The sequence below is a fragment of the Streptomyces sp. NPDC033131 genome (assembly GCF_055578365.1).
Genome location: NZ_JBVIPA010000050.1, coordinates 1 through 51,351, shown reverse-complemented (window position 1 = coordinate 51,351; position 51,351 = coordinate 1). Strand labels below are relative to the sequence as shown.

Annotated in this window: 49 protein-coding genes, 3 tRNA genes and 2 pseudogenes; 28 read left to right on the top strand and 26 right to left on the bottom strand. The window is 68.9% G+C overall.

Features of this window, described 5'->3' with window-relative positions; genetic code table 11:
* Window positions 1–88: 88 nt before the first annotated feature.
* The 7 genes from ACZ5XS_RS39580 to ACZ5XS_RS39550 all read right to left on the bottom strand — a co-directional run bounded on the left by ACZ5XS_RS39580 (window position 89) and on the right by ACZ5XS_RS39550 (window position 9,423).
* Window positions 89–1,588: an MFS transporter gene (locus ACZ5XS_RS39580; RefSeq protein ID WP_468659778.1), complete on the bottom strand. Its 1,500-nt coding sequence runs from the start codon at window positions 1,586–1,588 to the stop codon at window positions 89–91.
* Window positions 1,589–1,753: 165 nt separating this feature from the next.
* Entirely contained in the window at window positions 1,754–3,937 is a 2,184-nt protein-coding gene (locus ACZ5XS_RS39575) for a glycosyltransferase family 39 protein (protein WP_468659776.1), read from the bottom strand.
* Window positions 3,934–5,502, bottom strand: coding sequence for a bifunctional glycosyltransferase family 2/GtrA family protein (locus ACZ5XS_RS39570; protein WP_468659774.1), 1,569 nt, complete (start codon window positions 5,500–5,502; stop codon window positions 3,934–3,936). Before ACZ5XS_RS39570 ends, ACZ5XS_RS39575 begins: the two co-directional genes overlap by 4 nt.
* Before the next feature lie 14 nt (window positions 5,503–5,516).
* The gene (locus tag ACZ5XS_RS39565) at window positions 5,517–7,136 is read right to left on the bottom strand and encodes a sensor histidine kinase (protein ID WP_468659772.1); all 1,620 of its coding nucleotides are present in this window, start codon (window positions 7,134–7,136) and stop codon (window positions 5,517–5,519) included.
* Window positions 7,133–7,873, bottom strand: a complete 741-nt coding sequence (locus tag ACZ5XS_RS39560; protein WP_468659770.1) for a response regulator transcription factor — start codon at window positions 7,871–7,873, stop codon at window positions 7,133–7,135. The genes ACZ5XS_RS39565 and ACZ5XS_RS39560 overlap by 4 nt, the downstream gene beginning before the upstream one ends.
* Before the next feature lie 177 nt (window positions 7,874–8,050).
* Window positions 8,051–8,926, bottom strand: coding sequence for a DUF2797 domain-containing protein (locus tag ACZ5XS_RS39555; RefSeq protein WP_468659768.1), 876 nt, complete (start codon window positions 8,924–8,926; stop codon window positions 8,051–8,053).
* Between the two features lie 47 nt (window positions 8,927–8,973).
* Window positions 8,974–9,423 carry an HGxxPAAW family protein gene (locus ACZ5XS_RS39550; protein WP_468659766.1) on the bottom strand — a complete coding sequence of 150 codons (450 nt, stop codon included), beginning with the start codon at window positions 9,421–9,423 and terminating at the stop codon, window positions 8,974–8,976.
* Between the two features lie 106 nt (window positions 9,424–9,529).
* Here ACZ5XS_RS39550 and ACZ5XS_RS39545 point away from each other — a divergent pair, with 106 nt between their 5' ends.
* From ACZ5XS_RS39545 to ACZ5XS_RS39530, 4 genes are all read left to right on the top strand, one after another.
* Window positions 9,530–10,075, top strand: coding sequence for a MarR family winged helix-turn-helix transcriptional regulator (locus ACZ5XS_RS39545; protein ID WP_468659764.1), 546 nt, complete (start codon window positions 9,530–9,532; stop codon window positions 10,073–10,075).
* A 42-nt stretch (window positions 10,076–10,117) separates the two neighbouring features.
* A complete protein-coding gene (locus ACZ5XS_RS39540; protein ID WP_468659762.1) occupies window positions 10,118–10,282 on the top strand; it encodes a hypothetical protein in 165 nt (54 codons plus the stop codon).
* A gap of 180 nt (window positions 10,283–10,462) precedes the next feature.
* Window positions 10,463–10,981: a GtrA family protein gene (locus ACZ5XS_RS39535; RefSeq protein WP_468659760.1), complete on the top strand. Its 519-nt coding sequence runs from the start codon at window positions 10,463–10,465 to the stop codon at window positions 10,979–10,981.
* Window positions 10,982–11,059: 78 nt separating this feature from the next.
* Window positions 11,060–11,746: a hypothetical protein gene (locus ACZ5XS_RS39530; RefSeq protein ID WP_468659758.1), complete on the top strand. Its 687-nt coding sequence runs from the start codon at window positions 11,060–11,062 to the stop codon at window positions 11,744–11,746.
* 48 nt (window positions 11,747–11,794) lie between these two features.
* Here ACZ5XS_RS39530 and ACZ5XS_RS39525 read toward each other — a convergent pair whose 3' ends face one another.
* Both ACZ5XS_RS39525 and ACZ5XS_RS39520 read right to left on the bottom strand, forming a co-directional pair.
* On the bottom strand, window positions 11,795–12,163 hold the full coding sequence (locus ACZ5XS_RS39525) for an SCO4225 family membrane protein (protein WP_468659756.1): 369 nt from the start codon (window positions 12,161–12,163) through the stop codon (window positions 11,795–11,797).
* 71 nt (window positions 12,164–12,234) lie between these two features.
* On the bottom strand, window positions 12,235–12,495 hold the full coding sequence (locus tag ACZ5XS_RS39520; RefSeq protein WP_468659754.1) for a GntR family transcriptional regulator: 261 nt from the start codon (window positions 12,493–12,495) through the stop codon (window positions 12,235–12,237).
* Between the two features lie 156 nt (window positions 12,496–12,651).
* Between ACZ5XS_RS39520 and ACZ5XS_RS39515 the strand changes: the two genes are divergently transcribed.
* From ACZ5XS_RS39515 to ACZ5XS_RS39500, 4 genes are all read left to right on the top strand, one after another.
* Window positions 12,652–12,885: a hypothetical protein gene (locus tag ACZ5XS_RS39515; protein ID WP_468659752.1), complete on the top strand. Its 234-nt coding sequence runs from the start codon at window positions 12,652–12,654 to the stop codon at window positions 12,883–12,885.
* On the top strand, window positions 12,885–13,199 hold the full coding sequence (locus ACZ5XS_RS39510) for a hypothetical protein (RefSeq protein ID WP_468659750.1): 315 nt from the start codon (window positions 12,885–12,887) through the stop codon (window positions 13,197–13,199). The genes ACZ5XS_RS39515 and ACZ5XS_RS39510 overlap by 1 nt, the downstream gene beginning before the upstream one ends.
* A gap of 108 nt (window positions 13,200–13,307) precedes the next feature.
* Window positions 13,308–13,643, top strand: a complete 336-nt coding sequence (locus ACZ5XS_RS39505) for an ArsR/SmtB family transcription factor (RefSeq protein ID WP_468659748.1) — start codon at window positions 13,308–13,310, stop codon at window positions 13,641–13,643.
* A gap of 1 nt (window position 13,644) precedes the next feature.
* Window positions 13,645–14,361, top strand: coding sequence for a cation efflux transmembrane domain-containing protein (locus ACZ5XS_RS39500; RefSeq protein WP_468659746.1), 717 nt, complete (start codon window positions 13,645–13,647; stop codon window positions 14,359–14,361).
* A gap of 38 nt (window positions 14,362–14,399) precedes the next feature.
* On the opposite strand, the gene ACZ5XS_RS39495 is transcribed toward ACZ5XS_RS39500, so the two are convergent.
* From ACZ5XS_RS39495 to ACZ5XS_RS39480, 4 genes are all read right to left on the bottom strand, one after another.
* Window positions 14,400–14,702, bottom strand: a complete 303-nt coding sequence (locus tag ACZ5XS_RS39495; protein WP_468659744.1) for a hypothetical protein — start codon at window positions 14,700–14,702, stop codon at window positions 14,400–14,402.
* A gap of 363 nt (window positions 14,703–15,065) precedes the next feature.
* Window positions 15,066–15,809, bottom strand: a complete 744-nt coding sequence (locus ACZ5XS_RS39490) for a VOC family protein (protein ID WP_468659742.1) — start codon at window positions 15,807–15,809, stop codon at window positions 15,066–15,068.
* A gap of 146 nt (window positions 15,810–15,955) precedes the next feature.
* Window positions 15,956–16,645: a hypothetical protein gene (locus ACZ5XS_RS39485; RefSeq protein ID WP_468659740.1), complete on the bottom strand. Its 690-nt coding sequence runs from the start codon at window positions 16,643–16,645 to the stop codon at window positions 15,956–15,958.
* Window positions 16,646–17,047: 402 nt separating this feature from the next.
* Window positions 17,048–18,319: a calcium-binding protein gene (locus ACZ5XS_RS39480; RefSeq protein ID WP_468659738.1), complete on the bottom strand. Its 1,272-nt coding sequence runs from the start codon at window positions 18,317–18,319 to the stop codon at window positions 17,048–17,050.
* Window positions 18,320–18,936: 617 nt separating this feature from the next.
* Here ACZ5XS_RS39480 and ACZ5XS_RS39475 point away from each other — a divergent pair.
* The 3 genes and pseudogenes from ACZ5XS_RS39475 to ACZ5XS_RS39465 form a co-directional block, all read left to right on the top strand.
* Window positions 18,937–19,602 (top strand): annotated as a pseudogene (locus ACZ5XS_RS39475) (DUF3631 domain-containing protein); the annotation flags it as partial.
* A 179-nt stretch (window positions 19,603–19,781) separates the two neighbouring features.
* Window positions 19,782–19,979 (top strand): helix-turn-helix domain-containing protein, encoded by a 198-nt coding sequence (locus ACZ5XS_RS39470; protein WP_468659736.1) that lies wholly within the window; start codon window positions 19,782–19,784, stop codon window positions 19,977–19,979.
* Window positions 19,979–21,259, top strand: a complete 1,281-nt coding sequence (locus tag ACZ5XS_RS39465) for a tyrosine-type recombinase/integrase (RefSeq protein ID WP_468659734.1) — start codon at window positions 19,979–19,981, stop codon at window positions 21,257–21,259. The genes ACZ5XS_RS39470 and ACZ5XS_RS39465 overlap by 1 nt, the downstream gene beginning before the upstream one ends.
* Before the next feature lie 80 nt (window positions 21,260–21,339).
* Here ACZ5XS_RS39465 and ACZ5XS_RS39460 read toward each other — a convergent pair.
* Both ACZ5XS_RS39460 and ACZ5XS_RS39455 read right to left on the bottom strand, forming a co-directional pair.
* A tRNA-Arg gene (locus ACZ5XS_RS39460) sits at window positions 21,340–21,412 on the bottom strand.
* 197 nt (window positions 21,413–21,609) lie between these two features.
* A tRNA-Ser gene (locus ACZ5XS_RS39455) sits at window positions 21,610–21,700 on the bottom strand.
* A gap of 168 nt (window positions 21,701–21,868) precedes the next feature.
* Here ACZ5XS_RS39455 and ACZ5XS_RS39450 point away from each other — a divergent pair.
* Together ACZ5XS_RS39450 and ACZ5XS_RS39445 are read left to right on the top strand one after the other, a co-directional pair.
* On the top strand, window positions 21,869–22,351 hold the full coding sequence (locus tag ACZ5XS_RS39450) for an SSI family serine proteinase inhibitor (RefSeq protein WP_468659732.1): 483 nt from the start codon (window positions 21,869–21,871) through the stop codon (window positions 22,349–22,351).
* Between the two features lie 324 nt (window positions 22,352–22,675).
* Window positions 22,676–27,550 (top strand): PAS domain-containing protein, encoded by a 4,875-nt coding sequence (locus ACZ5XS_RS39445; protein ID WP_468659730.1) that lies wholly within the window; start codon window positions 22,676–22,678, stop codon window positions 27,548–27,550.
* A gap of 19 nt (window positions 27,551–27,569) precedes the next feature.
* Here the strand turns inward: ACZ5XS_RS39445 and ACZ5XS_RS39440 are convergent, their stop codons facing one another.
* Window positions 27,570–28,148 (bottom strand): TetR family transcriptional regulator, encoded by a 579-nt coding sequence (locus ACZ5XS_RS39440; RefSeq protein ID WP_468659728.1) that lies wholly within the window; start codon window positions 28,146–28,148, stop codon window positions 27,570–27,572.
* A gap of 155 nt (window positions 28,149–28,303) precedes the next feature.
* Here ACZ5XS_RS39440 and ACZ5XS_RS39435 point away from each other — a divergent pair, with 155 nt between their 5' ends.
* Entirely contained in the window at window positions 28,304–29,533 is a 1,230-nt protein-coding gene (locus tag ACZ5XS_RS39435) for an MFS transporter (RefSeq protein WP_468659726.1), read from the top strand.
* A 263-nt stretch (window positions 29,534–29,796) separates the two neighbouring features.
* Here the strand turns inward: ACZ5XS_RS39435 and ACZ5XS_RS39430 are convergent, their stop codons facing one another.
* The 6 genes from ACZ5XS_RS39430 to ACZ5XS_RS39405 all read right to left on the bottom strand — a co-directional run bounded on the left by ACZ5XS_RS39430 (window position 29,797) and on the right by ACZ5XS_RS39405 (window position 35,736).
* Entirely contained in the window at window positions 29,797–31,476 is a 1,680-nt protein-coding gene (locus ACZ5XS_RS39430; RefSeq protein WP_468659724.1) for a long-chain fatty acid--CoA ligase, read from the bottom strand.
* A gap of 121 nt (window positions 31,477–31,597) precedes the next feature.
* Window positions 31,598–32,158 (bottom strand): SigE family RNA polymerase sigma factor, encoded by a 561-nt coding sequence (locus tag ACZ5XS_RS39425; protein ID WP_217234973.1) that lies wholly within the window; start codon window positions 32,156–32,158, stop codon window positions 31,598–31,600.
* 250 nt (window positions 32,159–32,408) lie between these two features.
* Entirely contained in the window at window positions 32,409–33,575 is a 1,167-nt protein-coding gene (locus tag ACZ5XS_RS39420) for a lipid-transfer protein (protein ID WP_468659722.1), read from the bottom strand.
* Window positions 33,572–33,967 (bottom strand): MaoC family dehydratase, encoded by a 396-nt coding sequence (locus ACZ5XS_RS39415; protein WP_468659780.1) that lies wholly within the window; start codon window positions 33,965–33,967, stop codon window positions 33,572–33,574. Before ACZ5XS_RS39415 ends, ACZ5XS_RS39420 begins: the two co-directional genes overlap by 4 nt.
* Before the next feature lie 181 nt (window positions 33,968–34,148).
* Window positions 34,149–35,165 carry a bifunctional MaoC family dehydratase N-terminal/OB-fold nucleic acid binding domain-containing protein gene (locus ACZ5XS_RS39410; protein WP_468659720.1) on the bottom strand — a complete coding sequence of 339 codons (1,017 nt, stop codon included), beginning with the start codon at window positions 35,163–35,165 and terminating at the stop codon, window positions 34,149–34,151.
* A gap of 256 nt (window positions 35,166–35,421) precedes the next feature.
* Window positions 35,422–35,736 (bottom strand): hypothetical protein, encoded by a 315-nt coding sequence (locus ACZ5XS_RS39405; RefSeq protein ID WP_468659718.1) that lies wholly within the window; start codon window positions 35,734–35,736, stop codon window positions 35,422–35,424.
* A 359-nt stretch (window positions 35,737–36,095) separates the two neighbouring features.
* On the opposite strand from ACZ5XS_RS39405, the gene ACZ5XS_RS39400 reads away from it, so the two are divergent.
* From ACZ5XS_RS39400 to ACZ5XS_RS39390, 3 genes are all read left to right on the top strand, one after another.
* Window positions 36,096–36,962, top strand: coding sequence for a bifunctional DNA primase/polymerase (locus tag ACZ5XS_RS39400; RefSeq protein ID WP_468659716.1), 867 nt, complete (start codon window positions 36,096–36,098; stop codon window positions 36,960–36,962).
* A 95-nt stretch (window positions 36,963–37,057) separates the two neighbouring features.
* The gene (locus ACZ5XS_RS39395) at window positions 37,058–37,489 is read left to right on the top strand and encodes a hypothetical protein (protein ID WP_468659713.1); all 432 of its coding nucleotides are present in this window, start codon (window positions 37,058–37,060) and stop codon (window positions 37,487–37,489) included.
* A gap of 50 nt (window positions 37,490–37,539) precedes the next feature.
* The gene (locus ACZ5XS_RS39390) at window positions 37,540–38,061 is read left to right on the top strand and encodes a DinB family protein (protein ID WP_468659711.1); all 522 of its coding nucleotides are present in this window, start codon (window positions 37,540–37,542) and stop codon (window positions 38,059–38,061) included.
* Between the two features lie 246 nt (window positions 38,062–38,307).
* Here the strand turns inward: ACZ5XS_RS39390 and ACZ5XS_RS39385 are convergent, their stop codons facing one another.
* The gene (locus ACZ5XS_RS39385) at window positions 38,308–38,442 is read right to left on the bottom strand and encodes a hypothetical protein (RefSeq protein WP_468659709.1); all 135 of its coding nucleotides are present in this window, start codon (window positions 38,440–38,442) and stop codon (window positions 38,308–38,310) included.
* 226 nt (window positions 38,443–38,668) lie between these two features.
* On the opposite strand from ACZ5XS_RS39385, the gene ACZ5XS_RS39380 reads away from it, so the two are divergent.
* Window positions 38,669–40,030: a hypothetical protein gene (locus ACZ5XS_RS39380; RefSeq protein WP_468659707.1), complete on the top strand. Its 1,362-nt coding sequence runs from the start codon at window positions 38,669–38,671 to the stop codon at window positions 40,028–40,030.
* A gap of 283 nt (window positions 40,031–40,313) precedes the next feature.
* On the opposite strand, the gene ACZ5XS_RS39375 is transcribed toward ACZ5XS_RS39380, so the two are convergent.
* Window positions 40,314–40,532 (bottom strand): hypothetical protein, encoded by a 219-nt coding sequence (locus tag ACZ5XS_RS39375; RefSeq protein WP_468659705.1) that lies wholly within the window; start codon window positions 40,530–40,532, stop codon window positions 40,314–40,316.
* A 698-nt stretch (window positions 40,533–41,230) separates the two neighbouring features.
* On the opposite strand from ACZ5XS_RS39375, the gene ACZ5XS_RS39370 reads away from it, so the two are divergent.
* The 6 genes and pseudogenes from ACZ5XS_RS39370 to ACZ5XS_RS39345 all read left to right on the top strand — a co-directional run bounded on the left by ACZ5XS_RS39370 (window position 41,231) and on the right by ACZ5XS_RS39345 (window position 46,074).
* Window positions 41,231–41,608, top strand: coding sequence for a hypothetical protein (locus ACZ5XS_RS39370; RefSeq protein WP_468659703.1), 378 nt, complete (start codon window positions 41,231–41,233; stop codon window positions 41,606–41,608).
* 81 nt (window positions 41,609–41,689) lie between these two features.
* Entirely contained in the window at window positions 41,690–42,085 is a 396-nt protein-coding gene (locus ACZ5XS_RS39365; RefSeq protein ID WP_468659701.1) for a hypothetical protein, read from the top strand.
* Window positions 42,086–42,322: 237 nt separating this feature from the next.
* A complete protein-coding gene (locus ACZ5XS_RS39360) occupies window positions 42,323–42,517 on the top strand; it encodes a hypothetical protein (RefSeq protein ID WP_468659699.1) in 195 nt (64 codons plus the stop codon).
* A 109-nt stretch (window positions 42,518–42,626) separates the two neighbouring features.
* A pseudogene (locus ACZ5XS_RS39355) lies at window positions 42,627–44,206 on the top strand (hypothetical protein); the annotation flags it as partial.
* A gap of 234 nt (window positions 44,207–44,440) precedes the next feature.
* Complete coding sequence (locus ACZ5XS_RS39350; RefSeq protein WP_468659697.1) at window positions 44,441–44,806, top strand: hypothetical protein; 366 nt, start codon at window positions 44,441–44,443, stop codon at window positions 44,804–44,806.
* Window positions 44,806–46,074, top strand: a complete 1,269-nt coding sequence (locus tag ACZ5XS_RS39345) for a tyrosine-type recombinase/integrase (protein ID WP_468659695.1) — start codon at window positions 44,806–44,808, stop codon at window positions 46,072–46,074. Before ACZ5XS_RS39350 ends, ACZ5XS_RS39345 begins: the two co-directional genes overlap by 1 nt.
* Window positions 46,075–46,210: 136 nt before the next feature.
* Here ACZ5XS_RS39345 and ACZ5XS_RS39340 read toward each other — a convergent pair.
* Window positions 46,211–46,297, bottom strand: a tRNA-Ser gene (locus ACZ5XS_RS39340).
* A 408-nt stretch (window positions 46,298–46,705) separates the two neighbouring features.
* Between ACZ5XS_RS39340 and ACZ5XS_RS39335 the strand changes: the two genes are divergently transcribed.
* From ACZ5XS_RS39335 to ACZ5XS_RS39325, 3 genes are all read left to right on the top strand, one after another.
* Entirely contained in the window at window positions 46,706–47,851 is a 1,146-nt protein-coding gene (locus ACZ5XS_RS39335) for an MGDG synthase family glycosyltransferase (RefSeq protein ID WP_468659693.1), read from the top strand.
* 13 nt (window positions 47,852–47,864) lie between these two features.
* On the top strand, window positions 47,865–48,437 hold the full coding sequence (locus ACZ5XS_RS39330; RefSeq protein ID WP_468659691.1) for a hypothetical protein: 573 nt from the start codon (window positions 47,865–47,867) through the stop codon (window positions 48,435–48,437).
* 230 nt (window positions 48,438–48,667) lie between these two features.
* Window positions 48,668–49,201, top strand: coding sequence for an NUDIX hydrolase (locus ACZ5XS_RS39325; RefSeq protein WP_468659689.1), 534 nt, complete (start codon window positions 48,668–48,670; stop codon window positions 49,199–49,201).
* Here the strand turns inward: ACZ5XS_RS39325 and ACZ5XS_RS39320 are convergent.
* Window positions 49,179–50,519 carry a helix-turn-helix domain-containing protein gene (locus ACZ5XS_RS39320; RefSeq protein WP_468659687.1) on the bottom strand — a complete coding sequence of 447 codons (1,341 nt, stop codon included), beginning with the start codon at window positions 50,517–50,519 and terminating at the stop codon, window positions 49,179–49,181. The genes ACZ5XS_RS39325 and ACZ5XS_RS39320 overlap by 23 nt on opposite strands.
* Window positions 50,520–50,612: 93 nt before the next feature.
* Here ACZ5XS_RS39320 and ACZ5XS_RS39315 point away from each other — a divergent pair, with 93 nt between their 5' ends.
* Entirely contained in the window at window positions 50,613–51,350 is a 738-nt protein-coding gene (locus ACZ5XS_RS39315; protein ID WP_468659685.1) for a hypothetical protein, read from the top strand.
* Window position 51,351: the final 1 nt, after the last annotated feature.

Sequence of the window (51,351 nt, the reverse complement as noted above, 5' to 3'; positions counted from 1 at the left end):
TGGGGGAGGAGCCACGTGGGCGTTTCGGCAACGCGGCGAGGTGCGGTGCCAGGCCGCGCGACCCGGACGGGCATAGTGAAAGGACCCCTTAGGCGGAGTCTGCCCGCTCCGCCCTGCGCAGCAACGCCGCCGCGACCACCCCTCCGAGCAACACAGCGACCGCACCGACCAACTGACTGTTCTCCAGCCCGGAGGCGAACGCATCCGTGATCCGAGCCTTCTCCTCAGCCGACCCCGCCGAGGCAAGCGCGGCCGGCAACGAGGAAGCCGCCACCGGAATCAACGCGGCGAACCTGGAGTTGAGCACAGCCCCGAGCACCGCAACCCCCAGCCCCTGCCCGAACTCCGCCACCGTGCCGTTGATCCCCGCGCCGACCCCGGCCTTCTCCGGCGGGATCGCACTCATGATCGCGTGGGACATCGCCGGGCTGGCGACCGCGGCCCCCGCGCCGATGAGCAGCAGCCCCAGCAGCGTGCCGGCGTAACCCCCGGAGGAGATCGTGGCGATCGAGAGGAGGCCCGCCGCCATCACCGTCATGCCCAGCCCGATGGACAGTGGGGTCCCGAGCCGGGTCGCCCACTTCGCCGACACTCCGGTGAAGTTCAGCGCCACGATCATCAAGGCGAGCGGTGCCGTACGCAGGCCCGCCTCCAGGGGACCGTAACCGAGCACGAACTGCATGTGCTGGGTGAGCAGGAAGAGCGATCCGCCCATCCCGAAGGTGATCAGTACCGCGCCGGCGACCGCTCCCGTGAAGCGGCGGTTCCTGAAGAAGTGCATGTCGAGCATGGGGTGGGGGATCCGGCTCTCCCAGTACCCGAAGGCGGCCAGCACCACGACCGCGACGGCCGCCGGAGCCATGACCCGGCCGGAGGTCCAGCCGTGCTCCGGCCCGGAGATGATCGCGAACACCAGGGAGGCCATGCCGATCGTGGACAGCAGGGCGCCGAGCAGGTCGGGCCGGTCGCCCTGCGGGTTCTTCGACTCGGGGACGAGTGCGACGACCGCCACCAGGCCCAGTGCGGCGACCGGCAGGTTGATCAGGAAGATCGCTCCCCACCAGAAGTGGTTCAGCATGAAGCCGCCGATGAGCGGTCCGGTCGCGAAGCCCAGCGAGTTCACCGCCGCCCAGATGCCGATCGCCTTCGGCTGTTCCTCGGGAGCGAAGATCTGCATCGCCACGGCGAGCGTGGTCGTCATCAGCAGCGCGCCGCCGACTCCCATGCCGGCCCGCGCCGCGATCAACTGGGCGGTGGAGTCCGCCAGTCCGGCCACAAGCGAGCCCGCCCCGAACAGGACCAGGCCCGCGATCAGCATCTTCTTGCGGCCGTAGCGGTCCGCGGCGCTGCCCGCGGTGAGCAGCAGGCCGGACTGCACCAGCGAGTAGGCGTTGATCATCCACTGGATGTCGGAGGTGCCCGCGCCCAGTTCCCGGGTGAGGGAGGGGATCGCCACGTTCAGGACGGTGTTGTCGAGCAGCACGGTGAGCTGTGCGAGGCAGATGACACCGAGGATCAGCCAGCGCTGGGGATGGCCGCCCGTCTGTTGAGTCTGCGCAGGGGTCTGTTCCTGGGGGGACGTCGTCATGCTGTACACCGTAGAACAGTTCCCATACGGCGTACAACGAGATACGGGGAAGGGCGGTGGCCGCGGCCATCGCCCTTCCCCGTCGTCGTTCCGGCCCGAAGGCCTACTGCTTGCGCCTTCTGCTTGCGCCTTCTGCTTACGCCTTCTGCCTTACGCACTTCTGCTTTACGCCTTCTGCGTCAGGTCGTAGAAGGTGGCCGAACCGACCGTCACCTTCTTGAAGTTGGCCTCGATCCAGGTGGTGATCTGCGAGGACGTGCCGTCGCTGCTGCCACCCATGCCGCCGCCGGTGCCGGACGAGACGAAGTAGTGGATCCTGCCGTCCTCCACGTACTGCTTGAACTGGGCCGGCGTCGGCGACGGGTCGGTGCCGTTGAAGCCGCCGATCGCCATCACCGCTTCCCCGGTGGCGAGTTGGTAGCTCGCGGCGTTCTGGGCGCCGATGGCCGCCGCGGCCCAGGTGTACTGGTCGGCGTCGGTCTCCAGCAGCTTCCTGGCCTCGTCGGTGACGGTGGCGCCGTTGAGCAGACCGCCCACGCCTCCGCCGCCGCCCATGCCGCCCCCGTCGCCGGCCTGACCGCCGCCGGGGACGCCGTTGCCCTGCTGGTTCCGGCCGGGCATGCCTCCGCCGGGGAAGGTACCGGTGCCGCCCTGTGCGGTGCCGTTGCCGTTCTGCTGGTTCTGGCCGCCACCCGGGGCGCCGCCGCCATCGCCGCCGGGACCGCCGCCACGGCCGCCCATCATGCTCGCGCCCGCCGGACCGGCCGTCGGGATGGAGCCGGTGTGCGCGGAGTTCACCGTGCTCAGCGTGTACGCCGCCGGGCCGGCCAGCGAGGCCGCTATACCCAGCGCCACGGCGGCGAGGGCGAGCTGCCGGCCGAGCCTGGCAACGAAGATCAGGCCGAGCGCGGCGGCCAGGCCGCCGGTCAGCACCAGCCACTTCAGCCAGGGCAGGTAGTCCGGGGTGCGGTTGAGCAGGACGTAACCCCAGGCGGAGCTCGCCACGACCGCGGCCGCGAGGGTGAGCGACGCCCACATCTCGCCCCGCTTCTCCCACAGGGTCGCCGAGCCCATGCCGATCACGGCCGCGATGTAGGGGGCGAGGGCGATCGTGTAGTACTGGTGGAAGATGCCCGCCATGTAGCTGAAGACCACCATGGTGATCAGCAGCGAGCCGCCCCACACCAGGAACGAACTCCGGGTCACCGACGTCCGGTCGAGCTTGCGGGTGGCCACCAGAGCGGCGGCGAGCAGGATCAGCGCGGCGGGCAGCAGCCAGGAGATCTGGGCGCCGATCTCGGAGTTGAACATCCGGTCCCAGCCGGTCTCGCCCCACTGTCCGGTCTCGCCCCACTGTCCGGTGCCGCCCGCGCCACCGCCGCCGACGCTGCCGGTCTCCTCGCCGTTGATGCGGCCGAGGCCGTTGTAGCCGAAGGTCAGCTCCAGGGAGCTGTTGTTCTGCGAGCCGCCGATGTACGGGCGGGACGACGCCGGCCACAGCTCGACGATCGCCACCCACCAGCCGCCGGCCACGACCATCGCACCGGTCGCGAGACCGAACTGTGCGAAGCGCTTCTTCAGGCTCACCGGCGCGCAGACCGCGTAGACGATCGCGAGCGACGGCAGGATGACGAAGGCCTGCAGGGTCTTGGCGAGGAACGCGAAGCCGATCGCGACACCGGCCCACACCAGCCACTTCGTACGGCCGTCCTCCAGGGCGCGGACCACGAGGTGGCAGGCCAGTGCCATCAGCAGGGCCAGCATCGCGTCCGGGTTGTTGAACCGGAACATCAGCGCCGCGACCGGAGTGAGCGCGAGCACCCCGCCCGCGATCAGACCGGCCCCGGGGCTGAACCGGCGGCGCACGGACGCGTGGACGACCGCGACGGTGCCGACGCCCATGAGGACTTCGGGAGTGAGGATCGCCCACGAGTTCAGGCCGAAGATCCTGACCGAGATCTCCATCGGCCACAGGAAGGCCGAGGGCTTGTCGACGGTGATGGCGTTGCTCGCGTCCAGCGAGCCGAAGAACATCGCCTTCCAGGACTTGCTGCCCGCCTGGACGGCCGCCGAGTAGAAGGAGTTGGAGTAACCGGACGCGCTCAGGTTGTAGAGGTAGAGCGCGGCGGTCGCGAGCAGCAGGCCGAGGAACGCGGGTCGCGCCCAGCGCGGGTCCTCGGGCCGCCCCCGCCACAGTCTGCGGACGAAGGGCTGCCGGGGTTCGCCGGATTCGGGTGCCGACGGAGCCGAAGTGGCCACCGGCTCCTGGACGGCCGTGTCCGTACCGGCTGTCGGCGGCTCCCAGGCCGAGGGGCCCTGGGGGGTCGGATGGTCGGTGTGGGTGGTCATCGGGCGTCCCTCGGGTCGGTGTCGGTCGGACGCACCGGCGGGAGCCACGCGGTCGCGTCCCTGCTGGTGCGGTCCGCGGCTTCACCGGCGCGGAACCGGGTGGTGGTGTCGAACCGGCTGGTGTCGAACTGACCGGAGCCGAACTGGCTGGTGCCGAACTGGTCGCCGGCGTACGGCGATCGGGGCGCCGTGGCGTACTGGGGGCCCTGCGTCGGCGCCTGGGCCGCCGGGCGCTGCGGCAGCGGCGGGTACGGCTGCTGGTGGGCTCCGGGTGCCGTGAAGGAGGTCGGGGCGGACGGCGTGTGCGCGGCCACGACCGTCGCCTCGCGCTTGTCCGGGAACACCCACGCCCGGAAGAGCAGGAAGCGCAGGACCGTCGCGGCCAGGTTGGCGGCGATGAGCACCGCGAGTTCGGTGGAGTGCGCGGGGTCGGAGGACGCCGCGTTCAGGGCGGCGAGGGAGCCGCTGGTCAGCGCGAGGCCGATGCCGAAGACGACCAGGCCCTGTGCCTGGTGCCGGACGGCGCCGCCGCTGCCGCGCACCCCGAAGGTCAGCCGGCGGTTGGCCGCCGTGTTGGCGACCGCCGAGACCAGCAGGGCGAGCGCGTTGGCGGTCTGCGAGCCGCCGAACTGCCGGAAGGCGCTGTAGAGCACCAGGTAGAAGAGCGTCGACAGACCGCCGACGACACAGAATCCGACCAGCTGGCGGGCCAGGCCCTTCGGCACGTCCTGGAGGTCGCGGTCGCGCGGGTCGTCACCGAACGGCCGGGTGATCCGGTCCAGTGGCAGCGAGCCGGTGGCCAGAGCCTTGCCCACGCGCCACACCCCCTTGAGGTCATCGGTCGCGGTCTTCACGATGTGGACCGTCGAGTCCGGGTCGTCGACCCAGTCGACGGGAACCTCGTGGATCCGCAGCCCGGCCCGTTCGGCGATCACCAGCATCTCGGTGTCGAAGAACCAGCCGCTGTCCTCCACGAGAGGCAGCAGCACCTGGGCGACGTCCCGGCGGATGGCCTTGAAGCCGCACTGCGCGTCCGAGAAGCGGGCCTGGAGGGAGCCGCGCAGGATGAGGTTGTAGGAGCGGCTGATGAACTCCCGCTTGGCGCCGCGCACCACCCGCGAGCTACGCGCCAGCCGGGAGCCGATCGCGAGGTCCGAGTGGCCGGAGATCAGCGGTGCCACCAGCGGCAGCAGCGCGTTGAGGTCGGTGGACAGGTCCACGTCCATGTAGGCGAGGACCGGGGCGTCCGAGGAGGACCAGACGGTCCGCAGCGCCCGGCCGCGGCCCTTCTGCTCCAGCCGGAAGGCCCGCACCTCCGGGATCTCCGCCTCCAGCCGCGCGGACACCCGCGGGGTGGTGTCCGTCGACGCGTTGTCCGCGATCGTGATGCGGAACGCGTAGGGGAACGTGCGCTTGAGGTGCTCGTGCAGTCTCAGCACACACGGCTGGAGGTCCTTCTCCTCGTTGTAGACGGGGATCACTACGTCCAGGACAGGCGTTCCGGCGTCTGTGGCCGGGAGGTGCTCCCGCGCCGGCAGGGTGCCGGGAGAAGAGTCGGTTCGCATGCCGACGACTCTGGTCAGGCCCCCTGTTGCACCCATATGCCAGCGCTGTGCTGTGCCTGTGAGTGCGACTGCCAGTTCGTTTCGGGTGCCGGATGGGGCACCACCGGGCCCAGCGCGGGCAGGTGCAAGGTGAACACGGTGCGCCCGGGAACGCTGTCGACGGTCACCGCGCCGTCGTGCGCGGCCGCGACGGCCTGCACGATGGCCAGTCCCAGTCCGGTGGACCCGGAGGCACGGGAGCGCGAGGAGTCGCCGCGCGCGAACCGTTCGAAGACCCGCGGGAGCAGATCGGGCGGGATGCCCTGGCCGTCGTCCTCCACGTCCACGCACAGCCACGGCCCGCGCCGCTGCACGCGCGCGGTGACGGTCGTACCCGGTGGGGTGTGCTTGCCGGCGTTGGCCAGCAGGTTGACGAGCACCTGCTGCAACCGGGCCGCGTCCGCCGACACCAGGGCCGGTTCGTCGGGCAGGTCGAGGCGCCAGATGTGCTCCGGCCCGGCCGCGCGCGCGTCGCTGATGGTGTCCACGACGAGCGGTACGAGGTCGGTCTGCTCGAACTGGAGAGGCCGCCCGGCATCCAGGCGGGCGAGCAGCAGCAGGTCCTCGACGAGGAACGTCATCCGGCCCGCCTCGGACTCGATACGGCCCAGGGCGTGCCGGGTGTCCGGCCCGACCTGCTCTCTGCCGCGCCGGGTCAGCTCGGCGTACCCGCGGATGGAGGCCAGAGGGGTCCTGAGCTCATGGCTGGCGTCCGCGACGAACTGCCGTACCCGCGTCTCGCTCTGCTGGCGGGCGTGCAGCGCCCCGTGGACGTGGTTCAGCATCCGGTTCAGCGCGGCCCCGACCTGGCCGACCTCGGTGTGCGGGTCGGTCTCCGACTCGGGGACACGCTCGCTGAGGTTCACCTCGCCGGTGTGGAGCGGGAGTTCGGAGACGCGGGTGGCGGTGGCGGCGACCTTGCGGAGGGGGCGGGTGGCGACACCGACGAGGACGTAGCCGGCGATACCGGCGGCGACGAGGCCGGCGGCGGTGACGCTGAGTTCGATGATGATCAGAGTGCTCAGGGTCTTGTTGACGTCCGTGGTCGGGAGCGCGACGTAGTAACTGCCGTTGGTGCCGGTGCGGTACTCGACGCGGTACTCGCCGTAGCCCGGGATGTCGACCGTGTGTGCCTTGCCGTCCTGGGCTGCGGCGCTCAGCGCGGTGCGCGCGGCCGCGCTGAGGTTGCTGGCCGCCATGCCGCTGATGTCGGTGCTCTCGTCCGACTCCTGGCCGACCTTCGCCTCGGTGATGCGGCCCTTCTCGACCTTGGCCGCGATCATGTTCTTCGACTGCGGGCCGCGCGTGACAAAGTCGCCCAGGTCGAAGGTCTGGGGTGCCTTCTGGTCTGTTGCCTTCTTGTTGGGGTCGCCGCCGGGCGGCCCGCCGAAGCCGACTGCCCGCCCTGCGACCTCGCTCACCTGCCCGTCCAGCTGCTCGTACAGATGCGACCGCAGCGCCAGCGTGGTCACCGTGCCGATCACCGCGCAGACCACGGCGATCAGCACCACCGATGCGACGACGAGCCGGCTCCGCAGGGTGCGCGGCGTGCCCGCCGGCTTCTTCTGCGTACGCGGCCGTCGTCGCCCGCTCATGACGCCGCGGGCTTGATCAGGTAACCGGCACCACGCCGGGTGTGGATCATCGGCTCACGGCCCGCGTCGATCTTCCGCCGCAGGTAGGAGATGTACAGCTCGACCACGTTGGCCTGGCCGCCGAAGTCGTACGACCACACCCGGTCCAGGATCTGCGCCTTGCTCAGCACCCGGCGCGGGTTGCGCATCAGGAAGCGCAGCAGCTCGAACTCGGTCGCGGTGAGGTGAATGCCTTCGCCGGCCCGCGACACCTCGTGACTGTCCTCGTCGAGGGCGAGGTCACCGACGACCAGCACGGAGTCGGACCGCCGGTCGGCCGCGCCCGAGCGCCGGATGAGGCCCCGCAGCCGCGCCACGACCTCCTCGAGGCTGAACGGCTTGGTGACGTAGTCGTCGCCACCGGCGGTGAGCCCCGCGATACGGTCCTCGACCGCGTCCTTCGCGGTCAGGAAGAGAACCGGCACCTCGGGCAGGTCGCGCCGCAGCCGCCCCAGAACGGTCAGCCCGTCCATGTCGGGAAGCATCATGTCCAGGACGACGGCGTCGGGCCGGAAGTCACGGGCGGCCTGGATCGCTCCGGTGCCGTCACCGGCACTCCGGATCTGCCATCCCTCATAGCGCAGGGCCATGGACAGCAGCTCGGTGATCGACAACTCGTCGTCCACCACAAGCACTCGGACGGGGCTCCCGTCCGGCCTCAGCAGTTCGGTGCGCCCCTGGGGCGAGGTCGTGGTCATGCTGGACACGATGTCGGGGGCCTCTGAGAGCATGCTTTCGAGAACCTGTGATTTTCCTGAGAAACGCACAGGAAGCTCTCAGGCAACCCCTGGGAACCCCACCCAGACGTCCGATTCTCAGGCGCCCGGCTCTCAGACGCCCGGCTCTCAGGCGCCCGGCTCTCAGACGTCCTGCCGTCAGAACAGCCCGGACTGCAGGCCTGGCGGTGCCTTGAACTGCCGTACCGGCACGGTTACTTGCTCGCTCCCGGCGGGAACCAGCTCCCACCCCGTCATCAACCGCGTGTCGAGTACGACGGTGCCCCTGCCCTCGGTCAGTACGTGCAGGTCGGGTCCGGCGGCCGCCACCAGCCGCCCGCTCACCGCACCGCCCGCCACGAGCTCGCTCACCTCGCCCGACGCCGTCGGCAGGCCGGCGAGTCCGAACACTCCGGCGTGATCGACGGGTAGGCAGGGAGCCCGCTCCAGCGACTCCGGCCAGTTGCCGAGCCGCACGGCCCGCGCATGCAACTCCGCGATCTCGGCCGTCCGTTCGGCCTCCGTCTCCGGCAACGCGGCCCGCACCGCCCGCTTCACGACGTACGGGATGCGGTCCGGCACGCCGAGCGCGGCACGCAGCAACTCCTCTGTGCGCCGCGCGGCCATGAGCGGCCCGGTGCCCAGCCAGGTGAAACAGACGGCACCCTGCTCAAGCAGCCGGGCCGAGCCCCGCTCTTCGCCGGTGATGCCGACCTTGAGCAGGCCGGGACCGAACCAGGCCAGATAGACGCGGTACGGCCTCGGGTCGTCCGCGAGGGTGTCGGCGGCCACCGAGTGCGCCCGGTCCAGTCGCGCACACTCCTCGCACCGCGCCCCCGTGCTCCGCCCCGGCACGGCCGCCCGCATCGGACACCCATGCCCCCGCGCTCCCAGACACGTCCGGACACCCCCCTCCGCGACCCCGAAGGCCACCCGCTTCCCCCAGGTCAGCGCGCTGCGCCGACCGCCGTCCCACACCAGCACGGGGCCGTCCGCCGACCAGCGCAGCCCCGAGCACTTCCATGCCTGTGCCATCTCTGTCGAGAGTAGAGGGCGGCACTGACAATCCGGTCGCGTGCGGCTCAGCCACCGGGGCTGACGGTGACGGGCGCGGGCTCGCCACCCGCAGGAACCGGGACCGACTCCGGAACCGACACCGGGAACGACCCCGCAACCGGTGCGGAGACCGGCACCGGCAGATCCGCCACAGCCGTACGCCCCGCCGTACGCCGAGCCCCCCGCCCCGCCATCCGGCACCCGACACACCCCGGATGCCCGCCGCGCGCCGACAGGTCCCGGACCCGCATGCCCCATTCCTCCCTGGGCCGCAGCCCCGACGGCTTGCCCCAGCCGGCGAGATGCAGGGCCCAGGTGACGAGGAGGCTCACCACCACGATCGCGAATCCGCCGGCCAGAAGCGGGACGGACACCAGGCACACGCCCACCCCCAGCACCGCGCTCCCCACGGTCGCGATGCCGACGCCGGTCCATCCTGCGACCGTATGGCCGTGGTCATACTGATGTGCGCTCACGTGCCCGCCTCCCAAAGTCAGGAATCAGCTCCCAGCAAATCTCTCACCACGTGAGAGATTTGCTGCGTAAATATCTCACACGCTAAGGGAATAAGGAAGTACCCGGATGCAAGCCAAGCCGCGCCCCACCGCCACTCCGGCCCAGGCGTTGTCGGCGATGGACTCCCTCGTCGCCGCCCATCTGCTCGGCCAGCAGGAGATGGCCCAGCGGCTGGGCCTCAACGTCACCGATCTCCTCTGTTTCGCCTGCGTCCTCAAGGCAGGCGAGGACCTGTTGACGGCCGGTGACCTCGCCGAGCACGCCCACGTCACCACGGGCGCGGTGACCGGCATCCTCAACCGCCTGGTCCGCGCCGGCTTCGTCACCCGCGTCCCCGACCCGGCCGACCGCCGCCGCGTCCGCGTGGCCGCCGTCCCGTCCGCGGTCGCCCGCGTCCACGCCCTCTACGAGCCCTACTACGCCCGCCTGAACGCCCTCTTCGCCGACTACACCGCCGACGAGATCGCCGTACTCACGGACTGGTTCACCCGCACGACCACACTTGCGCACGGCTATATCGAGGAGATGCGGGTGAAGGACGAAGGCGGCGCGGCCAACGGTGAGGCCGAGGGCAACGGCGACGGTGGCGGCAACCGGAGCCGTCGCTCCTGAAGCGTCACGCCTGCGAAAACGCGCCTGTGCGACGAGGGCGCGGTGAGCGACGACGACCCCGAGGCCATGTCCGCCTGGTGCGCCGACGCCGAACAGGCGGGCGGCGCGGTCGTCCTGGCCCTCGACCGGGTGCCCGAAGTGCTCGACTGGACCCACCTGTTGGGCTCGGGAACGGCGCACGGCGGCTTCGTACGCCTTCTGTCCTGACGACCCGACCCCCGGGCGGCCACACGTCCATGGTGTAGCCAGCCCTACCTCCGGTTCGGGAGAGCACACCATCGTTTCCGGCGGCGCGCGACGGCATCGTTGACCTCGGTTGATCCAAGTGATCGAACAGGTCAGAGAGTTCGAGCCCGAGCTCGAGCCCGCCGCCCGGAAGGAAATGTCATGGAGTCGCTGGTTCCGCCGAAGCCGCAGTCGCAGCCGGCGCCTGGCCCGCTCTCCTCCTTCGCCCGCTTCGTGGTGTGCGGCGGCGGCATCGGAGTCCTCGCCAGCTTCACCGTTCCGCTGGTGGCCATGACGATGCCCTGGGCGGTGGCGAACGCGGTGATCACCGTCGCCTCCACCCTCCTCTGCACCGAGTTGCACGCCCTCTTCACCTTCGGCACGGGACGGCGGCCGGGGTGGCGCCGGCACCTGCAGTCCGCGGGTTCGGCGACGGCCGCGTACGTCGTGACCTGCGCCGCGATGTTCCTGCTGCATGTGGTGCAGTCGTCGCCGAGCACGCTCCGGGAGCAGGCGGTCTATCTCTCCGCGTCCGGTCTCGCCGGCATCGGCCGCTTCCTGGTCCTGCGCCTGGTCGTCTTCGCTGACGGCAGGAGCCCGGCGAGCCGGACGGCCGCACCGAAGCGGGTGGCCGGCGACTGGAATCCTCCGTTTGTGAGGACCGAGGCGTTCGCCGGATGACCGATCCTCGGCGAGCTAGCGTGCCCATGTCACTGTTTATGTGAGAGTGCACCATGTGCACGAGGGGGATTCCTTCACATGCGGAAAACGCGGAGTAGAGCACTGTCGCGCCTGACCATCGCACTGCTCGCCGGAACCGGCCTCGCCCTCTCCGGCCCGGGCACCGCCCACGCCACCACCACGACCGACATCCCGGCACCCACCGCCAACGGCGTCTCGGCCACGGTGACGTTCTCCGACACGGTCGTCCCGCAGCCCTACAACCCGGACCCCGCCGCCTACTTCGGCGACCGCAAGTGCCTGAACACCTACCACGACTACACCCCGACGCCCGGCTGCGGCGGCTTCAAGCTGGGCGTCACCCTGCACAACGTCCGCAACCAGCCGGGCTACCTCGCCGGGCTGCGCAGCACCGACGACTTCTTCGACGCGTACGCCGACACCGCACGCACCTTCGGCTGCCTCCGGCCCGACGGCAGCTTCGACCACGGCACCAGTTTCGTCGTCCGCGCCGAGCAGCAGCCCCTGCAGCCCGTGTACTACACGACGCAGACCTCCTGGGTCCTCTACCAGCAGGACCAGTACCCCGACCAGGACACGGGCCCGGGCTTCTACATGAACTTCCCCGCGGTGGAGGTGAACTGCCCCGACGGCATGACCCCGACCCAGTACGGCCTGAAAGTCACCAACGTCAACGTCACGGTCGAGGACGACAACGTCTTCGGCCACACGACGTGGAACGCTCCGGGCCCGTACTACGGCTAGGGCAGGCGGGGCAGGCCAGGCCGGCGGGTTCCGCGTCCGTGCACCGGCTCAGCCGGCGTGCGGACGCGGAGCCCGCCGCCGCTGCCGCCCGCGCAGGGAGTCCAGAACCGCTCCGAGAGCCAGCGACTGAGCCAGGGCGGCGACGACGATCCCGCCGACGAAGAACCACGCGGGCGCCTGTGAACCGAACACGGCCTCGCCGATCCCCGCGACCACCCCGAACACGGGGAAGGTGAACAGCGCGGGCCACACCCAGATCATCGAGGCGTCCGGGTTCTCCCCGAACAGCGGCTCGGCCACCGCGACCAGTATCGAGGCCGCGACCAGGCCGAGGTAGACCGCCGAGGCGGGGTTGGCGAACATCAGGCGCACGAGAGTGCGCGTGCGGGTGCGGGTACCTGCAGAGCGGGCGTTCATCGGTTTCTCCCCCGGTTGTCGTATGCCTCCAGGGTCGGTCGGCGGCACGCCGGTGTCGTGAGTACCCGTACTCAGCTGGGCGACTCAGACGATTCAGGCGTCACGGTCGGCTCGGCGACGAAGGAGCCGAGACCGGGCTCGGTGTAGATGAGACCTTCCTGACGCAGCCCCTTGTGCACCTTCTGCGCAGTAACCGCAGCGATGCCGAACTCCGCCGTGATCTCGACAACGGACGGGATACGCGTACGCGGCGGATACGTGCCGTCCTCGATGCGGCGGCGGATCACCTCGGCGACCTGGCGCCAGCGGGGGATGTCGGGAGCGAATTCCATCACCGCACCACCATGCGCAGACGGCAGCACCCGGCGCGATTCACAGTTAACCGCTCATACCGCAGTACACCATAGTAGGGTTGCCCACGAAGAAGCCCCGGCGACGGATGGAGCCGCCCCGGGGCACCGGCCACCAGCCGCACTGGAGCTGATGACATGACCGACCTTATCCACCGCCTCACCACCTGGGTGACCCTGCTGCTCAAACCACCCGGCACACCCGACCGCCCGGCGCGACCGTCGCTCCCCGCCCCCATCGCCGCACCCCTCCTCCCTCCCCACCGCAGCCCGTACGGCCTCGACACCCCCCTCGACGCCACCGCAAACCGCTCCGTACGCCCGTACCTCACCGGGCACACCCCCTGGAGCCACGGACTGGAGGTCGCCTGATGGAACCGCAACCGCAATCACAGCCGCAGTCACAGCCGTCGCGCGAACCCCGCCTCCTCCCGTGGACCGGCCTGGAGGGCAAACCCTGCTACCTGGTCACCGACGACCACGCCGGCCCGGTCTCCCGCCTGGCGGACGCCACGGAGTCGATCCAACTGGGCATGGGGTCCGAACTCCTCGAACACGCCCGTGACCTGCTGCCGAACACCCCGCCCGGCGAGACCCGCTACCTGGCGGAACGCCTGACGGAGGCCCTCCGGGACACCCTCCGCATCGCGGAGAGTCGGGGACGGCGACTCAGTCATCTGAACTGAACGGGCCCCACTCGTCGACGGCGCGGCCCTCACCGAGGGGCCAGCCGTCGGCGAGGGTGACGACTATCCAGTCTTTCCTGAATTCAGGATTGCGTGTACTTTCGTGGGGTGCTGACTGTTGCTTCCGACATCGAGGTGCTGGCCCGCTTCGGCCGCGCGCTGGCCGACCCGATCCGCTGCCGACTCCTGCTGGCCCTGCGCGAGGCCCCCGCCTACCCGTCCGACCTTGCCGAGGCCCTGGGGATCTCCCGCACCCGCCTGTCCAACCACCTCACCTGCCTGCGGGACTGTGGCCTCGTCGTCACCCTCCCCGAGGGGCGCCGCACCCGCTACGAACTCGCCGACGAACGCCTCGGCCACGCCCTCGACGACCTGCGCACCGCCGTCGTCGCCGTCGAGACCGACCGCACCTGCCCCGACGCCGAGGAAAAGGGCTGCTGCTGAGATGGCCGCCACGACCCACATGTCCCTCGGCCCGTCCCCGGCCCGCCGGGACGTACTGGCGAAGCGCATACGGCTGCTGGTCGCGGCGACGATCACCTACAACGTGATCGAGGCGGTCGTCGCCATCACGGCCGGCACCCTGGCCTCCAGCACCGCACTGATCGGCTTCGGCCTCGACTCGGTCATCGAGGTCTCCTCCGCGGCCGCGGTCGCCTGGCAGTTCTCCGCCCGCGACCACACGGTCCGCGAAGCCCGCGAGAAGACCACGCTGCGGATCATCGCCGTCTCCTTCTTCGCCCTCGCCGGTTACGTCACCCTCGACGCCGTCCGCGCGCTGGCCGGTACCGGCGAAGCCGGACACTCCACGCCCGGCATCGTGATCGCCGCCCTGTCCCTGCTGGTCATGCCGTTCCTGTCCGCCGCCCAACGCCGCACCGGACGCGAACTCGGCTCCGCCTCCGCCGTGGCGGACTCCAAGCAGACCCTCCTGTGCACCTATCTCTCCGCCGTCCTCCTCCTCGGCCTGCTCGCCAACACCCTGCTCGGCTGGGCCTGGGCCGATCCGATCGCGGCCCTCGTCATCGCCGCGATCGCCGTCAAGGAAGGCCGCGACGCCTGGCAGGGCAAGGGCTGCTGCGCCCCCACGGCAGTGAGTGGGCCCGCCCCCGACACCCGGGCGGGCTCCTGCGGATGCCGACCCGGCTGCGACTGCTGCTGAGGGGCGGCTGAGACCGCCGGCTGCAACCCGACCGGCCGTCAGGCAGCGCCACTTACCCCCGGGGCCACGAAGCGCCTGTGGAGCGGGAAGAACTCCGGCTGGGGGTCGCTCTCCACGCCCAGTTCGCCCTTGAGCACGGGTTCGATCCTGCCGGCGATGAACCGGCCGAAGTGCTCCTCGGACTCCCAGACGTCGAGCACATGGAAACCGTCGTCGCCGAACCACGCCACGTGCAACACACACCCGTCCGGAGAGTCCTCCTCCCAACGCACCTTCTCCCGGACCTCCTTGTACAACTCGGGCGTGATCTCGGGCCACACAAAGGTCATGACGACGGCCATGAGGGTCCCTCTCGTTCGCCTCGGCGCGGCACGGTCTGCGCCGCGCGCACGACGACGCTAAGCAGGCCGGGCCGACCGGGCACGTCGGGCGGGCCATTCGTGCCCGGACTCGCGGGAGTGCCGTCAGCTTCGTCCGGGTGGGCGAGGCTGCCGGTGCGGGGACTGGCGAGCGTGACACGGGACGAGCCAAGCAGTCAGGCCTGCGAGACCGTGGCGTCACACCGTGTTCCTGCTCGCCGCTCCCGACGCGGGATCGCGGTTCCGGGTGGGAGTACGCGCGGGCGAAGGAGGCCGTGCGCGCCGGGTCGGCGGTGAGTCGCTGATCGTCGCCCCGAGGACGCAGCGTCCGGCCAGGGCTTCGCGTCAGCCCGGAGCGAGGACGTCGAACTCGTTGCCCTCCGGGTCGACGAGGCACGTCCACGACACCTCGTCGCCCTGGCCGAGGTCGATGTCGGTGGCGCCGAGAGTCCGCAGCCGGGCCACCTCCGCCGCCTGATCGTCACCGGGGTAGGGCCGGAGGTCGAGATGGACGCGGTTCTTCACGGTCTTGGCGTCGGGCGTGCGGACGAGCTTGAGATACGGGCCGACGCCCTTGGCGGAGCGCAGCATCGCGTGATCGTCGGTGATCTCGTGCAGAGTCCAGTCCATCGCCGCTTCCCAGAACCGGGCCATGGCACGCGGATCGATGCAGTCGGCCACGATCGCGGCGATCGGCCCGGTGTCGCCGTAGATCTCCCGAGGCTCCGCCACGCAGAACTCGTTGCCTTCCGGGTCGGCCAGGACCGTCCACGGGACGTCGCCCTGGCCGATGTCGACCGGCGTCGCGCCGAGACCCTTCAGACGCGCGACCAGTTCCGTCTGATGGGCGGCGGAGGTGGTGGCGAGGTCGATGTGCACACGGTTCTTCACCGTCTTGGGATCCGGGACGGTGATGACGTCGATGCAGACGGCGGTGGGATCGGGATAGGCGAAGCCCTCGGGTTCGAGGTTGGTCACCACGCCGGGTTCCTCGACGGAGCTGCTCCAGCCGAGCGCCTCCGCCCAGAACCGGCCGAGCTCGGCGTCGTCCCGAGCATTCATCGCGATCTGAACAAGACGCATTGTCATGCCCCCGATCCTATGCAAGCCGCCCCGCAGCGACCTGCCCAATTACCGCCGCCGGCCCAGGAGATCAACTCGCCGGGCCCACCCGAAGGGGGCTCAGCGCGTCCTTTGGCACTCAGGGCTGACCAGCCACTGAAGCCGAACGCCGGTCAGAACGGGGGCGGGTCCGGATGGAGGGGCGAGCGGTTGGCGCCCTTCAGCAGGCTGATGACGCGCTCATGAGTGTCGCCGACTCGATCGAGCACACGCACCCTGACAAACACGTTCTCCACCTCGCGCATGGCCTTCTCCGTGAACCAGCCCAAAAACATCAACTGCTCGCCCGGAATGGGCCGGCCCGGACCTATGAGATCCAGCGCGAAGTCCTGTCTGTTCAGGAGCCCTCGGCTCTCGATCGACGCGAGCACCGCCTGATGAGTCACCCAGTCCGAGGAGTCGACGGCCCCCTGGGCGAGCGCGGACGAGGTGTAGGTGATCCGGTAACTCAGGTCCGTCGTCACGGCTACGTCCTGGCCACCGTTGAACAGGTGGCACACCCAGGCCAGTCGGTTGTCCGGAGCCAAGCCCTCGATGACACGGCCGAAGTAGCCGATCGCGGGCCTGACCGTACGGGCGTACTGGGCGCGGGCGAGCGACGCGCCTCCGGTGGCCAGGACAGCCGCGACAGCGCTCTGGACGTCCAGGAGCTTGAGCTTCCACGGCCAGTCGCGGATCAGTCGTGGCGGCAGGTTCTCGCGGATCAGGGTGTAACTGAGAAGCAGCACCGCGACGCCGACGAGTACCAGGAGAAGCCTCGAGAACAGCTCGCTCCGGTGGATCACGCGCTGCGTCGTCTCCATGCCCCGCCCCACTTGGCCTCTGTGCAGTTGATCAAACTCTAGGGAACAACCGCGGGGCTGAGACAGAGGGCATGCACACGGTGCGGTGCCGGGGTGCCGGAGGAGGGACGGAAGCAGTGCCGTAGCCCCGTCGCCGCACTTCGCTGCTGTAGGGCCCGAACCCGCAAACACCAGAGGCCCCGGATCTCTCCGGGGCCTCTGGTCTGCTGTGCACTCGGCAGGATTCGAACCTGCAACCTTCTGATCCGTAGGCGCGTGCAGCACCGTCACGAACCGCTCGCCTGCTGGGATCCGTTGGCTCGTGCGCCGATCACGGGGGTGCCACGGTGCGCGGTTGTACGCCTGTGTTGATGTCAGCTACTGATGTCGCTCAACATGCCGGGTCGGGGCGTGTGGGGTGGGTTAGAAGCAGCCGGGGCCGGTGGCGGGGTTGAAGCAGGCGTTGATGCCGGGGCCGCCATCGTTGGTGTTGGTGCCGGGGCCGCCGAAGAGCGCGTCGCTGCCGGGACCGCCGAAGAGGGCGTCGTTGCCGTTGTTGCCGTTCAGGTTGTCGGCGCCGTTGCCACCTTCGATGCGGTCGTTGCCGTCACCGCCGGACAGTACGTCGTTGCCGTCGCCGCCGCAGATGATGTCGTTGCCACCGCGGCCGTCGACCACATCGTTGCCGCCGAGAGCGAAGATCACGTCATTGCCAGGAGTGCCGATCAGGATGTTGTTGCCGTTGGTACCGGTGATGGTGGCCGTGGCGGTCGCGCAGGTGGGGGGCGCCGGCTCGTAGGTGACGGTCACCTGGGCCGGCCCCGCTGCGGGAGCGGAGGTACCACCCGTGGGGACGCGGTTCGACCCGCCACCGCCACCACCAGGACCTGCCGTGCCATCGCTGTTGATTTGGCCGCAGCCGCCTCCTCCGCCGCCTCCGAACCAGCCGCCTCCGCCGCCGCCTCCCCCGAAGCCGGTGCCGCCGGTGCCGGCGGCACCGGCCGTACCGTCGGTGCCGGCGGTGGTTGGGTTCGGCGAGCATGCGGCTCCGCCGGTGCCGCCGGTGGTCTGGGTTCCTCCGCCACCGCCGACGCCGCTCTGCGGTCTGTCGCCGCCGTCGCCTCCGGTGTCGCCGGCGTCCCCGCCGGTGGCCTCGGGGACCTGGAAGTCGCCGATGGCGGAACCGTAGCCGCCGCCGCCTCCGCCTCCGGCGACGATGAGACGCGGGTCGGTGCCGGGGCTGCCGGTCAGGGTGCAGCCTGGGCCGGCCGAGCTGCAGGTGCGGACGTCGCTGGAACCGCCGCCGACGCCGCCCGAGAAGTTTCCGGTGCCTGATCCGCCGCCGGTGTTGACGTTCACGAACAGGGTGCTGCCCGGGGTAGCGGTCAGGGTGCCGGTGACGGTGGCCCCGCTCCCGCCTGCGCCACCATTAGGCACGTTCTGGCCTGCGGCGCCTGTGGCGGTGACCGTCAGTTGGGTGACGCCGGACGGGACGGTGAAGGGCTGGTTGGCGCCCACGTTGAAGGTGACCGTCACCGGCGCCGCAGCAGCGGGCGTGGCCGTGGGCACGACCAGGGCCGCCGGCAGTGCCACCGTGGCGAGCAGCACGGCAGCACGCCGGGCCGGGCGCCTCCGCTCACCCGCGACTCCGGCGCCACGTCGCTGGAGCATGGCATGTTGCAGGGTCCGTCTCACGATGGGGACTCCTCGGCAAAGAGCGCGGCACTCAGCACACGCCACGGACATCGGTTGATGTTCAGGCCCCTGCCGGGACCGCCCGACGATCAAGCCACACCCGCCCTGCGTGGTCGTACAGACACACCGTCATACCGCCCGCAATCCACCGACCAGACGCTCCCCGACCCCGAACTCGCTCCGGTGATCCGTAGGCGCGTTCACTCGGGTGCGTGCCCCCCGTGACCAGCCGTTGAGCGCCGTCGATCCACGGCGCCGAGCCCGCCATCGTCCGCCGTTGTGCGCTGGTGTACGCGGCTGTTGATGTCAGGCGTTGATGTCAGACGGCATAGGATTTTCGCTGATCAGAGTCCACGCGAGGCTCCGTAAAACGCTTGCGGAGCACTCGGAGCCCGTGACCTGGGGTGTGGCCATGGTGGCCGGGTGCTCCGTGAGTCGACTTACGGAGCACCCTCCCAAGATTGGCATTGCGACGCGATGTACATCGCGACGCAATGCACATCGCGACGCGAATGACTTACGATGCCTACGGACCCAGCCTCACTCAGCCTCACCGAGACTCACTCAGCCTTACCGAGACTCGCTAGGGCTCCGTGAAGCCAGAAGGGCCCAACGCCGGAGCACTGCCGGACACGATCATGACCCGCTCGGTCATCATCCGGATGCGACGCCGGGCCAGGAACGAGCGCGTGGAAGCCTTCCGCGCTCGCCTGCACGAGGCGGAGGGGCACGCGCTGCGTGACCGGCTCGCCGCATGGGCCGAACACGCCCGCGGGTTCGTCATGGGCGCCTGGCCGGACATGCCCGACGGCGTCACCGACCGCCCGGCCGACGTGTGGGAACCCCTGCTCGCCATCGCCGACGCGGCCGGCGGCGACTGGCCCACGAGGGCACGCGAGGCATGCGTGGCACTGGTGACCGCGTCCAAGGCCAACGACAAAGGAGGCCTCGGAGTCCGGCTCCTGACCGATCTGCGCGATCACGTCATGGTCGGCATCGACCGCCTGCCCACCGTCGCCATCCTCGACCGGCTCAACGCCCTCGACGACGCCCCGTGGGCCGATCTGCACGGCAAGCCGCTCGACAACCGGCGGCTGTCGAAGATGCTCGCGGAGTACATGACGGCCGACGACGAGCCGATCGCTTCCCGCAACATCAAGACCGCCGGAAGCGTCCTCAAGGGCTACTACGCCGCCGATCTCTGGGACGCGTGGGCGCGCTACTGCCCCCCGCCCCCGGAAAGTCCGCTACCTCCGCTACCCGGCACCGAGAACGTGGCCTGACCTGCAACAACGGGGTAGCGGCAACCGGCCTCGGTTGCCGCTACCCCGCCGCTACCCATCCGCTACCGCTACCCCTTCCCGCTACCCCGAACAGGCCCCTGACCTGCGACGTAGCGGCGGTAGCGGAAGTAGCGGCCCTCAGAGGTACCCCCGAAGGACCGTCCCGGAGGAGTCACCGCGTGAGCACCGCCATGCCCCCGAGCCACGAGGCGCTCAAGGTCCCCGAGGTCATGTCCGCCCTGCGCCTCAGCCGCAGCAAGGTCTACGACCTCATCCGCTCTAAACAGCTCGAAAGCTTCACGTCCGGCCGCGCTCGCCGCGTCCCGGTCGACGCCGTACGCCGGTACATGCGCAACCGCATTGAGGAGAGCGACTGATGGCCAAGCGCGCCAACGGTGAAGGAACGATCAGCAAGCGGGCAGACGGCCGGTATCACGCCGCCGCCTACGTCTACCGCCCCGACGGAACCCGCACCCGGAAGTTCGTCTACGGCAAGGCCCGCAAGGAAGTGGCCGACAAGCTCACGGAGTTGCAGGAGAAGACCCGCCATGGCATCCCCGCCGCAGAGTCCACCATGGCGTTCGGCGACCACCTGACCTACTGGCTCGCCACCATCGCACCGGCACGCCTCAAGCCGTCCACCCTGAACAGCTATGAGGGGCTGACCCGCCTGTACATCCGCCCCGCCCTCGGTAAGAAGCGGTTGAACCGGTTGTCGCCGGCCGACGTGCGCCGGTTCCTGTCGGAGTTCAAGGACTCCTGCCTGTGCTGCCTGCGCGGCGCGGACCAGGAGCGCCCCGAGGGCAAGCGTTCGTGCTGCGCCGTGGGCCGCTGCTGCAAGCGTCGCCCGTCCGCCCGGACCGTCCAGTACATCCACGCTGTCCTCCGGTCTTCGCTTCAGCAGGCGATCCGGGAGGAGCTGATCGCGCGGAACGTCGCGCGGATCGTGGAGACCCCCACCGTCACCCGCAAGGAGGTGCGTCCGCTGGACGCCGCCGAAGCCCGCCTCATGCTCAAGACCGCCCGGTCCCACCGCCTTTACGCCCTGTGGCTTCTGCTCGTGTCGACGGGCTTGCGGCGGGGCGAGGCGCTCGCCCTCACCTGGTCGGACGTCGACCTCACGAACGGTCAGCTCCGTGTCCGCCGGAACGTGCAGCGCATCCGGCGTGAGCTGATCTTCGGTAGTCCCAAGACGACGCGCTCCATTCGCACGGTGTCACTCCCGATGCACTGCATCCGGGCGCTTGCGCAGCACCGAGCCCAGCAGGAACGGGAACGCACGGTCGCAGGGAAGAAGTGGCAGCCTGCCCCAGGGCACCCGGACGGGCTGATCTTCACGACGACGACCGGCCGCGTCACGGACCCCCGCAGCCTGAACCGGATGCTCACCATCCTGTGCCGGGACGCCGGCGTACGACGGGTGCGGGTGCACGACCTCCGACACACGTGCGCCTCACTCCTGCTCGCGCAGGGCGTGGACGCTCGCACGATCATGGAGACGCTCGGGCACAGCACGATCACGATGACGCTGGACACGTACGCGCACGTGATGAGTTCGACGCTCAAGGCCGCCACAGATCGGATGGACGACGCCCTGGGACTGGAAGAGGCAGAGGAGGGATCAGACGGCGAGCAAGAGCCGGACACTGAGGAGTGATCGACACTTCTGGCCGCGTTGATGTCAGCGGTTGATGTCAAAGGCCCGTTGGGATGATCCCAACGGGCCTTTGACCTGTGTGCACTCGGCAGGATTCGAACCTGCAACCTTCTGATCCGTAGTCAGATGCTCTATCCGTTAAGCTACGAGTGCTTGTTTTGTTGTCCCGCCACCCGGCCTTCCGGCCCGCTCGCGGCGACAGGAAGAACATTACATGACTGCCGCCGCCATGTGAAATCCGTTTGCCATACCGCTTGTGACCTGCGGAAACGGCACTCTGAGCGGGGTCTGGAACGAACACCGGAACGACGAAGCCCCGGCCGTGTCGGCCGGGGCTTCGTGATGAGGTGCGGAGGCGGAGGGATTTGAACCCTCGATGGGCTTTGAGGCCCAAACCGCATTAGCAGTGCGGCGCCATAGACCGGACTAGGCGACGCCTCCAGCACAGCCGCCCGCGCGAGCGCGAGTGGTGCGTGCAGATGATGACACAGTCGAGCGGGGTGTCACCAATCGCCTCCCACGGTACTAGGAGGGCGGGCCGCAGGGCAAAGCGCATATCGGCGGCGGCGAGGCGCGCAACATCCCGGGGGCGACCGCGTTAGTCAGGTCATGTTGCAGGTCACCCGGCTCGGCCGGTTCGCGCGGTTCGCCCCCCTCCTCGTCGGCGTCGGCTCTGCCGTCGCCCTGTCCGCGGCGCCCGCTGCCGCCTCCTCCTCCCTCGCGCCACCGCCCGTCCGGGACGAGGACCGGGCCACGGGCGGCGACCACCTCACCGTCACCGTGCGCAACGCGGGCAGCGACGCGGACGGGACGTACGACGTGGACTGTCATCCCGGCGGGGGGAGTCATCCCGACGCCGGCGGGGCGTGTGCCGTCGTCGAGCGGAACACTCGGTGGGGGAAGGACGCGTTCGCCGCCGTGCCCCGGGACAGCGTCTGCACCATGCAGTACGGCGGGCCGGCCACCGCTCATGTCACCGGGACGTGGGCCGGGCGGCCCGTCGACGCGCGGTTCGACCGCAGCAACGGCTGTGAGATCGGGCGGTGGGACCGGCTCGTGCCGTTGCTGCCCGAGGTCGGGCGACAGGCATAGGGGCATAGAGGCATAGGGGAGGAAGGCGTGGGGGGTGGGTGTAAGGGGTGGGCCTGGGGTCGGCCGACGGGCGGAAGAGGGAGGTCGCGTCGGGTGTGGGCGGTTCATGGCGGATGCCCCGACTCCGGAACGCTGCGCCTCAGCGGGACGCCTGGTCGCGGATGGGGTCACACGTTCTACGTCACTTCGTCGTGCGACCTCCCTCTCATCCGGCGTCGCGAGCGCAACCACTGCCCTTAGACTCCCTCGCGTGACACGTCGCGGGCCGGTTGGCAAGATGGCCCGAGCGGTCGGCAAGGTGCGGTAACAGGGAGGAAGCGTCTCGTGAGCAGCAGGCCATCCCGAGGCGCTGCTCGCCTCGCAGCCATACTCGATGCGCTTCCCGATGCGTTGGTGCTGGTCAACGCCAATGGGACCGTCGTCAACGCGAACACCATCGCGCTCGAGGCCTTCGAGGCGCCGGGGACCGCCCTGGTCGGGCGCGGGCTGCTCGATCTGCTGCCGCAGTTCGACTCCAAGCTCATCCCCGGGTCCATGCGGCGGCCCGACCACATGGATCCGCGCGGCCGGACCAAGCCGACCCGGATGATCGCCCGACGGACCGACGGGACCGAGTTCCCGGTCGAGGTCACCAGCGCGAACCTGGAGAACGGCCAGCAGGCCTACGACAGCTCCGGCTACGGCGGCGACGAACTGCTGATGCTCGTCGTACGGGACCTGACCGGAACCGTGGACACCGAGGCCGAGCTGGCCCGGTCGCAGCGGCAGACCGAGATGATCCTGCGGGCCGCGTCCGAGGGCGTCGTCGGGACGGACACCGACGGGCGGATCGTGCTCGTCAACCCGGCCGCCGCCCAGATACTGGGATACAGGGCCAGTGACCTCGGCGGACGTGGACTGCACGATCTCGTGCTCCACTCCCGGGTCGACGGCACGCCCTTCCCGTACGAGGAGTCCCCGCTCGCCGACACCCTGCGCTCCGGGCGCAAGCACCGGGTGCGCGGGCAGGTGGTGTGGTCGAAGAAGGGCGAGAGGCTTCCCGTCGATCTGACGACCGCGCCCGTCCGCGACGGCGACCAGCTCGTCGGCGCCGTGCTGACCTTCACCGACCGGCGGCCGTACGACGCGCTCGTCGAGGAGAAGGCCGCCGCCGACAAGCGGCACGCGGAGGAGCTGGAACGGCTCTCCGAGGAACACGCCTCCGAACTCACCGCGCTGCGCCAGAAGCACGTGACCGAACTGGAAGAACTCCAGGAGCAGCACGACGAGGAGCTGGCCGCCGGCGAGGAGCGGTACGCCGCGCTCGGGGAGCGCGAGAAGGACCGGTTCGAAGCCCTCGCCGGACGCCATGAGCAACTTCTCACCCTGCTCGCACGGTCGCTGCGCGGGCCCCTCGACGAGCTGCGCCGCGAACTGGCCGCCCTGGCCGCCGACGACGCCGGGCAGCTGTGGCCCGAGGCCAACCAGGTGCTCCATCACCTGTCCGCCGGCTATTCGCGGATCACGACGCTCATCGACAACGTCCTCGGGTACCAGCGGCTCGACACCGGGACGGCCGGCATCACGCGCACGAACGTGATGCTCGACGCCGTCGTCGCGGCGGGTGTCGACGGGGCCGTGGAACTCATCGGGCCCGGCCGCGTGCAGTTCGCCGTACACGCGCCGCCCATCGAGGCCGAGGTCGACGCCCAGCTCCTCGCCACGGCCCTCGCGCACCTCGTCGCGGACGTCGCCGGCGTCGACGCCACCGGCAACTCGCCCGTCTCGGCGGGCGGTTACATGGACAACACGGTCGTCGTCGCGGCGGCCCAGCGCGGTGAGGTCGTACGGATCGAGGTGCGCGGGCCGTACGCCGGGGGAGACCCGGTGCACGAGCCGATCGTGCGCGGGATCGTGCGCGCCCACGGGGGCGTGCTGCAGACGCACGAGGTGCCGGGCATGAGCGGCAGCGCGTACGTCCTCGAAGTGCCGCTCGGTGGCGGGGCGGGGGCCGTCGCGGCCCCCGGTCCGGCCGCGCTGGAGGCGGCCCCCACGGCCCCCGCGGCTCCCACGGCTCCCACGGCCCCCGCGGAGGCCGTACTCCCCGAGCAGGCCACCGGCGGGCGGCGGCGGGCCCGGCGGGCCACGACGGACGCCTTCCTGGACGTCGACGTGGCGGGCGACGCCGACGGTGCCGTTGCCGAGGCGGAGTCCTCGGCGCCGACCGGGCGGCGCAGGCGGCGGGCGGCGAGTGCGCCCGTACAGGAGATCGCGCCGGTTCCGGCCCAGCCTTCGGGTGACGCCGGGGAAGGCTCCGGCGGGGGTACTGGGCGGCGGCGGGGGCGGTCTGCCGAGGGTGCGGGTACGGAGGCGGATGCAGCAGCCGGTGCGGGTGTAGCGGCCGGTGCGGTCGAGGGGGCCGCTGCGGGTCCGGGTCCGGGTGCGCTGGGAGGATCGGTCGCCGGTGTCGCCGAGGGGGCCGTCGTCATGGCCTCCGAGCATGCCTCCGGGACTGCGGCCGTCGGGACCGGACTGGGCGGGACCGTGCCCCCGCAGGGCGTGCCCGCGCCCGGTGGCCGGAGTACCCGGAACGACGGTGCCGAACAGCATGCGTTGCCGCCCGCGTTGCCTGCGTTGGCCTCCGGCGGGGCGGCGCAGGGCCCGGCCGGCGAGAGTGCCGAGGGTGCCGCACACGTCGAGAACGCCCAGCAGCCGACCGGACGGCGCCGGCGTGCGCTGGCCGCCGCCTCGGAGCGGGCCGCCGCGCAGGAGGCGGGGCCCCGCGCGGTGTTCGCCCTGCCGCCGGCGGACGCGGACCGGGCGTCCGAGGGTGCGGAGGCGCCGGGGGCGGTTCCGGGGCAGGCTGCGGGAGCGATTCCGGGAGCGGTTCCGGGGCAGGCCCCGGTTGCTCCGGTCCCTGGACACGTTCCTGGACACGTTCCTGGACACGTTCCTGGACAAACGCAGGCTCCGGGCCAGGGTGTTACCGGTGACGCTCTCGCCGACGAGGGCCGGCACGATGCCGTACCGCACAGTCAGGCCGACGACCACACTCCGCCGCAGCCGCATCCCACGAGCGCGCCGACGGGGCGTCGCCGACGGGCCGTCGGCCAGCGTGCGGAGGAGGAGTCGAGCGGAGTCCCGGGAGCTCCGGGAGTAACAGGGGCAACAGGGGCGCCCGCTCAGGAAGTTCCGGCCCAGGGTGTGCCCGGACAGGCAGTACCCGGACAGGCAGTACCTGGGCAGAGTGTGCCCGGGCAGGAGATTCCGGCCCAGAGTGCGCCTGTCCCGGCGGCCGGCGTGCCCCAGGCCCGCGCTGGCCAGCCCGGCACGGTCGGTCAGGGCGGTGCGGTGGCTCACGCCGATGCGGTGGCTCACGCCGGTGCGGCAGGGCAGCAGGTGCAGCCCGGCCAGCCGGTGCAGTCACCTCAGGCCGCGCAGCCCATGCAACCCGGCGTCCCCGTCCAGCCCGGTGTCCACGTGCAGCCCGGCGCCCCCCTCCCCGCGCAAGGCACTGCCCCCGGCCACCCTGCCCCCGCGCAGGCGGCACCCGCGCAGGTCGCGCCCGGCCACCCCGTGCCCGACCAGGCCGGGTCCGCGTCCGGCGTGCCCGCCGCCCCGGGACAGCCCCTCCCGGCGGAGGCACCCACCGGCCAGACCCTCCCGCCCCAGGGGACTCCCTCTCAAGGCACCCCCGCCCAGGGCACCGCCCCGGGCACCCCTGGCACGCCGCCCCCTGGCACGCCGGTCCCCCAGCCCGTCCCCCAGTCATGGCCCGCCGCCGACGACACCACCGGCGCCGCCATGCCCGTCGTACCGCCGAACGGCGGCCCCGCCCCCGTTCCTCCGGCCCCGGCAGCCCCACAGAGCCCGCAGGCCGCACACGCACCGCAGCACCCACAGCTCCACCCCGGCACCCCTCTCCCCCCGGAGAACAACGGGGCCGACGGGACCAACGGGGCCCACGTGGTCAACGGGCCCACCACAGCCACCACCGCCACCGCCTCCCACCCCCGTGCCGCCCAACCGCTCCCCGCCGAGGCCGCCTCCGCGCCCGTGGACCCGAACTCCACGCAGGGGCGGGCGATCAGTGTGCGGACGCTGGGGCAGGGTGTGCCGTTCAATCGGCAGGCGGTGCAGGTGCAGCAGCACTCGGCGGTCGGACCGCTGCCGTCGGCCACGCCTCCCCCGAACCAGCCGGGCGGTTCCGGCAGGCGCCGCAAGCTCGGTACGCGGCCCGACCCCGCCGCCGCGGCGCCCGAGCAGACGGCCCGTCCGCACCCGTCGGCCGAGCAGTCCGCCGTACAGCCGCAGCCGCAGTCCCAGCCCTCGCTCGCCGGGCAGTCGCGGCTCGCGGGGGCGACCGAGGGCAACGGGCGGTCGTACGCCATAGGGGCGCCCGACGAGAACGCCGCCGAGGGGCCCGAGCCGCTGGACGGTCCCGGTGGGGCCGTCGAGATCGCGGACACCCCGCGGCCGCAGCCGATGGACGACGAGTTGCCGCCGGAGCCGCTCGACAACCCGCGGCGGCTGCTGGTGTGGCCCGCGCCCGACGTCACGACCCAGCAGGCGCTGAGCGACCGTGGGTACCGGCCGGTCATCGTGCACTCGCGCGAGGAGGTCGACGCGCAGATCGCTGCGTTCCCCGCCGCGCTGTTCGTCGACCCGCTGACCGGGCCGATCACCCGGACCGCGCTGCAGTCGTTGCGGCAGGCCGCCGTTGCCGCGGAGGTGCCGGTCCTGGTGACGGCCGGGCTCGGGCAGGCGTCGCGCGAGGCGGCGTACGGCGCCGATCCCGCCGTACTGCTGAAGGCGCTCGCGCCGCGGGATACGGAACAGCATCCGCCGCGCGTGCTGCTGATCGAGGAGCACGCGGAGATCGCGCTCGCGCTGACCGCCACGTTGGAGCGGCGCGGGATGCAGGTGGCCCGGGCCGCGAGTGACGCGGACGCGGTGACGCTCGCGGGGCAGCTCAGGCCGAATCTCGTGGTGATGGATCTGATGCAGGTTCATCCGCGGCGGGCCGGAATCGTGGACTGGCTGCGCGCGAACGGGCAGCTCAACCGCACCCCGCTCGTCGTCTACACGGCCGCCGTCGACCAGGCGGACCTGCCGCGGCTGGCGTCGGGGGAGACCGTTCTCTTCCTTGCCGAGCGGTCCACCAGCAGCGAGGTGCAGGCGCGGATCGTGGATCTCCTGGCCCGGATCGGGACCAACTAGCCGACCAGCGAGTCCACGCCTAGGGTGCGACGAGCCTGCGCGCCGCCTCCTTGATCGAGGCGCGCAGGCGGGCGCGGTCGGCGTCCTCCGGGCCCGTGAGGATGCGGCGCATCTGCGGGACGGCGGCGGCCCAGTTGGCCAGGGCCGTCAGCAGGAACAGCAGGTCGCGGGGCGGGAAACCGTCGGTGATGACGCCCCGGGCCTGGCCGTCCTCGATGGCGGCGACCTTGCGCGTGTAGTGGTCCTGGCGCTCGGTCTCGTCGGGCAGTTCGGCGGTGCCGTACTCGATGCCCTCCCAGAAGAGGAGGCGCAGCAGTTCGGGGTGGGCGGCGTGGTAGTCGAGCAGTCGGTCGACCCAGCCCTCGATGTCGTCCGGGTCGACGGGGACGGCGGCGGCGAGATCGACCATGCGCGTGCTGAGGACCTGCGTGAACAGCTCCGCCTTGTTGCCGAAGTAGGCGTAGATCAGCTGTTTGTTGGCCTTGGCCGCGGCGGCGATGCGGTCGATGCGGGCGCCCGCGATGCCATGGCGGGCGAACTCGGCGACCGCCGCCTCGTAGATCCGCGCCTTGGTGGCCTCGGGGTCTCTCACTGCCATGAGGGCAGGGTACCGCCGGGACCACCCCTTGTAACCAACTGGTTGGTTGACAGGGAATTCGGATGCGGTTCACACTGTTGCACCTTCCAACCAACCAGTTAGTTGCTAGAGCCGACTCCAAGAACCCCGAGGACCTCGAGGAGTACGTCCCCGCCATGCCGACAGCAGTCACCGCCCGACAGGCCCGCACCCCGACCCGGGAGCCCGGCGTCGCCGGCCGCTTCCTCCTCCCCCTGATCGCCCTCGCCAGCGCCGTCACCGCCGCGAACATCTACCTAGCGGCGCCGCTGCTCCCCCTCATCGCCCGCGACTTCGGCTCGACCCCCTCCGCAGTGGCCTGGGTCGCCTCCGTCGCCCAGTTCGGCTACGCCGCCGGCCTGCTCGTCTTCGCCCCCCTCGGCGACAGCGTGAACCGGCGCCGCCTGGTCGCCGTCCTGTCCCTGGTCACGGCCGCGGCGCTGGTCACCGGCGCCACAGCCGCCGGGACCACCGCGCTCGCCGCCGCGGTCCTCGTCGCCTCCGCCGCGACCGTCGTCCCGCAGCTTCTCGTCCCGCTGGTCGCCCAGCGCGCCCCCGCCGACCGGCGCGCCCGCCATGTCGCGGCCGTCATCGCGGGCCTGTTCACCGGCATCGTCGCGGCCCGCGTCCTCGGCGGCCTGGCCGGGCAGGCCTTCGGCTGGCGGGCCGTGTTCGTGGGCGCGGCGGCACTGACGGCCGCGCTGGGCATGCTCACGGCCTACGCCCTGCCCGTCGAGCAGCGCACCCCGCGCACCGGCTCCCTGTTCTCGGGCCTCACCGCCCTGCCGTCCGTCGTCCGACGCTCGCCCGACCTGTGGCGCGCGTGCGTCCGCCAGGCCGGGATGTACGGCGCCTGGAGCGCCCTGTGGACCTCCCTCGCGCTCCTGCTGACGAGCGAGGACGCGGCGGGCTACGGCCTCTCGACCGCGACCGCCGGGCTCTTCGGCCTGTTCGGGCTTGCCGCGAGCGGGGTCGCTCCGCTGGCCGGCGGCTTCGTCGACCGCTTCGGCGCCGCCAAGGTCGTACGGTCCGCGTATCTCCTCGCCGCCGCGTCCGTACCGCTGTTCTGGCTCGGCGGACACGTGATGGTGTCGTTGTCCGTGGCCGCGATCGCCGTCCACGCGGCCCTGGTGGCCTCCCACGTCGCCAACCAGACTCTCGCCCTCACCACCACCTCCACCCCGGCCACCGCCAACACCGCCTACGTCGTCGCCGGTTTCGCCGGCGGCGCCATCGCCTCGGCCCTGGCCGGCCCGGCGTTCACCCACTTCGGGTGGCGCGGGGTGTGCGCGGTGGCGGGCCTGTGGCTGGTGCTGGGATGGGTGACCACTTCGGTACGGCCGTTCGCCGTTCGCCGTACGGCGTGAGCGCTGCTCCGACCGCTCGGGCGTGCGCTGCTCCGACGTACCCGGTGAGCTGCTGCGACGTACAGCGTCAGCTGCTGCGACGCGCGGCTGCTGAGCTGGCGGTGACCGCTCCCGGCGTACGAGGTGGCCGCGCGTGCGCCGGACAGGGACCGTGGGCCCCGTCCGGCGTACCCGTGTGTTCGACGGTCAGGGCCCGTGGGGCCCCGCCCGGCCTGCGTCTGTGTTCTTCGGGCACGAGCGCCCGTGGGTTGCGTCGGGCGTCGTCAGAGTCGCGTGACGTCCAACTCGCCCTCCGCGTACTGCTTGCGCAGCACCTTCTTGTCGAACTTGCCGACGCTCGTCTTCGGTACCGCCTCGACGATCGACCAGCGTTCCGGGAGCTGCCACTTGGCGATGTGGCCCTCGTCGGCGAGGAAGGCGCGCAGCGTCTCGAAGTCGGCGGTGGAGCCCTCCTTGAGGACGACCGTGGCCAGCGGGCGCTCGCCCCACTTGTCGTCGGGTACGGCGACGACGGCCGCCTCGGCGACGTCCGGGTGGGACATCAGCGCGTTCTCCAGCTCCACCGAGGAGATCCACTCGCCGCCGGACTTGATGACGTCCTTGGCGCGGTCGGTGAGGGTCAGGAAGCCGTCCGCGCTGATGGTGCCGACGTCACCGGTCTTGAGCCAGCCGTCCTCGCTGAACTTGTCGGCGGGGCGCAGGGGTTCGCCGCCGGGGCCGTTGTAGTAGGCGCCGGCGATCCAGGCGCCGCGCACCTCCAGCTCGCCGGCCGACTCGCCGTCCCAGGGGAGTCGTTCGCCGCCGGGGCCGGAGAGGCGGGCCTCGACGCCCGCCGGGAAACGGCCCTGGGTCAGTCGGTACGCGAACTCCTCCTCCGTACCCACGGCATGGGCCGGCGGGCGGGCGATCGTGCCGAGCGGGGACGTCTCCGTCATGCCCCAGGCGTGGCAGACCCGCATGCCCAGCGTGTCGAACGCCTCCATCAGCGAGGGCGGGCACGCCGAGCCACCGATGGTGACCTGGGTGAGGGAGGAGACATCGCGGGGCTTGGTGGTCAACTCGGCGAGCAGGCCCTGCCAGATGGTGGGCACGGCGGCCGCGTGCGTCGGCTTCTCGGACTCGATCATCTCGGCGAGCGGGGCCGGCTGGAGGAAGCGGTCCGGCATCAACATGTTCACGCCGGTCATGAAGGTCGCGTGCGGCAGACCCCAGGCGTTGACGTGGAACTGCGGGACCACGACGAGCGACGTGTCCTGATCCGTCAGGCCCATCGACTGGGCCATGTTCACCTGCATGGAGTGCAGGTAGATCGAACGGTGGCTGTACACCACACCCTTGGGGTCACCCGTGGTGCCGGAGGTGTAACACATCGCGGCGGCCTGGCGTTCGTCCAGCTCCGGCCAGTCGTACGTGGTCGGCTTCCCCGCGATGAGCTCCTCGTACTCGTGCACCTGGACCGCGCCGGCGCCCGCGAGCAGCGAACGGTCGCCCGGCCCCGACACCACCACGTGCTCCACCGTCTTGAGGTGCGGAAGCAGCGGGGCGAGCAGCGGCAGCAGGGAACCGTTGGCGATCACGACCCGGTCGGCGGCGTGGTTCACGATCCACACCAGCTGCTCGGGAGGGAGGCGGAGGTTGAGGGTGTGCAGGACCGCGCCCATGGAGGGGATCGCGAAGTAGGCCTCGACGTGCTCGGCGTTGTTCCAGGCCAGCGTCGCCACGCGGTCGTCGCCCGTGACGCCGAGATCCTCCCGCAGCGCGTGGGCCAACTGGGCCGCGCGGTCACCGATCTCGGCGAAGGAGCGCCGGTGCGGCTCGCCCTCACCGGTCCATGTGATCACCTGTGATGCGCCGTGGATCGTCGATCCGTGGGCCAGGATTCTCGAGATCAGCAGCGGTACGTCCTGCATCGTGCTCAGCACGGTGTCCTCCCGGGGCGACATTGCCTAGGCGGTGGTAAGGGCTGCGCAAAGTCTGCGCGCATACCGCGCGGTATGTCACTAGGAAAGAGTGATCGATCAGGTCACGTTGCGGTCGATGTGTGAAGACGGTACCGGCCCGGCACTATCGGACCACCACCAGCTCGGGATCCTCGCGCAGCTTCCCCAGCGCCCGGGACACCGCCGACTTCACCGTACCCACGGACACCCCGAGCACCTCGGCCGTCTGCACCTCGCTGAGGTCCTCGTAGTACCTGAGGACGACCATCGCCCGCTGCCGGGAGGGCAGTTTCATGATCGCCCGCCACATCGCGTCGTGCAGCGCCTGCTGCTCGGCCGGGTCGTCGCCGGCGGGCGCCGCCTCCGTCGGCTCGGGCAGCTCCTCGCACGCGAACTCGTCGACCTTGCGCTTGCGCCACTGCGACGTCCGCGTGTTCAGCAGCGCCCGGCGCACATAGCCGTCCAGGGCGCGGTGGTCCTCGATCCGCTCCCAGGCGACATACGTCTTGGTCAGTGCGGTCTGCAGCAGATCCTCCGCGTCGCACGGGTTCGCGGTCAGCGACCGGGCGGTACGCAGCAGCACCGGCTGGCGGGCCTTCACGTACGACGAGAAAGAGGGGTACGGAAGGGTCTGCGTCGCCGGCGTGGCGGCCTTCGAAGCGCTGGTGCAGACGAGTGTGGTCATGGCTCCACGCTATGAGCGGTGGTGCCTCCGGCTCATCGGCCGCAGGTCCCGAAGAAGAATCCGCCTCAGGTTGTAGGGGTGGTGCTGGCTGCACCTCCTGAAGGTGGACGAGCGGGCCCGGCCTACTGCGGGTTTACCCCTGGGGGTGTACGCCTCCCCGCGCCGGTTCCTCATCGGCAGTAAGCAACGGTGATTCATCCGTCAGCGGTGAACCACGCCGGTTCATCCGTCAGCGGTAAGCAACGGCGGTTCACCCGTCAGCGGTGAGCAACAGGCCCGACGTCGGCACCCCCGTCCCGGCCGTCACCAGGATCCGCCCGGCGCCCGGTATCTGGTTCGCCGCCGTGCCGCGAAGCTGCCGTACTCCCTCCGCTATGCCGTTCATGCCGTGCAGATACGCCTCCCCGAGCTGTCCGCCGTGGGTGTTCAGGGGCAGCGCGGCCCGGTGCACGAAGTCCGCCGCCTCTCCCTTTCCACAGAACCCGAACTCCTCCAACTGCATCAGCACGAACGGTGTGAAGTGGTCGTACAGGATCCCCACGTCGATGTCGGGCGGGGTACATCCGGAGGTTCGCCAGAGCTGGCGGGCCACCACGCCCATCTCCGGCAGGCCGGTCAGGTCGTCGCGGTAGAAGCTGGTCATCTGCTCCTGTGCCCGGCCCGCACCCTGGGCGGCCGCCGCGACCACGGCGGGTTGGTGGGGCAGGTCGCGGGCCCGCTCCACCGAGGTGACGACGAACGCCTGGCCGCCGTCGGTCTCCTGGCAGCAGTCCAGCAGCCGCAGCGGTTCGACGATCCAGCGGGAGGCCGCATGGTCGGCGAGGGTGATGGGCCGGCCGTGGAAGTACGCCGCCGGATTGGTCGCCGCATACCCCCGGTCCATGACGGCGACGTGCCCGAAGGCCTCCGTGGTCAGGCCGTAGGTGTGCAGATACCGCTGTGCCACCATCGCCACCCACGACGCCGGCGTGAGCAGCCCGAAGGGAAGAGACCAGCCGAGCGCCACTCCCTCGGCCGACGGCTCCCGGTGCTGCACGCCGGAGCCGAATCTGCGCCCCGACCGCTCGTTGAAGGCGCGGTAGCAGACCACCACCTCGGCCACGCCCGCGGCGATGGCGAGTGCCGCCTGCTGGATGGTCGCGCAGGCCGCGCCGCCGCCGTAGTGGATGCGGGAGAAGAAGGACAGCTCGCCCATCCCGCAGGCCTGGGCCACGGTGATCTCCGGGCTGGTGTCCATCGTGAACGTGACCATCCCGTCCACGTCGGCCGGCCGCAGCCCGGCGTCGTCGAGTGCCGCCCGCACCGCCTCCGCCGCGAGGCGCAGCTCGCTGCGTCGCGAGTCCTTGGAGAACTCCGTCGCCCCGACGCCGACGATCGCCGCCCGTCCCCCGAGGGTGTCGCGGGTGCGTACGCTCATCCCGCCTCGCCCTCCCGGACGGTGACCGTCACGGTGCCGGTCACGTGTCTGCCCAAGGCGTTTGTTCCGACCACGTGGACGGTCGCGGTGTCGTCGGCCACGTCCTCGATCGTGCCCGTCAACACCATCGTGTCCCCGGGGTAATTGGGGGCGCCGAGTCTGATGGCCACCCTGCGGAGGGTGGCCCGTGGGCCGAAGTGATCCGTGATGTACCTCCCCACCAGGCCGTTCGTCGTCAGGATGTTCATGAAGATGTCGGGGGAGCCCTTCTGTCTGGCCAGTTCGGCGTCGTGGTGGACGTCCTGGTAGTCGCGCGAGGCGATGGCTCCGGCGACGACGAGGGTGCGGGTGATCGGGATCCGGAGCGGCGGGAGTTCGTCACCGGGTTTCAGGGGTGCATGAGCTGCATGGGGTTCGGGTTCACGGGCTGCATGGGGCGCATGGGGTTCGGGTTCATGGGATGCATGGGGCGCATGGAGTGCCGGTTCATGGGGCGCATGGGGTTCCGGTTCATGGGGTGCCGGTTCATAGGGTGCATGGGGTTCCGGATTGGGGGGGTTGGGGTTCATGGGTTTATGACGTCTCCTCCCGGACGCGGAAGACGGGCAGCACCAACTCCTCGTCGCAGTGCTGGAATTCGAGCCGGACCGGCTGACCGATCCGCACTTCGTCGTGCGGCACGCCGACCACGTTGCTGATCATCCGGACGCCTTCCGCCAGCTCTATCAGGGCGACCGCGTAGGGAGGGGCGAAAGCGGGGAAGGGCGGGTGGTGCAGGACGACGTATGAATAAACCGTCCCCTCGCCGCTCGCTTCGAGCGTGTCCCACTCCGGGCAGCCGCAGGTGTTGCAGCCGGGCAGCCAGGGATGGCGCAGGGTGCCGCAGCCGGTGCAGCGCTGGATCAGCAGCCGGTGGTGCCGGATGCCCTCCCAGAAACCGGAGTTGTCGCGGTTGACGACGGGACGGGGGCGCGGAGTTTTCTCCCGCCGGCGTGCCGGGGCGTACTTGAGGATGCGGAAGCGGTGGGTGCCGGCGAGTTCCTCGCCCACTGTCACGTCCATACGGGTCGTCACGAAGTAGCCGGTGCCGAGCTTGGTGGTCTTGCGCTCCGACACCGACTCGATCACCGCGTCGAAGGTGACCTCGTCGCCGGGCCGCAGCGCTCTCACGTAGTCCTGCTCGCAGTCGGTGGCGACGACCGAGGTGCAGCCCGCCTCGTCGAGAAGGGCGAGGAGTTCGTCGTACGCCTCGGTCCTGCCGATGTGGCCGCTGTTGCCGGAGAGCCCGCCCATGGTCCACACCTGGAGCATGGTGGGCGGCGCGACGGCGTCCGGGCCCGCATACGCCGGGTTGGTGTCCCCCATCGCCTCGCACCAGTGCCGGATCATGGGCGCGTTGACGGGGTCCCTGCCGACGCCGGCGACCGCGGAAGGCCGTCCCTCGTATGCCTTCAGCCGTTTCTTCAGTTCGCCCGCGTCGGCCAGGTCGCCAGGGGTGGCCTGGTCGTCCCGGCTGCCTTGGTCAGCCCGGCTGCCCTGGTCGCCCCGGCTGCCCTGGCCCTCGCTCACCCCCTGCTCGCTGTTCACCATCGCCCCCTCGTCATCTCGTGCCGCAATGCGTTGACACTTCTGGTACACCGCAGCCGCCAGGCCGGTTCCCACTCATTTCCCGAAGATTTCTGACTGTCCGTCAGACAGGGCGGGGTGTCAAGGCCGGTGACCCACAGGCGAAAACGTCTGCGCGACGGTGCCCTGGCACCGCCGCGCAGACGCCTTTCATCCCCCACAGAGCACCCATTGCACGGGAGATCGGAGAGCCGACGCCGGGAGCACCGGCTCCCTCAGATCACCACCACAGCGGGGTGAAGTTGACGGACGTGTTGTTGTTCCCCTGGTTGACGGCGGTGAACGCTGAGCCGTTGACCTGGGCGGTATTGCTCTGGTTCGAGGCCTCGGAGCCGATCGCCTGCTGCTGTGTTGTGGACGAGTTGCCGTGGTTGTCGAGCCCGGTCCCGCTACCGTCGACGGTCGCCACGCCCGCGTTCGATCCGTCGCCTGCGAAGGCGCCGTTGTCCGCCGCCGCGACGCCGGTGAAGAGCGCGGCGGCCAGCGGGAGGGCGGAGACGGCGGCGATGACGCGGGCGGTGCGGATGCTTGCCATGTGGTTCCTCCAGAACAGTGCACGTACCGGCTGCAGAGCCGGTCGCACGTGAAGTACGGCTTCTCTCAGGGCGGTTGGCCGACCACCCCGGTGCTGGTGCACGACGTCGCGAGATCAGAGTTGCCCACCGAAATCCCTGCGAACCGTCCGCTAAGCCATGATTCGCCCTCAAGCGTGGTGACATGTCGATAAACCCCTCTTCATGACATCACGCCCTATCTCTCAACGATTGCTGCGATCTCCATCCAAGCCAGGCCAGAGGGGAAGCGTTCCCGCACCTTTCCGGCCATGTCGTCCCGCTCGGCGCGTCACGCTCGCACCCTCTTCCTTTTTTCGAACACATGTACGAACATAGGCGCATGGCCACCACCGACCGGCAGGCCACGACGCTGGCCCTCGCACACGCCCTGTCAGCCGCCGAACGCGGGCTGGCCGTCATCCCCCTGTCCCGGACGAAGCTCCCGGCCCTGCGCTCCCCCCACCGCGACGACCCCACGGCTCCGCTCTGCCACGGCGAGTGCGGCCGCCTCGGCCACGGCGTCTACGACGCCACCACCGACCCGGCACGCATCCGCGACCTGTTCACGGCCGCGCCCTGGGCGACCGGCTACGGCATCGCGTGCGGCCTCCCGCCCCACCACCTGATCGGTGTCGACCTCGACATTAAGTCCGACACCGACTCCTCGGCCGCCCTGCGCGAACTCGCCCTGCGCCACCTGTTCACGATCCCCGACACCGTCGTCGTCCTGACCCCCAGCGGCGGCCGCCACCTCTGGCTGAGCGGCCCACCCGACGTCGTCGTCCCCAATTCGGCGGGCCGGCTCGCCCCCGGCATCGACATCCGGGGCGCCGGCGGCTACCTCGTCGGCCCCGGCTCCCGCACCGACCACGGCACGTACGCCACCGCCCCCGGAACCTCCCATCTCGCCCCCGCGGCCTGTCCGCCCGCGCTGCTCCGCCTCCTGCTCCCGCCGCCCCGCAGCCACCACCCCACGCCCCCGTCGACCGGCGGGCACGGCCAGGGCCTCGTCCAGTTCGTCCTCGCCGCCCACGAGGGCCAGCGCAACACCCGCCTGTTCTGGGCGGCCTGCCGCGCCTACGAGGACGGCATCGGCCCCGCCCTCGTCGACCCCCTGATCGACGCGGCACTGAACACCGGCCTCGGCGAACGCGAGGCCCGCGCGACGATCGCGTCGGCGGCACGGATGACAGGGCACCGGCCGTGACGGACAGGGCGCATGAGTGATCAGCAAGCCCCCCGGAGCCACGGGGAACCGAAATTCACGGGAGCACGATGCACGACCGCCCTAGAGTGCCGACCATGTCCCTGACCCGGGTGGTCCTCACCTCCGGCCGCTCGCTCGACCTCTCCGAGCTGCGGCTGTCCTCGACGTACGGCGGGATGCTCGAGGGCTACCCGTGCAAGCCGCTCAACGAGATGAGGATCAAGGGACTGCTGCGGGACGGCGAGCGCACCTTCCCCACCACACCCGTGCACCTGGTCCCGCCCCCGCGCGAGTACCCCGACCAGTACGCCGGAGGCTTCGGCCCGGTGGAAGTCCTGCCCTCCGTGGCGTGCGTCGGCTCCTTCCGCTCCGCGGCCCTGCACCCGGACCACGACCCGATCCTGTACCGCTCCGCGCTGACGGTCGTCTGGTTCCAGCCCACGACGCAGGTGCCGTCGGGCTGCGACGCGGAGGCCGCGCTGCGGGACATCGCGTGGGACGAGCTGGCGCGGGACTACGAGCTCTAGCCCTCAAAATCCCGTTTCTCGCCGGGCTGCCGGTATGCCAGTGTCGCCCGGTGACCGTTTCCCAATCCGACCTGCTGCGCCGCCAGTTCGACCTCACCTGGGCGCTGTTCGAATACCATCTCGACCGGCTCGAACCCGAGGACTTCCTGTGGGAACCGGCGCCCCACTGCTGGACGGTACGCCGGACCCCCGACGGCACCTGGCTGCCGGACTGGGCGGACACCGAGCCGGACCCCGTCCCCGTGCCGACCATCGCCTGGCTGAGCTGGCACATCGGCTGGTGGTGGGGCGTCACCCTCGACCACGTGGAGGGCCGCCCGCCCCGCGCCCGAACCGACGTCACCTGGCCCGGCGCCGGAAAACCCACGGTCCAGTGGCTCCGCGACCTCCGCACAGCCTGGCTGACCGCCCTGACCCGCCTCACCGACACCGACCTGTCCGCCACGGCCCCCTTCCCCTGGCAGGACGACCCCGAGCACACGGTCGCCGACATGCTCGCCTGGGCGAACGCCGAACTGATGAAGAACGCGGCGGAGATCGGGCAGTTGCGATTGCTGCGGGCGGTGTCGTAGGCAGCGAGTCAGGTCCGAAGGGGCACCCGGCTCGGGGCGTCCCTTCGGACCGATGAGCCGCAGGGAACAGCGGCCACTCGCACTCACGGGCAGTGCCCAACACGACGGCCCCCGACCGGTTCACCTGGTCAGGGGCCGTTCACCTGCGGTGGGTGTGGCATTGAATTCACGGTGCATCGCTGCCACGACGGTTTTCAAGACGTCGCGCTACTCGCCTGAGCCAACCGTTTCCCTACGCCACACAGATCACTCGAACCAGACCACTACATGCGCCACAATCAGGGATCCGGCGGCAGCAGAGGCACCGTAGAGCAAACCACGGACTGCCACATCAATTTTTTCTCGTACACCCTTGAGAGCCAATGGCCACTTGTGTTTCACGGTTCTCTCCTTTTCCGACAAGCCGAGGATCGCTCGATTCGATTGAATCCCCATCGAGCCGTCTCTCCAAAGGCCCGCAAGGGGGCCCTCGTGCCACTAAAATCACCCGCGAGCCCGCGCACGGGCCCCTGACCGGGCACACCCGTGCGCCCCCTGTGCGCTATTAGCAGGCACCGTGATGCGCGGTATAGAAGTTGTCCTAGCATCTTCAGTAAGGGGGCAACGGATGGCCGCAGGCGAACGGAATGAAGCACTGGCACAAGCCTTAGAAAGGGCACAAATCAGCAGGAAGGGTCTAGCCCTCCGCGTAAATCAACTTGGGGTGCGATATGGCTTTTCCCTGAACTACACGCACACAAGTGTCGCTCGCTGGTTAGGCGGCTCAACACCGCGTGGTGAAGTACCCATGCTGATATGCAGGGCAATCTCAGAGAAGCTGAATCAGCCAATCAGCCTGCAGGAATTGGGGCTCGCCTCCAACTTCGAAGAAGGCTCGGGATCGGGTAATTATTCGACTTCTGTGGATGATCTACTAATAAGGAGTCTGCAGGATATGCACTCGCCGGCCACCCCCAGGCGCGACTTCGTGATTGGGGCCGCCGCCTTCAGTTCAGATCTGTACATGCGGCCACTGCTCAGGTGGCTCGTGGAACCAACGGAAGATCTTCAAACCCACTCACGCGGAACGAAAATCGGAGTTGACTCGGTCGAGCGCCTCTTGGTTCAAATTGATGCCATCCGCACTCTGGATTCCCAGCTGGGTGGCGGATCCATGCCCGGAGACATGGCGAAGCTGTGTTTGAGCGGGGAGGCCGCAGCGGCACTGAGGGGTAATTACAGCAGGACTGTCGGCAAGCAACTTTTCAGCGCCACGGCAGAATTGGCAAGGCTGGCGGCCTGGACCTCGCTCGATGCCGGCGAGCATGGAAATTCACAAAAATACTTCATCCAGGCTCTTCGGTACGCCAAGGCTGCCAGCGACGTACAGTTCGGTGCTTTCGTGCTAGGTCAAGCATCGTATGGCGCAACCTTCATCGGGGACTTTCAGACAGCAATTGATCTGACAAATGTAGCCATGAAGGGCGCAGGGCAGCAGGCCAGTCCGAAGCTTTCCGCGTTCCTCTCGTTGGCCCAAGCCAGAGCATATGCGCGCGCGGGAACAAGGTATCAGGCAGAGAAATCTCTCGCCCTCGCCGAGGAAAAGCTCGCTGTAACAGACGAAGACGCCCTGTCAGGGTGGCTTGATTTCATGCTTCCGTCGCGTATCGCCGCCGATGCCGCCGAGGCGTATCTGGATCTATCCGCCCCCGAACTTGTCCTATCACAAAACAGTGCAGCGCTCGCCGTGCCGAAATCTTCTTTTGTTCGCTCCCACGGGCTACGCCTGTGTGTGATCGCGAGCGCTTACGCCCAGAAGGGAGAGAAAGATATTGCGCTACATTACGGGCGAGCCGCCTACTCGGTTACGCGTCGAGTGAATTCGAAGCGACTCGAGTCCCACTTCAGCCGTTTTATGACGGAAATCAATAAATGGGACGGAGAAGCGGATGTAGAAGCTTTCCGTGACTGGCTCAGGGACCCCGAGTAGGCGGTATCAGTCCCAACGGTCAGGCGACGCAACTGAAGATCCACCCCTCGCCCTAAGGGGTCCTTTCACTATGAGCGTCCGATCAGGTCGCGTGGTCTGGTGCCGTGCATCGCAAGGCGCCGGAGCGGCCGCGATGGGGGTCCCCCCGCGCGAGGTTGTTCGAGCGTGAGGGAGGAGCCACGTGGGCGTTTCGGCAACGCGGCGAGGTGCGGTGCCAGGCCGCGCGACCCGGACGGGCATAGTGAAAGGACCCCTAAGTCCTGGGCGAGGTGCAGGCTGAGGATCAGTACGCCGTACCGTCGTCGCCAGTCACGGGTTTCGCGTAGTCGAACATGTACTCAAGCAGTCCCCTGCTCAGCGAGCCGCCTTCGAGATCCTCAACCTCGACGTAGGTGACATCGCCCTTGGTGAACACCCCGGTTACACGAAAGTCGCGGTCGTGCTGCGGGTAGCCCGGGATGCGTCGAGCCCAGACGGAGCCGATCCGTGGCCGTGCGGTCATGCCGTGAGGCTACCGTGCACCTCACGTGCCCGATCGAGCGGGAACCACGGGGAACCACGGGCAATCGCGGTGCGACCACACGAAAACGGCCCCCGACCAAGTTGGCTGGTCAGGGGCCGTTCACCTGCGGTGGGTGTGGGATTTGAACCCACGGTGACATCGCTGCCACGACGGTTTTCAAGACCGTCCCGCGAACCGTACGTGAGACCAGGTCAAGCGCCCTCTCAACATCAAGCCGTGGGTCGCTGGCCCATACATGGCCCACACGCCCAGCATCTGGCGCTCAGACGTAGTCCTGCTGATCGTCACAGATCTCGTCCGGCACCCACTGGCACCACGACAGCAGCCGCTGGGACACGGTCCATGGCCGACTGGGGGCGGCTGACGCCGGTGGTGTCTGAGTCACTGGCGAGCAAAGAAGCGACCAAACCGTGCACAAGTGAGCCGTGAAAAGGGCGAGTTGTGCACGGCTGAATCTTCCGCGACTCCGTATTCGAACATAAGCTCCTCGGTACTTGGGCTGCTGCTCAGTCACCGACTGCTCAACTGGAGATTCGCGCGCCATGAGTAGGGGGTTCCTGCGCGTAGCGAGATCCAACGGTTTGGTGTTCCGTGAGACCCAACGCCTCAATGACCTAATGGGGAGAAAAATGTTTCGCAATCTGCACATGCGTCATCTTGCAACTGTGGCACTTGCCATGCCCATCGCAATGATACTCACCTCCGGTAATGCGCAAGCCGCCGGAAACAATACCGTTGCCTACACAGCCGATGGGGGCACCATTAAGGGAGGAAAGGCGATCTTGTATGGCACCTCGGCCCCGGAAAGACTTAAGGCCTGCGATACAGAGACGGATGGCCACAGCGTCATCGCCATAGTAACGTGGAACGATAACGGCCCTCACGGTGCGGAAATCGTAGACTCTGATGGATCGTCCGATTTCTGCGATAACAAGCCCGGGAATGTAAAGGTAGTGCAGATACCGGAGGGAACCGGGTACGTGGTTACGGCGTGCCTTTACGAGTCAGGATCCAAGAAGAAGTGGGCCTGCGACTCTGAGTCAGGCTCGGCGTGATCAAAAGCCTCTCTACGGATGTTAACTCAGATGCGCCCACCTAAAGCGCGTACTCATCACTGAAAGAAGAACGGAACGGCTATGGTTAAATCGTTCACCCGGATTGCAGTTGTCGGCGCATCCCTTGCCTTGGTCTGCGCTGGATCTACGCCAGCCTGGGCTGCGGATGTGGAAGTTCAGTGGGAAAATAGGGTGATATCCCTTTCCGCCGGGCGAGGCGACATGGCCTTCCACGACGATGGTGACGTTTTCGAGGTCTGTGACACCAAAGCGGATGGCGCGGGTGTCACTGGCTATGTGTACGAGAGGAACCCCGCAACGCTGAATGTCAGGATGGTCCGGTCCGTCAGTGATGGTGGAGACGCTGGCTGCGGCAAGATCAGCGACTACGGCGTCGGCAGATGGGAGATTTACATGCTCCTTGAGAGCCATGCTACTGGTGTACCCTCCGTTAAATCAGGGTGGTTCAACGAGTAAGCCGCAGAATCAAGGCTATCTTCAAGTCAGGAGTACCCTACTCGGAGGTATGAACACCGGGTCTTAGGCAGGACTAATGCGTAACTGCCGCACGCAGCCACGACCGTAACGATCTACGGCTGGAGTAGGGTCGCGCACACCGTATTCCACTCCGAGGCTGCGGCGCGGCACGTCACCGCACGGCCCGCGCTGCACGGTGGTCGGAGGCTGTCGTCGACGTTCTGAAGTGAGTAATCAATGCGTATTGATCACTTGGTCACTGCCACTTTTGGTCGATGGCCTGCACTCAAGGATGGCCAGCAACCGAACGCGGAGCAGATCTGGCATGCTGGCACGGAACGCAAGAAACGGCGCAATCGATGTGCGTATTCGTTGACGATTCTTGCCGTCGTTGGCATCGGTGGAGTCATGCTGGCAATGTTCTTTTCATGAGAAACCTCCGCTCTGGCTGCATCGGTGATCCAGTTGCCGGAGCGGGTATTCCTTAAGGACCCCTCGTAGGTTCAGTGACTACCTGGGTAAGACCCGGCTGGGCCAGTCACAGATGTGGGAGACCGGTTCCGGATTCTCCATCGACGCCGAACTCCCGCCCGGCGGCGCCACCTGGTCCAAGATCGCATCCGAGTCGCCGCGGCTGTCCGCGGACGCCCGGCTGCCGCACGGCTGCACCGCCACCGCCTCCCCCGGCATCGACCAGGGACGGGTCATCATCGACGTGACCACGGTCAACGTCCTGGAACAGGAACGCACCTACCCCGCCGACTACAGCACCCTGTCCGTGCTCACCGGTATCCCGTGGGGCTACCGCACCGATGCCTCCCAGATCCTCGCCTACCTGCGCGAACAGTGCGCCCTGATCGTGGGCCCGACCGGTTCGGGCAAGACGAACATGGTGCACGCGATCCTCGCCGGGTTCGCCCGCGCCGACGACGTCCTGACGTGGGTGATCGACCTGAACGCCGGGTCGGCCGGCCTGCCGTGGGTGCTGCCCGCGCTGAACGGGGAGATCGTGCGCAAGGACGGCAAGCCTGTACGGCCCGGTATCGACTGGCTCGCCGGCACGTTCGACGAGGCCATGACGATGCTGGACACGGCCGTGCGGGTGGCCAAGCAGCGCAAGATGGGCTACCAGGATCTGCTGTCCAAGGCGAACACGGACCTGCTGCCGATCAGCCCGCGGATTCCTCAGATCATGCTCGTGATCGACGAGGGCGCGGAGATCCTGGCCAGCCCCGACCGGCAGATACGCAAGCTCGGGGAAAAGATCCTCGAAGTGATCCGGATCGCCCGCGCCATGGGCGTGCGCACCGTGCTCACCGCGCTCGGGGCGACCGGCAGCGTGCTGAGCAACCTGATGATCCGCCGGGAAGCCAAGGTCCGCGTCGCCCTCACCGGTGGCGAGACCGAGGGCATGGACCTGAGCAAGATGTTCCCCGGCACCCGGGGCCTGCGCGTCGACCAGGCCCCGCACAAGGGCGCCGGGTTCATGGGCACCCCGGAGTCCCCGGCCGCGCTGTTCAAGGCGTGGCGGATCCTCCCGAACCAGATACGGGAGATCATCGCCGCCACCTCCGACCGCCACCCCACGCTGGATGCCGTGTCCGCCAAGGCAGCCGGCCCCGCCTACGCGCGGCGCTGGGACGCCGAGCGCACCGCATGGATGCGCGACCAGGTCGTGACGGACGATGCTGGCGACTTGGCACGAGACATTGCGGGGGCGACGCTCCCCTGTCCGCGCTGAACCGGCAGCCGGAGTCGCCGGAGGAGGAGTTGGCGCGCCGGTTCCGTGAGGAGATCGACGCGCAGTTCGGCACCGCACCCGACCCGCACACCGCCGACGATGGCGACCGGCCGGACCATCCGGCCGGACTGAACCTGTCCGCGCTGCGGGGCGAACAGGACAGCCCCGCGCAACAGGCCGCGCTCGCCGCACTGCTCGCCGCCGGACGGGAAGGCACCGGAGCATCCGCGATCGCCCGCGCGCTCGCAGACGCGTACGGCACGACCCGTCAGACGGTCGTCGGCTGGCTGAAAACATGGGTGCAGGACGGCACCGCCGTACGCGTCGGCGAGGGCACCAAAGCCCGCTACATCCACCGCTCCCACGCGTCCGACGACTGATCACTTGTCGCTTGTCGCCCCGCTTCACCACATGCCGCCTACCGGGTGTCTGGAGCCCTGGAAACGGCTTGTGGCCTGGGAGGCGACAAGCGACAAGACAAGACAAGCGACAAGCCAGACGCCAAGCCGCACGACAAGAGAGACGACAAGCAACGCGACAAGCACAGCATCCATCCGCACGGGCCCGCGCCACCCTTCGGCGCGGGCCCGCGGCACACCCCGAGGGAGCCAGAAATGAGCCAGCACCTCCCGCCCGGCCAGATAGCCCCGCACATCCCCGCCGACCTCTACCAGCGCGCGCAGGCGACCGGACAGCCGGTCGTGTTCGTCGTCAACGACACCCCGGCCGGCATCCCGTGGCAGCGCATCGTCGTCCCGTTCGCCATCGCGGGCGCGGTCGTTGCCGGCGGCCGGGGGCTGGTCGCCGCCATCTGCTTCCTGCTCGACGCCGCGGCCCACACCTTCACCGTCATCGCCGCCGCGGCCGGAGCCATCGGCGTCGGCGGCATCACCCTGCGCCTCGCCCGCGGCAAGACACCTAGCTACGCCAAGGGCGGCCCCTCCATCTCGCCAAAGCTGAGGGGCGCCGATCGGAGTTGATGACCGCTCTCCGCGACCACCAGCAATTCGACGAGGAAACGGGCCTGCCCGCGGGCGAATTGAGGGCTCGCACTTCCCCATCCTGGTACGAACACGTCACCGGCTACGTACTGATGAAGTGGCCGCGAGCTGCGGCTAAGCACCGGGCGAGCATCGCAGAATCGCTCGCTGTCGTGACCCCTGTGCTCGTCACCAGCAAGCGGGGAGCGCCCCGTGCCGCGGTACTGCGCACCGCCTTGTATCAGTGGGCATTCCGGGCTGTTCGTGGCCCCGAAGGGCACTGGGTGTCGCGCCATGCCGTCGAGGAGCCACCCTCTGAAATCCGAGCCGCCCTGGAGTGGATTGCTGCCCACTCCATCAAGGTCAAGGACTTGGAAGACCCGGCGCTACTACGGCCCGCCCTGGAGGCGCGCTCACTCCGGCTGGATGGCGGCAAAGCTGCCGAGAACACGGCCCGGCGCAAGCGGATGGTGCTGAGTAACGTGCTGCGCTACACGGTTGAGAAGAAAGGGCTGCTCACAGCAAACCCCCTGCCCCGGGTGGACTGGACACCGGCCGAGAGCGACGACGAGATTGACTTCCGGTACGTGCCTGGCCCGGATGTGGCACGCGCCTTGCTCGGGGCGGTCCGCGACTCCGGGGCGCGCGGTCAGCACCTGCACGCGTTCTTCGGATGTCTCTACTACGCAGCCATGCGGCCCGGTGAGATCGTCGCGCTCAAGGAGTCGGACTGCACCTTGCCGCCCAACTCCCCGGAGACCGTCAAGGAGTGGGGCGAACTGCTTCTTGTGGAGAGCTGCCCGGAGGTTGGCGGCGGCTGGACGGACGAGGGCACGTCATACGAGAAGCGGGGACTCAAGCGGCGCAGAAGCGGCGCAACGCGCACCGTGCCCATCCCGCCTGTTCTCGTGCATCTACTTCGCGAGCACATCACCCGGTACGGCACCGCCGACGACGGCCGGCTGTTCCGAGCAGCACGTGGAGGACGCGTGGCTTCCACCGAATACTGCGCCATGTGGGAGAGAGCACGTAAAGCGGTACTGACTCCCAACGAAGTGAAATCCGAGCTTGCGGCAGTGCCGTACTCCCTGCGGCATGCGGGAGTCTCGCTCTGGATCAAGTCGGGGGTGGACCCGGCGGAGGTCGCCGCACGCGCCGGCCACAGCATCGCCGTGCTGTACCGCTTCTACGCGAAGATCCTCAAGGGCGGTCAGCAGCATTCCAACAGCCTGATCGCCCGCGCGCTCGACGAAGGGGAGCAGCCCTGATCCTGGCCCACAGATGGCCCAAACGCACTGTTCAAAGCTGGGATATGGGCGAGTCAGGGTGAGACAGGGTGAACGCAGAAGGGGTGCCGTTCCGGAGAGTGGCACCCCTTCTGACCTGCAATGCTTCTGACCTGCGCGGTGGGTGTGGGATTTGAACCCACGGTGACATCGCTGCCACGACGGTTTTCAAGACCGTTCCCTTAGGCCGCTCGGGCAACCCACCTGTGCCCCGGCCCACCAGGGGCGGAGCGGGTACAGACTACCGGGCGTGGGCTCGAAGAGGGGAGCATGGTCCACACGAGGTCCACAGCCTCTCGTCTCGGGCGCCGGAACTCCCCGTGAGCAGCACCCCAACCTGGTACCGCGCCAGCAAGCACCCAGCCGCTGCTGGGGTCAACCACGCTCGTCCCCCCGGCACACGACCTCCAATCCTCTGCTGCCGTATGGCCGGTGCCGCGCGCTCCCGCCACCCTGACACGTGCGACCCATGGCGGAGCAAAGTCCCAGCCCGCCCCGCGCCGAAGGCTCCGATCCGATCAACAACATGTGGGGCAAGGGCGCGCACTGTTGATGCTTGGCCATATCGTTGGACAGCCATTGGTTTTTACTCGACAGGACCTGGAAAGTTCCCGTGTCACAGCGCAGAGCTGAGAAGGTGCGTGGACCTGCGCCCGGGCTTCGGAGGGTAGCTATTTTGACCCTGCCGCTCGGGAACGGGCACACGGCGGCCGCCCATGTCATCGCGAGCGTTCTGCGGAGCAATGGCATCCAAGCCTCGGTGTACGACCCTTCGGAAAACCTGTGCTCTCTGTTCCCGCTGACCAGAGCGCTCCGTTCGTTGTACCGGTTTGCGGTTAACTGGAGGCATGGGTCTGTCCATGTTGCCCTTTACCGACTTGCGGACCGTCACCCAGCCAGCGTTTCTAGAATCGTCAGCATCGTGTTTGGCCGGCGCTTCAAAGCCTGGTTGAATTCTATTGGACCCGTGGACTCTTTTATTTCGACCTTCTCGCTGCTCGCATATCTCCTGGGGGAGAGGGGGGGAGCTCCCGTGGTCTCTTTCATAACAGATGCCGGACCGGTCAACCGCATTTGGTTTCACGGATCGATCGACAGATACATTGTGCCCGATTCCGGTAGCTATTCAATGGCCATGCGCTGCGATGTTGAAAGCGAGCGTGTTTCCCTTGTATGTCCGCCCATATCGGCAGGCGGGAGGATAGCTAAGGAACAGGCCCGTCGAGATCTGAACCTTGAAGACCGCTTCACAGTACTCGTGACCGGGGGCGGCTTGGGCCTTGGGAAAGGCATTCTGGAAGCCGCACGCGCACTGGTCGCGGCACGAACTGACGTGCATTTGATCCTGAATGCGGGCAACAACGCCGAGTTGCTCAATGCTTTCACCGATCTTTGCACTTCGGGAACCAGTTGCACGGTCACCGGATTTTCCTCGGACTTCCCGCTTATGCTGGCGGCATGCGATCTTGTTATCGGTAAGGCGGGGTGGTTGACTTTGAACGAGGCGATGTCGGCCCATCGCCCCACACTGATCGTCGATGTTGTTCCCGGACAGGAAGAGGGGAACTGCTCCTTCGCCGAGAAGGCTCGGGTGGGACGCCGGGTCAGCCCGATCGAAGTGCCAGAGGTGGTGCAGCACTACGCAGGTTCGGAGTCGGCCTTGCGTGACGATTTCTCTTTTGCCAATGAAATGCTTTCCGCCTCTTGGGCGGACGAGCTTGCCGAGGATTTGAAAAAATGGTCACGGGATAGGTGGTAGCAGGTTGCCGTCGATGGAGGAAGAGATTGTCGCCGCTCTGCGTTCAGAAATTTCGGAGTTGCGTGCCAGCTGCGAAACTCTGATTTTCGCGTTCGATCGCATGCTGAACTTTGCACTCGCTTTTTCCGTGGGAGGTGCGGGTATTGCCTTGACGAAGGGGCATTTTATCATCATGGCAGTGGTGCCCTTCCCTCTGGCGGTCATCGTGGGCTATCTGCTCTCACTTAACGCGGAAGGTCTAAGTCGCGCCGGGCACAAGAAGTATTTGGAGGAAAAGCTAAACGGAATACTGGGAGGTTCCGTTTACCTTGAGGAAAGCGCGGTCGCGCCCACCCGGCAGGGGAATCACTGGTTCGGCCGCCCTGGTGTGGTGAGCATGCAACTAACGGTAGGGCTTCTGCTCCTTGGAACCTTTGCGCTCGGCCTGCAAGCCGTTCTTCGGGATTACCATCAATATTGGATACTGTACGCAGCGGCGATACTGCTCTCGATTTTGTCGCTAGTAAGTTCCGTCCGTGAGCTCAGTCGAGCGTACGGGTTGGCGTACAAGGCAGCCAGGGAAAGCGATTCCGGGTTTACATCGTGAATACACGCCGCATGGCGAAAGTGGGATGGGGCCCGTCTTGATTCGGCGTAGCGGGGCGGAGCGCGGACCACGGAGGGTGCCAGGTCCGGAAAGGTGCGTTGCGGTGGAGGCGGGGGGCGTCCCTTCACGGCAGGTCAGGCTCTCGTCAATCTGACGCAAAACCTCAGAACCCTGCGTCCTACCCTCGACCAGTCTGAGATCCTGGAGACCGATCGAGAGGGGCCGCAGGTATGGAGTGGAAGACTCACGGTGAGCGACAGATCTACACCAACCCTTGGGTGAATCTGTGTCTGGTCGACGTCCAACAGCCTGACGGGCGCAGGTGGGAGTACCACGTCGTTCGACTGCGGCACCTGGCCGTGGCTGCCGTGGTCAACGACCGCCAGGAGGTGCTGATGATGTGGCGGCATCGCTTCATCACGGACTCCTGGGCCTGGGAGTTGCCCATGGGCCTGGTCGAGGCGGGCGAGTCTCCTGAGGAGGCGGCGGCCCGCGAAGTCCTGGAGGAGACGGGCTGGCGGCCTGGTCCCATCAAGCCCTTGATCTACGCCGAGCCGGCCAACGGGATCACGGACTCGCAGCACCACGTCTTCCGTGCGGACGGCGCGAGTTACGACGGTCCGCCCACGGAGAAGAACGAGTCCGACCGCATCGAGTGGATACCCCTCAGCGAGGTGCGAGGGATGATCGACCGCCGCGAGATCGTGAGCAGCGGATCGCTCGTCGGTCTCCTGTACCTGCTCATGGATCAAGCGATCCGCTGACCAGTGGAAGGCGTTCCCGTAGCCGCGCCTCGAAGGCCAGGGCTACGGGCTCCTGCCTGTGTGGGGCCAACTGGTCGTAGAACTCCCGAAGGTGGCCCGACACTCGCTCCGAAGCCACCGCCGATGCGGGCTCCAGAGCTTGCGTAGCGGTGTGGCACGCCTGGTCAAGCTTGCCTTGGTCCAGCTGCGTACGAGCCAGCCAGAAGGCGTGAAACGCGCGGCCTCGCTGATTGTTGCGGGCTTCCCGGCGCAAGGCATCCGCGATCAACGGTTCAGCCTTCGCTGCCTCGCCCAGTCGGCCATGGGCAATGCCGGTATCCACTATGAGCTTCGGCTCGTCGAAGTAGCCCACCCACGACGGATCCGGGTCGCTCGCCTGGATCTGCTCGAACTGGCTGTGCGCTTCCGTGATCGCCCGGTGAGTGGACGTCTGGCTGCCGAGCGTGGCATGGGCGAAGGCTTCCCGCATGGACAACATCGACAGGACCCGTGGTGTGGTGTCGGCGGCCGAGCGGGCCTGGTCCTGGGCTGCGGTCACGAGTGCCAGGGAGTCCGCGGGCTTGTCCTGGTAGGTCGCCTGCAAGCTCATGCAGGCGAGGACATTGGCCATGAACTGGCGGTCGTCGATGGTCTTGGCGAGTTGCAGAGCCTCGGTGAAGTAGGCGCGGGCCTGGTTGTACTGACGGGCGTCGAAGTACGTCCAGCCGGTAAGGCGAGCGAGCTCGGCCGCGATCCCGTACAGGCCGTTCTGGATGGCCTGGGGTCGGCTCTCCTTCAGGAGTCCGACCACATACCGAAGCTGACCGACCACGGCCGGCCTGAGTGCCTCGCCACCGTACTGGTCATCTCGTCGCCAGTAGTCCTCGATGGAGGACCGGAATGCCTCAAGTGTTGCTGCGCTGAGGTTGGTCCGCGTGGTCAGCGCAAGGATGCTGTCCACATCGGGCCCCGGTAGGGACGCAGGGGCCTGCTCATCCGGCTCCGGCACTTGGGGAGCCTCGCGCTCGGTGACGACGAGAGCCTGGGGCGTCTCCCATGGGCGCCGGGCAAGCCCGAGCATGTGCCCTGGAATGCGCAAGCCGTCGGCGATGCGCTCGACGACGTCCATGTGCAGCAACTGGCGGCGGCCCGCGATCACTTCGCCGACGCGGCTCGGCGTCAGCTCGCATCGCCTTGCGACCATCGACGGGTAGATGCCCGCTCTGGTCTTCACCAGCCGGAAGACTCTGCCGAAGTCCCGTACCCGGCACGCATTGATCATCTCGGGATCGGTGAGCAGCCGGGCAGGCAACTCCTGCGGCCGGTCGGCGTCGGGCATTGGGCAAGCTCCCAAACTGCGAGGGCTACGCAACGTCGCGGATTCTCTACTTGCCGCGATGTTACCCAAGTTGGGTAATCAGCCTGACCACACATGAAGGATCCGAACGCCCCGGCGGAAGGCATCTTCGGTCACGTCCCGCCCATCGTCGCCCTGGTGCTCGCCATGCTCGTCGGATGGGCGGTCTGGTGGGTAGTCCGCTACATCCGAGCCGACGCCATGACCCGGCAGTCCATACGGCAGGCCATACGGGTGCGGTGGGGCTGGAAGCGGCTCGCACCGATGCTCAAGCTGTCGGCCACGGACAAGACCCCGACCGCGCTGGCGTCGCTGGCGAACACGAACGGCAAGCCCATCAAGCCGCGCGTCCTCATCCCCTCTCTGAAGGTGAGGCACGACGCGTACGGAGTGATCGCGCGGGCGCAGTGCCTGCCTGGCGTTGGACTCCAGCAGTTCCAGAAGGCGGGCCCGCACCTGGCGGACGCCTGGGGGTGCACACGAGTGGCGGTCACCCAGGACACGCCTGGGCAGGTCCTCATCCGGGGTGTGCGACTGGATCCGCTGAAGTTCCCCACCGAGCACCACCCCACGGGTGAGCCACCAGAGGAAACGGCCCGATGGGATCTGGGCCTGGACGAGTACGCGCAGCCGGTGTCCGTGAACCTGACGCAGGTGCCTGGTGTGACCGTGGCCGGCCTCCCCGTTATGTTCTTCGCGGTCCTGCAAGAGGGCCGCTGGGCCTCCGGGCCCGGCATGACTGTGTCCCCCTGTCGATGGGATGACCTGGGGGGTGGTGTCACCGGGCCTGGGAGGTGCCGTCGGAGACGCTGAT

Coding starts and splice junctions, on each gene's coding strand:
- ACZ5XS_RS39345 (WP_468659695.1), top strand. CDS start 44,806: ATGACCGCTCTCCGCGACCACCAGCAATTCGACGAGGAAACGGGCCTG.
- ACZ5XS_RS39440 (WP_468659728.1), bottom strand. CDS start 28,148: ATGGCAGTGAGAGACCCCGAGGCCACCAAGGCGCGGATCTACGAGGCG.
- ACZ5XS_RS39490 (WP_468659742.1), bottom strand. CDS start 15,809: ATGACAATGCGTCTTGTTCAGATCGCGATGAATGCTCGGGACGACGCC.
- ACZ5XS_RS39370 (WP_468659703.1), top strand. CDS start 41,231: ATGCCCATCGCAATGATACTCACCTCCGGTAATGCGCAAGCCGCCGGA.
- ACZ5XS_RS39450 (WP_468659732.1), top strand. CDS start 21,869: ATGTTGCAGGTCACCCGGCTCGGCCGGTTCGCGCGGTTCGCCCCCCTC.
- ACZ5XS_RS39510 (WP_468659750.1), top strand. CDS start 12,885: ATGGAACCGCAACCGCAATCACAGCCGCAGTCACAGCCGTCGCGCGAA.
- ACZ5XS_RS39525 (WP_468659756.1), bottom strand. CDS start 12,163: ATGAACGCCCGCTCTGCAGGTACCCGCACCCGCACGCGCACTCTCGTG.
- ACZ5XS_RS39375 (WP_468659705.1), bottom strand. CDS start 40,532: ATGACCGCACGGCCACGGATCGGCTCCGTCTGGGCTCGACGCATCCCG.
- ACZ5XS_RS39425 (WP_217234973.1), bottom strand. CDS start 32,158: ATGACCACACTCGTCTGCACCAGCGCTTCGAAGGCCGCCACGCCGGCG.
- ACZ5XS_RS39495 (WP_468659744.1), bottom strand. CDS start 14,702: ATGGCCGTCGTCATGACCTTTGTGTGGCCCGAGATCACGCCCGAGTTG.
- ACZ5XS_RS39325 (WP_468659689.1), top strand. CDS start 48,668: ATGGAGTGGAAGACTCACGGTGAGCGACAGATCTACACCAACCCTTGG.
- ACZ5XS_RS39330 (WP_468659691.1), top strand. CDS start 47,865: ATGGAGGAAGAGATTGTCGCCGCTCTGCGTTCAGAAATTTCGGAGTTG.
- ACZ5XS_RS39545 (WP_468659764.1), top strand. CDS start 9,530: ATGCAAGCCAAGCCGCGCCCCACCGCCACTCCGGCCCAGGCGTTGTCG.
- ACZ5XS_RS39500 (WP_468659746.1), top strand. CDS start 13,645: ATGGCCGCCACGACCCACATGTCCCTCGGCCCGTCCCCGGCCCGCCGG.
- ACZ5XS_RS39570 (WP_468659774.1), bottom strand. CDS start 5,502: ATGCGAACCGACTCTTCTCCCGGCACCCTGCCGGCGCGGGAGCACCTC.
- ACZ5XS_RS39565 (WP_468659772.1), bottom strand. CDS start 7,136: ATGAGCGGGCGACGACGGCCGCGTACGCAGAAGAAGCCGGCGGGCACG.
- ACZ5XS_RS39520 (WP_468659754.1), bottom strand. CDS start 12,495: ATGGAATTCGCTCCCGACATCCCCCGCTGGCGCCAGGTCGCCGAGGTG.
- ACZ5XS_RS39575 (WP_468659776.1), bottom strand. CDS start 3,937: ATGACCACCCACACCGACCATCCGACCCCCCAGGGCCCCTCGGCCTGG.
- ACZ5XS_RS39435 (WP_468659726.1), top strand. CDS start 28,304: ATGCCGACAGCAGTCACCGCCCGACAGGCCCGCACCCCGACCCGGGAG.
- ACZ5XS_RS39360 (WP_468659699.1), top strand. CDS start 42,323: ATGCGTATTGATCACTTGGTCACTGCCACTTTTGGTCGATGGCCTGCA.
- ACZ5XS_RS39485 (WP_468659740.1), bottom strand. CDS start 16,645: ATGGAGACGACGCAGCGCGTGATCCACCGGAGCGAGCTGTTCTCGAGG.
- ACZ5XS_RS39395 (WP_468659713.1), top strand. CDS start 37,058: ATGTCCCTGACCCGGGTGGTCCTCACCTCCGGCCGCTCGCTCGACCTC.
- ACZ5XS_RS39535 (WP_468659760.1), top strand. CDS start 10,463: ATGGAGTCGCTGGTTCCGCCGAAGCCGCAGTCGCAGCCGGCGCCTGGC.
- ACZ5XS_RS39320 (WP_468659687.1), bottom strand. CDS start 50,519: ATGCCCGACGCCGACCGGCCGCAGGAGTTGCCTGCCCGGCTGCTCACC.
- ACZ5XS_RS39420 (WP_468659722.1), bottom strand. CDS start 33,575: ATGAGCGTACGCACCCGCGACACCCTCGGGGGACGGGCGGCGATCGTC.
- ACZ5XS_RS39350 (WP_468659697.1), top strand. CDS start 44,441: ATGAGCCAGCACCTCCCGCCCGGCCAGATAGCCCCGCACATCCCCGCC.
- ACZ5XS_RS39315 (WP_468659685.1), top strand. CDS start 50,613: ATGAAGGATCCGAACGCCCCGGCGGAAGGCATCTTCGGTCACGTCCCG.
- ACZ5XS_RS39560 (WP_468659770.1), bottom strand. CDS start 7,873: ATGACCACGACCTCGCCCCAGGGGCGCACCGAACTGCTGAGGCCGGAC.
- ACZ5XS_RS39530 (WP_468659758.1), top strand. CDS start 11,060: ATGCGGAAAACGCGGAGTAGAGCACTGTCGCGCCTGACCATCGCACTG.
- ACZ5XS_RS39400 (WP_468659716.1), top strand. CDS start 36,096: ATGGCCACCACCGACCGGCAGGCCACGACGCTGGCCCTCGCACACGCC.
- ACZ5XS_RS39465 (WP_468659734.1), top strand. CDS start 19,979: ATGGCCAAGCGCGCCAACGGTGAAGGAACGATCAGCAAGCGGGCAGAC.
- ACZ5XS_RS39555 (WP_468659768.1), bottom strand. CDS start 8,926: ATGGCACAGGCATGGAAGTGCTCGGGGCTGCGCTGGTCGGCGGACGGC.
- ACZ5XS_RS39515 (WP_468659752.1), top strand. CDS start 12,652: ATGACCGACCTTATCCACCGCCTCACCACCTGGGTGACCCTGCTGCTC.
- ACZ5XS_RS39405 (WP_468659718.1), bottom strand. CDS start 35,736: ATGGCAAGCATCCGCACCGCCCGCGTCATCGCCGCCGTCTCCGCCCTC.
- ACZ5XS_RS39365 (WP_468659701.1), top strand. CDS start 41,690: ATGGTTAAATCGTTCACCCGGATTGCAGTTGTCGGCGCATCCCTTGCC.
- ACZ5XS_RS39410 (WP_468659720.1), bottom strand. CDS start 35,165: ATGGTGAACAGCGAGCAGGGGGTGAGCGAGGGCCAGGGCAGCCGGGGC.
- ACZ5XS_RS39580 (WP_468659778.1), bottom strand. CDS start 1,588: ATGACGACGTCCCCCCAGGAACAGACCCCTGCGCAGACTCAACAGACG.
- ACZ5XS_RS39380 (WP_468659707.1), top strand. CDS start 38,669: ATGGCCGCAGGCGAACGGAATGAAGCACTGGCACAAGCCTTAGAAAGG.
- ACZ5XS_RS39430 (WP_468659724.1), bottom strand. CDS start 31,476: ATGTCGCCCCGGGAGGACACCGTGCTGAGCACGATGCAGGACGTACCG.